The following is a 57,671-nucleotide window of genomic DNA, read 5'->3' as shown; positions in this document are numbered from 1 at the left end:
GTTACTTTATTGACCAGAGCCAGTCCTTAAACTTGTTTATGGAAAATGCGAATTACTCAAAACTAACTTCAATGCATTTCTATGCCTGGAAGAGCGGTTTAAAAACAGGAATGTATTATTTAAGAACGAAAGCTGCAGTGGATGCTATTAAGTTTACCTTGGACAATACCAAGAAGAAAGAGGTTCCAGTAAGTGTCGCTGCCGAAGCGGAAGTTACAGCAGCTGATCCAAAAGCTGCAGAGAACATAAAAGTGAACCCTACTCCTGTAGCGCAACAAGAAGTTGATATTCAGCCAATGACAGCTGCTGAAATGAAAGAGATGATTGCACGGGCAAAAGAAGGTCAAGCAGACGACGATTGCCTTATGTGCGGATCATAGTGTGATAGTGTTTATTTGATAAATGCCCTAGGTAAGCTCACCCCACAGAAGAGTTTCCTAGGGCGTTTTCGTTATAGAAGAGAAAGACTTTACTTTCTAACAAATAATCTAAAGGCCACAGCAGATATTGCTAACATGCCCAAATAGATTACCAAAAAAATTAAATACTTGTCCATTTAAATGCTTTCTTATGATAAGTACGATTCAAAATCATTTTTAGATTACGAAAACGTTGTAGAAATTGTAACTTATTATATATGAACGTACTAAAATTGAAAATCTTACACCATTAACGAAGATTTAGCATTTTAAAATAAAAAGCCCCTTTCTATCTTAGAAAGGGGCTTATATTGAATAGATTGTTCTAAGTTATAAAGACCAAGCTCTGCCTTGTGTTAGTTCATTTACGTCTCCACAGGCAATATATTCGCCAGGTAGGGGTAAATATGCAAGAACTTCCTCACCTATATACTCAGATGATTTATAAGCCCAAGTGGCTACTCCTCTAATATTGCCAGCAAATTCAAAGCAAGCAACATCTTCATCTAACGTAGCAGATTCTCCAGCTTCTATGGCTTCCATATAATCTCCAATAGCTTCCCCATGTGCTTTTTCTTCTTCTTTCGATCTTTTTGCCAAATACTTGTTTAAAGCAGGTTCAAAGTCTGCTCCTTCAAGGTCGGCCAAACTATCTTTTCCAGCGTCGGTCATTACCTTGTTCATGAATTTATCCATTACTACTTTCATGAATGCTTGTTGTTCTTCAGGAAGTACTTCTTTGGCGAATTCATCGATAAATACGTGTACATTAACTTCCGTAGCAGAAGGAGTATCTGTTTTTGGAAGAATAACATCAACCATTTGAGCTAAAGCATAACCTTTATCCTTCTCAAAATAACTAGGTACCCATTCTGCAAATGGAGCCTTGTCTTTACAACTCTGTACGAGTCCTAATAAAGTTGGTGTAGCAACGGCATAGCCGAATACCATACCCATATTTTTAAGTGCTGATCTTCTTTCCATTAGATGTTTCCTTTTTTAAGTTCTTGTGCCGCGTGATTCGCTGCTCTTGCCGTAAAGGCCATATAGGTTAATGAAGGGTTTACGCATGCCGCAGAGGTCATAAAAGCCCCATCGGTTACATATACATTCTTACAGGCATGTACTTGATTGTATTCGTTTACAACCGATGTTTTAGGATTGCTACCCATTCTAGCTGTACCCATTTCATGAATACCAAGACCAATGGCATAGGTGTCATCGTAACCTTCTATTTCGCGCGCTCCAGACTTTTCAAGCATTTGAGCCGCTTGATCGATCATATCTTTACGCATGTTCAACTCATTTTGTCTGATCTCTGCATCAAAAGTCACTGTTGGCAGACCCCATTGGTCTAATTTTTCATAGTCAAGGGTCATTTTATTCTCATGATAAGGAAGAATTTCACCAAAGCCTAACATATTCATATTCCATCCACCAGGAGTTAAAATAGCATCTTTATAGGCTTTTCCAAAATTAGCTTCAGCAACCATTTCTTCGTAATCGCCTCGACCGGCGCCACCTTGGTATCCGTAACCTCTGGTAAAGTCTTTCATGGTGTTGCTGCCAACGTTTCTAAATCTTGGCACGTAGATGCCATTAGGTTTTCTTCCTTTGTAATATTTATCATCGAAACCATCTATTTTACCTCTGGCGCCAGCTTTAAAATGATGGTCCATGATGTTGTGACCAAGTTCACCAGAATCATTTCCAAGTCCGTTTTCAAAACGGTCAGATTTAGATTGCATGAGTATAGAAGTAGATGAAACGGCAGAAGCACATAGAAAAATCACCTTCGCTTTAAACTCATAGGTTTCTTTGGTCTCTCGATCAATAACTTTTACCCCCGTAGCCTTTTTGGTGTTTGGGTCGTAAATGACTTCATGTACGATTGAATCTGGTCTAAGTGTCATGTTTCCGGTCGCTTCTGCAGCAGGTAGTGTAGAAGAAACACTACTAAAATATGCTCCGAAAGGGCAGCCTCTGATACATCTATTACGGAACTGACATTTAGAACGGCCATCGCCTTCAAACTTTTTGTCTCCTGTTATGTGAGCTACACGCCCTGCAGTTATTACTCTTCCGTCAAAGTGCTCGGCCACTTTGCTACGTACGTGGTCTTCAACACAGTTCAATGGCATCATTGGTGTAAATTGTCCGTCTGGCAGTTGGGGCAGTCCTAAAAGTTCACCGGAAATGCCAATATAAGACTCTACCTTGTCATACCAAGGTGCTATGTCTTTGTAGCGTACCGGCCAATCTATGGCAACACCTTCTTTTTTATTGGCTTCAAAATCAATATCACTAAATCTGTAGCTGTGTCTACCCCACATAATAGAACGCCCACCAACGTGGTACCCACGCATCCAATCAAAACGCTTGGTTTCATTATACGGGTGTTCAAGGTCGTTCACGAACCAGTGTTTTGAGGCCGCTTTTGTAGTATATCCTGTTCTATTCTGTTTTTCTTGTTTGGCCACATCTTCTCTCGTAGGTTCTCCATTATGCGGAAAATCCCAAGTGTCCATATTGGCGGTAGGGTAGTCTTCACGATGTTTGACCATAGGGCCACGCTCCAAGACCAATGTCTTCAATCCATTTTCACACAATTCTTTAGCGGCCCAACCTCCGCTTATGCCAGTTCCGACAACAATCGCATCATACGATTCTTGTTCATCATTGTAATAGAATTTACTCATGTATACTTCATTGTTTATCCTCTAAAAGTATTAAATATTAAATTAATTTTCTACATTTAATCCCTATGTTTATTGGGAAATTAGCACTATAACGTTGTAGTAAATCCTAATTTGATAAGCATTAGCATTTTGAATCGCCAATATGAAACGAAGAAGGTTTATTGAGAATGGGGCCAAAGCGGGTATTGCTTTTTCATTGTTAGGAATTCATGCGTGCAAACAATCTTCAAAAGAAACTAAAGATAGTGCTGCTGAAAAACCGGTAAAAGTTGCGGAAAAAAACCCCTTTTTTGAATTATCATTAGCGCAATGGTCTATTCATAGAATGATTAGAGAAGAAGGTCTGGATCCCTACCTTTTTGCTGAAAAAGCAAAATCATGGGGGTTCAAAGGTTTGGAGTATGTCAGCCAGTTATATAGAGATGAACTGGAGGCTGAAAGTTATTCGGTTGAGGCCATGCAAAATTTTGTCGACAAGAATAACCTAGAGGCAAAAAAACACGGTCTAAGAAATCTTTTGATTATGATTGACGGTGAAGGCCCACTTGCGTCACTTGATGTAGATAAACGAACACAGGCTGTGAAAAACCACCATAAATGGGTCGATGCTGCCGCTGCCATGGGCTGTCATTCAATTCGTGTGAACCTGCAAGGGACAATGGAACCAGAACCTTGGGTTAAAGCTTCGGTCGATGGGCTGACCCAACTCGCAACCTATGCCAAAGATAAAAATGTGAACATTATTGTAGAGAATCACGGTGGACCTTCTTCTAATGGTTCATGGCTGGCTGAAGTTATGCGAAAGGTAAATTTAGATAATTGTGGTACGTTACCCGACTTTGGTAATTTTTGCGTGAAACGAGAGTCCGGGGGTTATTACGACTCTGCATGTATAGAAGAATATGATATATACCAAGGCGTAAAAGAGCTTATGCCTTACGCTAAAGCGGTAAGTGCGAAAACGTATGATTTTGATAAGAATGGAAATGAAGTCAAAATCGATTATGTAAAAATGATGCAGATAGTAAAACAAGCAGGATACAACGGTTTTGTTGGGGTAGAATATGAAGGAGATGCCTTAAATGAAGAAGAAGGAATTATAGCAACTAAAGATTTATTAATAAAGGTAGCCGGACAACTTATTTAGTTTCAGTTTTCAAATATGAAATCACTATTTAACCAACTATTCGATTATAATTTTTACTGTAATAAGAATTTAATAGAGAAGTGTTCCGCACTTGATGAAGTTCCAGAACAAACGGTAACTCTTTTTAGCCATGTGCTTAACGCACATCATATTTGGAATATGCGTTTATTGGGTAAAGAGCATAAATACGATGTTTGGCAAATACATGCCTTGGAAACTTGGAGTGATATTCATTACGAAAACCAACGGACTACATTTGAGATTATCACCAATAGCGATGATTTTGAGAAACGTGTAGATTATGAAACAACCGAAGGACGTGTTTTTGCAAATGAACTAAAAGATGTTTTGTTTCATATAATTAATCATTCAACACACCATCGAGGTCAAATTTTAGCCAATTTTAGAACAAATAATATAGAGCCGGGCAATCTGGATTATATTTCATATAAACGATAACCAACCAACTTAATTTTCACATGAATTTTAAAACCAAGCTTCAACTATCTTTAATGATGTTCCTTGAATTCTTTATTTGGGGAGGGTGGTTCGTAACTATGGGAATCTATCTACCCAATACTTTAGAAGCAAGTGGAGGAGATATTGCCCAAGCTTATTCTACGCAATCATGGGGAGCAATAGTAGCACCTTTTTTTATTGGTTTAATTGCGGATAGGTTTTTTAACGCGGAACGTATTTTAGGAGTACTTCATTTAATAGGTGCTTTTTTAATGTATCGGCTCGCGCATGCGCAAGATTTCTCGGTGTTCTATCCGTATGTGCTGGGGTATATGATAGCGTACATGCCTACATTGGCTTTGGTAAACTCTGTTTCGTTCAACCAGATGAAAGACCCAGCGAAAGAGTTCTCTTTTGTAAGGGTCTTTGGAACGATAGGTTGGATTATTGCTGGTTTAACAATAAGTTATTTAGGTTGGGATAGTGAACAAGGTGTTCAAGAAGGGCTTCTTAAGAACACCTTTTTAATGGTGGCTATCGCATCGGCAATACTAGGTCTATTTAGTTTTACTTTACCTAAAACTCCACCACAAATTGCTAAAGGAGAGAAGATTTCCTTTGGGGATATAATTGGCTTGGATGCCTTAAAACTGCTTAAGGATAGAAATTTTTTAATTTTCTTCTTAGCCTCTGTTCTAATATGTATTCCCTTGGCATTTTATTACCAGCACGCAGGACAATTTTTAGGAGAAATTGGAGTATCAAACCCTGCTGCTAAAATGTCCATTGGGCAGATATCAGAGGTGTTATTTATGTTATTATTGCCCTTCTTCTTCAAGAAGTTCGGGTTTAAGAAAACAATTTTGTTTGGCATGGTCGCATGGTTGATAAGGTATTTGTTATTCGCATACGGAGATTCAGGAGAATTAGCATTCATGTTAATTCTGGGCATTGCATTACACGGTATTTGCTATGACTTTTTCTTTGTCTCGGGTCAGATCTATACGGACACTAAGGCAGGTGAAAGATATAAGAGCGCTGCTCAGGGCTTAATCACACTGGCTACTTATGGAGTTGGGATGCTAATTGGTTTTTGGGTTGCAGGTAAAATTACGGACACCTATCTAATTTCAGAAAACGTACATAACTGGAAAAATATCTGGACATTCCCTGCCCTATTTGCATTGGGAGTCCTAATATTATTTGCTTTATTTTTTAAGAATGAAAACGTAGCGTATAAAGAATGACCAACCTAATCATTAAATAAATTAAAATGGATAATATTAATAAGAATAGACTATTTATAGCCTCCTGTGTTGCCTTATTGGTAACATCTATGACTTTTGCAATTAGAGCCAGATTAGAAACTGTTTTTGGACCGGAAGGAGTGGGCCTTACTCTAGAGCAAATAGGCTGGGCATTTACACCTGCTTTTTGGGGCTTTACAATTGCAATGATTGTTGGAGGACCACTAGTTGATTCTCTTGGTATTAAGAAAATCACATGGATTGCGTTTATTACCCATGCTATTGGGATTGTATGGACAATTTTAGCCAAAGACCAGATGTCATTGTTTATAGCTACACTTTTTGTTGGTATTGGCAATGGTATGGTGGAAGCTGCGCTTAACCCGATGATAGCATCTATGTACACGGAGAATAAGACTAAGATGTTAAATCGCTTTCATGTCTGGTTTCCAGGTGGAATAGTAATTGGATCCTTAGTCGGCTGGTTAGTAATGGATGTTATGGGACTAGGGTGGCAGGTTATGGTAGGAGTATTATTTATTCCATTGGTGATTTATGGTTTTATGTTTTTAGGACAAAATTTCCCCGTTACAGAACGCGTGCAATTGGGAGTTAGTAATAATAAAATGATTGCTAGCTTAGGAAAGCCACTGTTTATTTTTATGGTGTTATGTATGTTTTTAACGGCCGCCTCCGAATTAGGAACTACGCAGCGTATAGAGTCCTTACTAAAAGAGTCGGTTGCAGTACCCTTATTGGTACTAGCTTTTATTAATGGTATTATGGCTCTGGGAAGAGCTTTTGCAGGTAAGGTCATACATAAGCTACAGCCAGCAGGTATGTTATTATTTTCAGCAATATTTACCTTTATAGGGCTATGGTTATTAACTATAACAAGTGGGGGAATGACATTTGTAGCAGCAGCCGTTTTTGCCGTTGGGGTTACCTTTTTCTGGCCAACTATGTTAGGTTTTGTAGCAGAGTATCTACCAGAAACCGGTGCTTTAGGATTATCTATAATGGGTGGAGCAGGAATGTTGTCCGTATCAGTAGTTTTACCAATAATGGGTAATCTAATGGATAATGCCAATCCTATTGAAGCTTTAAGAACAATGTCTATTTTACCAGCAATTCTAATAGTTGCCTTTATAGGATTATACGTTTATATGAAAAAAAGAAAAACCGCTTAAAACATTGAAATAAAAATGCCAAAAAAAATTAGATTAGGAATTTTAGGTGGAGGAGGAGATTCATTAATTGGAATCTTACACAGAGTAGCATCTCAAATAAATGATAATTATGAAATTGTAGGGGCCGTTTTTAACCCAGACCATGAGCAAAGCATTGCTTTTGCGAAAGAGATTGATATTCCAACAAATCGTATTTATAAAGATTTTGACACTCTTATTGAAGAAGAACTAAAACTTCCTGAAGATGAGCGAATACAAGTATGCTCGGTACAAACACCTAATTTTCTTCATTTTCCAATGGCCAAGAAGCTTTTAGATAATGGTTTTCATGTGATTTGTGAGAAACCCATGACCATGAATTATGAAGAAGCTAAAATTCTGGAAGAAGCACATCAAAAATCTGGAAAGGTTTTTGCCTTGACCCACACTTATACGGGTTACCCTATGGTAAGGCAAATGCGAGAAATGATAAAAGCAGGAGCTCTTGGTAAAATTCATAAAGTAGATGCTAGATATTATCAAGGATGGATTAATACCATTATTCACGATAAGGAAAAAAGGTCTTCGGTATGGCGTCTAGATCCCACAAAAGCGGGTATAAGCTCCTGTATGGGCGATATTGGGGTTCATGCTTTCAACCTGGTTGAATTTACTACCGGCCTAAAAATAAAGTCTCTGTTGTGTGACTTCAACTATCTATACGAGGACAATCAAATGGACGTAGATGGTACTGTATTGGTTAGAATGGATGACCATGTAAAAGGTGTAATACGCTCTAGTCAAGTAGCTACTGGTGAAGAAAATGGTTTAGCTATAGCTATTTATGGTGAAAAAGGCGCGTTTAGATGGGAACAAGAAAAACCAAATTTCTTATATAAGATGAGTGATACGGAGCCACTGCAAGTTTACAAGCCAGGTCATGCTTATAATTCTGAACTTTCGTTGTCAGGAACTAAATTACCACCAGGCCACCCTGAGGGAATCTTTGATTCTATGGCGAATATTTATTTAGGAGCTGCAAAAGCAATTCGAGGAGAAAAATATAACGATGGTGAATTCCCGACCATGAAAGATGGTGTTCGTGGCATGAACTTTATAGAAAGCACCGTTGCTTCCCATAAAAAAGGAAACGTTTGGATAGATTTGGATTAGTTTCTATTCTTACACCCTGCCTCAAATACAATAATGGTCGCCTAGTGCGGCCATTATCTTTTAAACAAAAGCTCAAAGCGTTCAAAAACAACAATCATGCTTTCTCTTGGCACTCTATTAAACGGTTCTAGCTCCCGAGTATAATAATCCCAGTGCACTTTTTTCCAGTATTCAAGACTTTTATCGCCTTCTCCTTCTAAGCGAGCATGCTCTGAATGAATTGAAAAATAAGGAAGCAGTTTGACCGAGGTAGTACGAATCAAACATTTCGCTTTTTCTTGCCAATCCGTAACAACAAAAAAATCACCTATTTTAGGCATCGGTTCCGCTCGAAGCTGAAGGCCTAAAAGGGAGTGGGAAGTTGCTCTTTTGATATCTTTGGCTACTAGTTCTGCTAAAGTATTGGCATCTTTTTCATTATCTCCAAAATAGCCTACTTGAGGTGCCTTTTCAAAAGCAAATTCAGTGTGTTTGTCTAAAAAATCTCCCCAAAGGTTCCTTGCAGAGGTGTTATCCATTTACTATAAATTAATTAAGCGAATTTACCTAATTTAAACTGTTCTGCGGCATGGTTGGCTGCCCTTGCCGTAAAAGCCATATAGGTTAAAGAAGGGTTTACGCAACTGGCAGAAGTCATAAAAGCACCGTCTGTAACGTATACGTTAGGTACTTCATGTACTTGATTATTTTTGTTTACAACAGATGTTCTGGGGTTCCAGCCCATACGAGCACCACCCATTTCATGAATTCCTAGACCCGGCCCCGTAGCATTGTCATAGGTGTTTATATCTCTAAAACCAGCTGCTTTTAGCATAGCAGCAGCTTCTTCTTTTATGGCTTCTCGCATATTAAGTTCATTTTCTTTGAACTCAACGTCAAAATCTAGTTGAGGCAGTCCCCATTTGTCTTTTTTATCCTTGCTAAGTGTAACACGGTTGTCATGATGCGGCAACATCTCGCCAAAACCGGTCATTCCAATGCGCCAACCTCCGGGCTTTAACATCGCTTCTTTATAAGCAGCGCCATGGCCTAACTCCGCCACCATATCGCTCCAATTGTCACGGTTTGCACCTCCTTGGTATCCAAAACCTCTTAAGAAGTTGCTACGTTTTGTTTTGTCGTCTAGGTTTACAAATCTGGGGATGTAAAATCCGTTAGGTCTGCGACCTTTAAAGTACTTATTAAGATGACCATCGACTTTGGCCGACGCCCCCAATTGATAATGATGGTCCATGATATTACGCCCGACTTCGTCGTAATTGTTGCCCAACCCATTTGGGAAACTTTTAGATTTAGAATTCAATAAAATTCCAACCGACGCCATGGCAGAAGCACATAAGAAAACTATTTTACTTTTAAACTCTAATGCTTCTCCAGTTTCAGCATCAACCACTTTAACACCAGTAGCTTTTTTGGTATTTTCATCATATACAACTTCATGCACAATAGCGTTTGCGCGTAGGGTCATATTTCCGGTCCGTTCTGCCGCTGGTAAAGTAGAAGAATTACTGCTAAAATAACCTCCGAACGGGCATCCTCGCCAACAGCGATTTCTATATTGACAGGGGCTTCTTCCTTCTATTTTCGTATCATTTTCGGTGATATGTGCAACACGACCTATGGTTAAAAGGCGTCCATCTTCGAAATTGGTTTTCATGGCAGTTTGAAGGTCCTTTTCGACACAATTTAATTCCATTGGTTTAAGGAACTGGCCATCAGGAAGCTGCTTTAAACCGAGTTTTTCACCGCTTACACCAATGTACGATTCAACTTTATCATACCAAGGAGAAATATCTTTATAGCGCACCGGCCAGTCTACGGCAATATCTTCTTTTAAATTGGCTTCAAAATCGATATCGCTCCAGCGGTAGCTTTGTCTGCCCCAAGTTAAAGAACGCCCGCCTACTTGGTATCCACGAATCCAGTCAAAACGTTTGGTCTCTTGATAGGGGTGCTCTAAATCATTTACAAAAAAGTGTTTTACATCATCTCTGGGGGCCCAGCCAACCCTTAGTTGTTTGGCATATTTTTTCTTATCCTCCCTTGTTAATTGACCCTTAAAAGGATAATCCCAGGGGTCATCGTTCATGGTTTTATAGTCTTCGATATGCTTTACCATCGGTCCGCGTTCTAAGACCAAGGTTTTTAAACCATTCTCACATAGTTCTTTGGCGGCCCAACCGCCGGTTATTCCGGTACCTACAACAATGGCATCGTAAACAGTTTCTTGATTCAAAATAGTGCTATTTAATTATTGGCTAATCATTATATTTATAGCTTTCATGAGAATAAGGTAAGAAAGCCATTATTTATTTCTTAAATATAGGGTATAATCGGCATTTTTTTTAGCAAAACCCAAAACTTAAAAAAGTAATATTAATGAAGACAATTAAAGGTCCCGCAGTATTTTTAGCACAGTTTGTAGACAGTAAAGCTCCTTTTAACACATTGGACGGAATGTGTAAATGGGCTTCAGATTTGGGGTATAAGGGCATACAAATACCGACATGGGAATCTTTTCTAATAGATTTGGATAAAGCGGCCGAGAGTCAAGATTATTGTGATGAGTTAAAGGGTAAAATAAACTCATATGGTCTTGAGATTACTGAACTTTCGACACATCTTCAGGGGCAGTTGGTAGCAGTGAATCCCGCATATGATCTAATGTTCGATAATTTTGCGCCGGATTATTTAAAGGGAAAACCAAAAGAGCGCACTGAGTGGGCGGTCGAAACGGTTAAAAAAGCCGCAACGGCAAGTAGAAGATTAGGCATAACCGCTCACGCTACATTTTCTGGAGCATTGTTATGGCATACCATGCATCCATGGCCTCAGCGCCCTGCTGGTCTTGTTGAAATGGGTTTTAAAGAACTGGCCAAACGTTGGATGCCCATTCTCAACCATTTTGATGAAGAAGGGGTAGATGTCTGTTATGAAATACATCCGGGTGAAGATCTGCATGATGGGGATACTTTTGAACGCTTTTTAGCGGCCACGAATAACCATAAGCGTGTAAATATACTCTATGATCCAAGTCATTTTGTATTGCAACAGCTAGACTATATTACATACATAGACCATTACCATGAATTCATTAAGTCTTTTCATGTAAAGGATTCCGAATTTAATCCAACCGGTAAAAAGGGCGCTTTTGGTGGATACAACGATTGGCAAGACCGTGCCGGGAGGTACCGTTCTTTAGGTGATGGTCAAATTGATTTCAAAACCATCTTTTCAAAACTAACACAGTATGGATGTGATGTTTGGGCCGTAATGGAATGGGAATGTGTCATTAAAAGTCCTGAACAAGGTGCGCGAGAAGGTGCGAAGTTTATTCAAGATCATATTATTGAAGCCACTCAAAAAACCTTTGATGATTTCGCCGGTGGAGATATCGATAAAGAAGTATTAAAGAAGATATTAGGTATTTAGTTCCCTAATACTCTTTAGAGATGTCGTTCGTAGAAAAAAAATAGATACTGAGGTCTTGAGTCCTAATTTTAGCGGAAAAGTAAAATACATGAAAAATTTAGCAATTTTCACTATTGTAATGTTGATGACCCTCTCTTGTAAAGAGAAACAAAAAGCAACTGATATAGAAAGAGAAGTACTTTCAGAAGAAGACCCATTCGTAGTAAGTAAGTCTGAATGGATTTCTATTTTTGACGGAACCTCATTTGACGGATGGCATTATTATAGGGCTTCAGAGGTCACTAACCCATGGAAAATCGAAGACGGGGCAATGGTTTTTTACCCACCTAAAGAAAGAGATGGAGAAAGCTATAACATTGTTACGGATAATGAGTATACGAATTTTACACTCTCTTTGGAATGGAAGATTTCTGAAGGAGGAAATAGTGGTATTTTTTGGGGAATTCTAGAAGATGAAAAATACGGGCAACCTTATGAAACAGGTCCGGAAATTCAAGTTCTCGATAATGAAAGGCATCCCGATGCTAAAAACGGTCCTACTCGTCAGGCGGGTGCCCTTTACGATATGGTTCCGCCGAGTGATTCACAAGCTGTGAAACCTGCAGGGGAATGGAATACCTGTGTATTAACCGTAAATCATAATACCAACGAAGGCAGTGTTGTTCTAAACGGCAAGGAGATAGGAAGATTCCCTGTAAACGGACCTCTTTGGGATGAAATGGTATCCGATTCTAAATTTGCCACATGGGATGGTTTTGGGAAGTATAAAACAGGTAAGATAGGCTTGCAAGATCATGGTGATATTGTAGCCTACCGAAATATAAAAATTAAAGAATTATAGCAAATGAGATACGGCATCATAGTTTTAGGAGTACTTTTTGTTCTTTCAGGTTGTCAAGAGAATACCAATAAGACAAGTGAAGAGAAAGCAAACTCCATTGAGGAAAATTCAAACGAAAAATATCAAGGTGAAGAACCTACCACCCCTGAGGCAACGGAGATTTATGAGCCAGTCCCTCCGAAAGTAACGGTTGATTCTAATGGATTGCCAAACGATGCTATTGTACTTTTTGATGGAACTAACTTGGATGAATGGATTAGTGCAGCGGATAGTACAGCAGCAAAATGGGAAATAAATAAGGATGATAGTATGACCGTAAAAGATAAATCGGGTAACATACAGACGAAAAGAAATTTTGGCAGTATTCAGCTGCATCTAGAATGGAAATCTCCCTTGCAAATCATGAATGAAGGTCAGGCCAGAGCAAACAGCGGTGTTTTTATACAGCAACGTTATGAGATCCAGATTTTAGATAATAATGACAATCCAACATATACCAATGGTCAAGTAGGTTCTGTTTACAAACAGTCAGTACCTCTGGCGATGGCATCGAAACCGACGGGAGAGTGGAATTCTTATGATATTATTTTTCATGCCCCAGAATTTAAGGAGGAAGCGCTAAGTAAGCCTGCTTATGTAACCGTACTTCACAACGGAGTACTTATACAAGACCATTTTGAAATTGAAGGTATTATTAAATATATAGGCTGGCCAAATTATGAAGCACATGGTAAGGCGCCCATAGTTCTGCAAGATCATAGAGATAACAGCCGAGTAAGTTATCGCAATATTTGGGTGCGAGAGTTATAATGGTTTAAATGTTTTCAAAGAAAGACAGGATACAATACGCCAACTTAAACGCCAAACAAAAAGAGACCTATAACTTTCAAAAGTTTTCCTCTATTTTGGCCGATTATGGTTTCGCTACCCTAAAACTTAATGATGATTGGAATGGAGCTGACTTTATAGCGCAGCATATTAATGGTGAAAATTACTTGAAAATACAACTTAAGGGAAGGCTCACCTTTGATAAGAAGTACATTGGAAAGCATATTTATGTTTGTTTTAGAGAAGATAACGATTACTATTTATATAATCACGATAGTTTATTAGACCTTTTTCTTAAGGAGTTTAATGATACTATGGCGAAGAGCGATTCATGGATGGTTTCTGGGGTTTACAGTTTTCCATATTTAAGCAAAAGGTTGAAAATACTTCTGAATGAATTTATGCTGAACTAGCACATAAACTTTAAACTTTAAACTGCAAATCTTCGATTTGCCCTACCTTTGCCAAAATTTAATCATCTTATATGATTCAATCCATGACCGGTTATGGGAAGCATGTTGTACAGCTTCCGTCAAAAAAAATCACTATTGAACTTAAGTCTCTAAACAGCAAAAACCTAGATATCAACGCTAGAATACCACAAGCGTATAGGGAAAAGGAATTGGAGCTTCGAAAATTGATTTCAGAATCCTTAATACGCGGTAAAGTTGATTTTAGCCTCTACATAGAATTAACAGGTGATGAAACCACAGCTGAAGTAAACGTAGCTATGGTCAAGAAATATATGGAGCAATTACGGGCCATTGCGAAAGGAGACGAAGTTAAATTACTGGAAATGGCGCTTAAAATGCCAGATACCCTAAAAACGGATAAAAGTGATATTGATCCAAAAGAATATAGCACTATAAAAACTGCTTTGGTCGAAGCCTTGAAGGCCATCAATATTTTTAGAACAGAAGAGGGTAACGTGCTCGAAGAAGACTTTAAAAATAGGCTAAAAACTTTATCAAGGCTATTGGGTCAAGTTAAGGAAATGGACACGGAACGTTTGGATACCATTCGCGAGCGCCTTGAAAAAGCCGTAGCCGATTTAAAGGTAGAATTAGATGCGAACCGTTTTGAGCAAGAACTTATTTACTACCTAGAAAAGTATGATATTACCGAAGAAAAAGTACGTTTGGCAAACCATTTGGAATATTTTGAAACTACAATTGATTCCGCTGACTCCAATGGAAAAAAACTAGGATTTATTTCTCAAGAAATAGGTAGGGAAATCAATACTATAGGATCAAAAGCGAACTTCGCACCTATGCAACAATTGGTAGTGCAAATGAAAGACGAATTAGAAAAGATTAAGGAACAAATGCTCAATGTTTTATGAGTAAGGGAGGCAAGCTTATTATATTTTCGGCCCCATCCGGGAGTGGTAAGACAACCATTGTTCGCCATTTGTTAAACCAGCCAGAATTAAACTTGGCGTTTTCGGTTTCTGCCACCTCACGTCCTCGTCGCGGTAAGGAAAAAGATGGTGTTAATTATTACTTTATAACCGCCAATGAGTTTAAAAAGCATATTAAAAATGATGACTTTTTAGAATGGGAAGAAGTTTATAGAGACAGTTTTTATGGTACTCTAAAGAGTGAGGTAGAACGACTTTGGGCTGAGGGTAAAAATGTGATTTTTGATATTGATGTTGTAGGCGGACTTCGTATAAAAAAGAAGTTTCCAGAACAGACTTTGGCGGTATTCGTAAAACCGCCCAGTGTAGACGAATTAAAAATTAGACTAAAAAAACGCAGTACGGAGAGTGATGATAAGATCAATATGCGAGTCGCCAAGGCTTCTGTAGAATTGGCAACTGCTCCTCAGTTTGATGAAATCATTAAGAATTATGATTTAGACATTGCCTTAGAGGAAGCCCATCAATTGGTTGCCGATTATGTGGGTGCTACCTATAAAAATTCTCAAGAAGAGGAGTGATGAAAAAGGTTGGCCTATATTTCGGAACATTTAATCCCATACATGTAGGGCATCTAATTATTGCCAACCACATGGCTGAGTTTTCAGATTTAGATGAAGTTTGGCTTATCATTACACCCCAAAGTCCATTTAAGAAAAAGAAATCCCTGTTGGACAATCACCACAGGTATCAGATGGTTTTTGAAGCTACTGCCGACTATCCTAAACTAAAGCCTAGTAAAATCGAGTTCGATTTGCCTCAACCCAATTATACAGTTAATACTTTAGTCTATTTAGAAGATGAGTATAAAACGGGCTATCAATTTTCACTAATAATGGGCGAGGACAACTTAAAAAGCTTTCACAAGTGGAAAAACTATGAGGTAATTCTAGAGAATTATCATTTATATGTTTATCCAAGAATTTCTGATAAGGAAATAGACCACCAATTTAAAGACCACCCTAAAATTCATAAAGTCGCTGCACCAATTATTGAGATCTCTTCAACATTTATAAGAAAGCAGCATGCCCTAGGAATGAATATTAAACCCATGTTGCCCGACTCGGTATGGAAATATATGGATGAGATGAATTTTTACAGGTAATTCTGTCAAAGTTTTAGTTTATTCCATATTTCTAAAAAGCTCGTTTTTTGTTTAAGCTTTTATATGTTTATCTTCATTAAAATTCGAAATTAGATGAACAAAACACTTTGCGCACTTGCTTTGCTTTCACTGGTGCTTTGCAACCCAATTCAAGCTCAGAAAACCAAAAAGAAAAAATCGAAAGAAACTACAGAGTCGGTATCAAAACCAAAATCTAATAATGGAATAAAACCTTATACCAAGGTCATTACAAAGGAGGCAGTTTCAGACGAGGGTGTATTTACTATCCATCGAATTGCAGAAGACTATTTCTATGAAATTCCTTTTGAGCAGCTTAACAAAGACATGCTTTGGGTAAGTCGTATCGCCCAGCTACAAAATGGCTTGGGGGGTGGCTATGTAAATGCCGGCTCCAAAACAAACGAACAAGTGGTGCATTGGGTACGCTTTCGAGATAAAATTCTATTAAAATCAAAGTCTTTTGTAAATGTTGCCGATAGTACCAAAGCTATCAGTAATTCGGTAAAAGTAAATAATTACGAACCTACTTTACATGCTTTTGATATCAAGGCTTTTAATGCTGATTCATCTGCGGTAGTAATTGATGTCACTAAATTTTTTACATCAGATATCGCGGCGATAAGTGGGCTCTCGGCTAGACTCAGAAAAGACTATAAAGTCAAAAAATTAGATGGTTCAAGAAGCTTTATCAATAGCATAAAAAGCTTTCCGCAGAACGTTGAAGTAAAGCAAGATTTTACGTATGACGCCTCAGAACCACCAAGTTTTAGAAGCACCCAGTCGATAAGTATTCAAATGAATCAGTCTATGATTCTACTGCCAGAAGACCCTATGCAACCAAGAATCTATGATCCAAGGGTCGGATTTTTTACTGTTTCTCAGTACGATTATGGGAGTGAAGCCCTCAAAGCAGACCGAAAAACATATATACGAAGATGGCGTTTAGAACCAAAAAATCCCGAAGCCTATGCTAGAGGAGAATTGGTGGAGCCCATTAAGCCCATAGTATATTATTTAGACCCTGGCACACCTGAAAATTTACAGTCTTATATAAAACAAGGCATAGAAGACTGGCAAAAACCTTTTGAAACAGCAGGTTTTAAAAATGCGATCATTGCCAAAGACGTGCCAACAAAAGAAGAAGATCCTGAATTTAGCCCTGAAGATATAAGGTATTCTGTTGTTCGATATGTCGCAAGTACGACGCGAAACGCAGTTGGCCCAAGTGTTTCAGACCCCAGAAGTGGAGAAATCATAGAAAGTGATATTATTTGGTATCATAACCATCTACGAAGCTATCGCAATCGGTATTTATTGGAAACTGGAGCGGCAAATCCTTCAGCTAGAACCTTAAATACCTCAGAAGAGGAAATCGGTGAAATGATGCGTATGGTGATTGCGCATGAGGTGGGTCATGCACTTGGTTTTCCGCACAATATGGCGGCCAGTTATGCCTATCCTGTAGATTCACTTAGAAATGGAGCGTTTACCCAAAAAAACGGGATAGCTGCAAGTATTATGGATTATGCGCGCTATAACTATATAGCTCAGCCAGGGGATGAAAATATAAGATTTGTGCGTCAAATGGGTCCATATGACCACTATGCGGTAAATTGGGGGTATCGGTGGCTTTCAGCGGAAAATGCAGATGCTGAAAGACCAACTCTCAATTCTTGGGTGTTAGAAAAAGCAGATGACCCTAAATATAAATTTGGTAGGCAGACCAGTCGTTTTGACCCTCAATCACAAACCGAATGCATCGGTGATGATCCTATCAAAGCGAGTACTTATGGTTTGAAAAACTTAAAATATGTTGCGGCCAATTTACCAAGTTGGACGTCAGATGTAACTAATGATTACCAAGATTTGGAAGAATTATATGGGGAGTTGTTAGGAGTTTATAGCAGATATGCGGGTCATGTAACCAATACGGTTGGTGGTGTTTTCGAGAATATTAAAACCCCTGAGCAAGAGGGGCCTGTATACTCTAATTTTAATGCTGCAGGTCAAAAACAGGCTATAAAATGGCTGCATGCTAATATTTTTGAAACGCCTGAATGGCTTTTAGATAAGGCAATTTTACAGAACATTGACCATGCCGGATATTTTGAAAAAGTTCGAAGGTTACAAGTACGGCAATTGAACTCATTACTGAGTTTTGAGCGTTTGGGAAGACTCATTGATGCTGAAAGTTTAAATGAATCGTACTATAGTGCTATGGAAATGCTCGTAGATTTAAGAAATGGACTTTGGAAAGAAACCCTTAGGGGAACCAGTGTTGATCTGTACCGAAGAAATTTACAGCGTTCCTACGTTGATAGAATGGCCTATCTAATGACCGAAGAGCAGCAACCCAATAGGTTTGGGCGACCGGGCTTCGAAGGACAAATAGCTTATAATACCAAATCTTCAGATGTGAGAGCTTTGGTAAGGGGAGAGCTAAAAGCATTAAAAACCAAATTGAAATCGGCTAAAAATGGTAGCATTAACAGAGAAACAAGGTATCACTATGAAGATGTCATAGCTAGAATTGATGCTATTTTTGAGGCTGGATAGATACCTGTAATCAGTTTTGAGACAGGGTATCAGTACCCAAATATTTGTCATCTTTGTTGTAATACCAAGCTCTTGACATGGGCATATTTATTCCATGAACATTTTCTAGACCTTTAAGTAGAATGTATTCTCCATCGTTTTTTGTTTCGTCATGGAAGAACTGGTAAACTTCCATGGCAAAAGTGCTTGGGTCAAAATAAAAATACCATGTGTCCTTACCCACACCTTCTGAATAATTTACTTTTAAGACAAGATATTCTTTTCCTTTAAAGGTTCTTTTTTCAACTTTGGGTTCTACAATTGTTCCAGGGTCTTTTAATTTCATGGGCAGACCATACAAGTAAGTATAGTAATCTTTCATCATCATACCCCGTTCGCAGCTTAATTGAAGTCTTTTAATATCCTTCTCATTAATTTTTGAGCTACCGTTTAAAGAAATGCCGCAGCTATCTTTTTCAATGAGGTAGGCATAAGAATCATTTTCTTTGACTACATCCAATACAAATTCTTGTCTAGGCAAATTTAGATGTATTTTACTAACTCTATCGCTAGAATTAGGGGTTTCCATAGTAACTTGAAATCCGCCTTTAAAGGTGGGCCAATTCCCTTTAGGGTCATGAAATTCTATAGCTTTATTCAAGAGTTCATCTCCTGAAATTTCTTGGGTATATGAAACCGTGTAAAAAGCGAAAGCGAAAAACAGTAACGAAAACCGCATAGGTCTAAAATTATTTTTCAATTCTGGCAGGCACAACAGAGCTATCATGTTCTGTGTAATATAGCTCTAAAAGCTTCATGGTAGCCTCAATCATATCCTTACTTTCGGTTAGAAGTGAGAAGTATAAAGAGGTGTTTTTCGGACTTGATTCCTCCGTACGTGTTCTAGCTACTTGTGTTTCTATTTTGTCGGATACCAAATCAAAATACTCTTGCTTTTTATTCAGAAGGGCTCCGATATTTTGAAAATTTCTACTGCTGAATATATCGGTACTATCTTTTAAAAGTCCTTCTAAATGATTATCCAAATCTTTTAGTTCTTTAATTTGATTGTATTTTAATTTACGATGATTGTTGTTGACATGGGTGTAACTGATCTTGGCGATATATTCTAGCGATTGTGCCAAATCTTGCAAATGGCCTAGCATAACAATATAAAAGTTACTTGCCCCACCGACGCTCGATTCATCTAAATTTTTAATAAAATAATAGATATTATCTTGAAGGCCGTCAACCTCTTTGGAGAGTTTGGACATTCCTTTTTTATTCTTTTTAAGATCATCAATATTGTGTTTTGCCAACCCATTGATAGAGCTTGTATAAATCTTGTTGCTTCGCTTTATAACATTACCAATGTTATCGGCACTTTCTTCAATGACCCCTTGAATAGAGCTGCTCTCAGCTCTTCTTAAGCTGTCTTCAGCTTTGGTAACCTTGGTTTTCTTGTTATGAGCGATATAATTGCGTAATAAAAGTCCGGCAGCTAAAACCAGTAGAACCAATAAGGCAACAAAACCACCAAAATGAAGGATAGTGGCAATAATAGCCGCAGCAGTAAAAGCGCTAAATGCCGTAAAAAACCATCCGCCTATTACATTAAGTACACCGGCAACGCGATATACCGCGCTTTCGGCCCCCCAAGCCCGATCTGCCAAAGAGGTTCCCATGGCGACCATAAAGGTCACATAAGTAGTAGAAAGTGGTAACTTCATTGAGGTTGCAATCGATATCAATACACTGGCGATCATTAAATTTACCGCCGCCCTTACCAAATCAAAAGCGGGCAAATCTTGTACCTTGCTTTTTGGAACATAGGTATAGGGTACTGCAAATCGTTTGTCTATCTTATTTTTTAGGCTTTCAGGTAAGATTGTGGAGAAACCTTCAAAAGCAGAAACACTAAGTTTTACGATTTGTCGTGAAATAAAATTAGGCTGAAATCTTTCATCGCCCTCATCTTGTCTGGCAAGATCAACACTGGTTTTCACCACACTTTTTGCCTTTGAAGAAAACCATAATGTTACGACCATCACCCCGCCAGATAAAAGCAATAATAAAGTTGGGGTTCTTACTGCTGCAGATAAACCTTGCATATTAAATTCAGATGCGGCGATTCCTGAACCTTGCCAATCTTGAAAAGACTGGAGCGCTGCAATGGGCACCCCAATAAAATTTACAAGATCGTTACCGGCGAAGGCCATGGCTAGGGCAAAGGTGCCCAAAATAATAACGACCGTATAGATATTCCATTTTAAAAATGTTGAAAAAACCCAAGAAAGCAATGTCCAGAAAAATAAATTGCCGACAATGAACAGTTCTGGAGATTCACTAATGAACTGGATAATCGATTCATCAAAAATAGCGGCGCTCTTAAGGCCTTTTACAATGATAAAGTAAATAATGGCAGTTATCGCCAGACCACCAAAAATAGACTCTACCCATTTTGGTTGGTTTTTATATTGAAAAGAGATGAGAACCCTTGAAATAAATTGCACTATTGCCCCTATGGTAAAGGCGATAAAGACCGAAAGCAAAATTCCGAAAATAATTTGGGTGGCTTTCTCGGTATTTATATAGTTATTGAGGTCCGAAAAGCTTCCTTCGATTCCGTAGATTTTAATAAGCGAGATCGCTACAGCGGCCCCTAATAGTTCGAATACGATGGATACCGTCGTAGAGGTTGGCATACCGAGGGTATTAAAAAAATCGAGGAGCAGAATATCGGTAATCATTACGGCCATGAAAATGAACATGATTTCTTCAAAAACAAATTCCCCCGGATTGAAAATACCTTTTCTAGCTACTTCCATCATACCACTAGAAGACATTGCCCCAAGGGCAATACCTAAACTTGCAACAATCATTACAGTTCTAAAAGTGACGGCTTTCGAACCTATGGCAGAATTCAAAAAATTAACGGCATCGTTACTAACGCCAACAACTAAGTCGGTTATTGCTAAAAGACCAAGTGCAACAACCATAAAAATGTAGATATTCTCACCCATACTAATTCTTGAAAGTAAGCAAAAATGCCATTATAATTTGGCTTATAGGTTAATAAAATGTTACCAAATACCCCGTAAAAATAGCTCTTAAAAAGACAAAGGAACTTATCTTGGCATAAAATATACCCTAGATGAATTGGGAAGACTTACTTTCATTAAAACGATTTGGAGACACCGCAAAGAGACTTAGAAAAGAACAGGACGAAACTCGTCTCGGTTTTGAGGTGGACTATGACCGCATAATTTTCTCCTCGGCTTTTAGAAGTTTGCAAGACAAAACCCAAGTGGTACCTATGCCCATTACCGTTGGCTCAAGAAAAGAGTTCGTTCACACCCGTTTAACGCATAGTCTTGAAGTATCCGTTGTAGGTAGAAGTTTGGGTCGTGTCGCTGGTAGAATGTTGTTGCACAAATACCCTGTATTAAAGGATAAACATGGATATCAGTTTAATGATTTTGGGGCTATAGTAGCGGCAGCTAGTTTGGCACATGATATTGGTAACCCGCCTTTTGGGCACAGCGGTGAGAAAGCCATAGGAACTTACTTTAAATCTGGTAAAGGGCGCAAACATAAAGTAGCCCTATCTGCAAAAGAATACCAAGACCTCGTAGATTTTGAAGGGAACGCCAATGGTTTTAAGTTGCTTAACGAATCTCGAAATGGCGTTGAGGGCGGACTGAGATTGAGTTATGCCACCCTCGGGGCTTTTATGAAATACCCCAAAGAATCATTGCCCAAGAAACCATCAAAAAATATTATCGATAAGAAATTTGGGTTTTTTCAATCTGAAAAGGAGTTTTTTTTAGATGTTGTGAATGAATTAGGCCTAAGAAAGAATACGAATAATCCTGAAATCGGGTATCACCGACATCCACTTACATTCTTGGTCGAGGCTGCTGATGATATTTGTTACACCATTATTGATTTTGAAGATGGTATTAACCTAGGTTTTATTTCTGAGGAGTTTGCGCTGGAATACCTCATAAAGCTGGTGAAAGATACAATCAACACCAAGAAATATCAAGCTATGCGCTCTATGAGCGACCGCCTGAGTTATCTTAGGGCATTGGCCATTAGTACTTTGATCAAAGACGCAACTCGTATTTTTGAAGAAAACGAAACCGAGATACTAAAGGGTAATTTTGATGCTGCCCTATTGGATAAAAGTGCCTATAAAGCGCAGATAACGGATATTATAAATCTAAGTATTCAAAAAATATATCAGTCTTCAGAGGTTTTAGAAAAAGAGCTTGCTGGGTATAAAATTATCTCTGATATATTAGAAGTTTACACCACGGCACTTATCAATAAAAAGGAGGGTCAAGAGACCAGTTATGATAAATTGTTAATCAGATCCTTGCCTGAAAAATATCAAAATACAGATACCACGGTTTATCATCTACTTTTAAATACCAGTTGTTTTGTGGCAAGTCTTTCGGATAGTGCTGCTGTTTATATACATAACAAACTTATGGGGAAGCAATTATAACTGATATTTTTAAAACGAATAATTAAAGCCTACGCCCAAGAATTGTCTGAACTGTATACGCGGTTCGCCCGGGTCTGTAACCGTTCCGTCATCGGCAACAACTTCATCAAATTTGATATCATCATCGTAGATAAGATGTGTGCCTATATTTGCCTTTACGTTCTCGTTTACGGTTAGGGTAAATGCCATTTCCCAGTCTACATCAACATTCCCGAAACTTCTGAGGTAGTCGGTGTAGAGATTAACTCTATGATTGAGTGAAACGTTTTTGAATATTTCTTTTTCCCATGTATTCGTAATCAGAAAACCAACTTCCATAAAAACCGAATCTCCCTTGTCTACGCCAAACGCGCCTTGTTGCGAAAGTCTTTCGTCTAAAACGAAGGTTGCTTTTTGCGTAAATGGAGAAATGTATAGATTAAATTTTTTTCCTTCAGGAATATAAGATGTTCCCGCACCAAGAAACAAATAGCCTGGGGCCATAAACCTTGAAATTGGCGTGGTTCGATCTGGGTACTTAAAACCATTGGAAAACTGGGTGTTGAAATTCATTTTAACGGAATAGTACCAACTGCTTAGGGTATCTCTTCTAAAACCAAAAGTCGAAGATAGTTTTACTAGATCATCGGTTTTGCGAAGTTTTCTGCCTTCTTGTGCATTTATTCCATAGCGGAGCCTAAGTTCATTATCCCAATTGATATATCTGAATTTGTAGTTTCTGACAAAGTTCAGATTTCCAAGTGCAGAAATAGAGTTGTCGCCACCGGCATTCCAGTTTACAAAAGCTACTTCGTTAAGATTGATTCCGAAATCATTTTTAATATCCCAAAAAGAGGTAGGTACAAATTTTTTAGGCTTTTTTAATAAAGGTTTTGTAGCGTTAAATGAATATTTAGGACTTCTAAGTTTAACGCCCCTTAAGATGTTTTTAATTTTTTTCTGTTCCCATCGAATCACATGGGTTTCTATCTCGGTCGTATCTGAAGGAATAGTGTCTTGAACCGTGTTTTGAGCTTCAACAGAAAAAACGCCAAGCATAAAAAGCACTTGTAGTATTAAGAGGTTTCTATTGAAACTCTTCAAGATATGTTTTAATTGCTTTAGCATTGAGGCCACAAATATCATATAATTCTTCGACTGTACCTTGTTGTACAAAGGTATCATCAATACCTAAAACTTTAATAGTGCCTTGATAATTTAAAACATTTGCTTGATCTAGAACTGCGCTACCAAATCCACCAATTTTACAACCGTCTTCTATGGTAATTACATATTCAAAATTTTCGAATATGCTTTTTAGTATATTCAAATCTAATGGTTTTGCAAATCGCATATCATAATGTGCAATAGTATCCGCCTTTGAAATATTTTCTATGGCTTTTTGAACTTCATTTCCGATATGCCCTAATGAAAGAACGGCTATTTTATTTCCCTTTTTTACCTGTTTTGCAGTGCCAATTTCAATTTCAGAAAAAGATGTTTTCCACGCTATAGTAGTGCCCCTACCTCTTGGATATCTAATCGCTATTGGGGCATCAAGTCCTTTTTGAGCAGTATACATGATATTTCTAAGTTCACCTTCGTTCATAGGGGCAAAAATGATAAGATTGGGAATGCACCTTAAATATGCCAAATCAAAAACCCCATGGTGGGTAGGGCCATCTTGGCCTACGAGTCCGGCGCGGTCTAAACAGAAGATAACGGGCAGGTTTTGCAATGCGACATCATGTATGACTTGATCATATGCACGTTGCAAAAAGGTAGAATAGATATTGCAAAAAGGAACCAAGCCCTCTGCCGCCATGCCAGCAGCCAAGGTAACCGCGTGTTGTTCTGCAATACCTACATCAAAAGCCCTTTCGGGTAGTTCTTCCATCATATATTTTAAAGAACTTCCAGTGGGCATGGCAGGGGTGATGCCTATGATATTTTTGTTCTTTTTAGCCAATTCCACCAAAGTATGCCCAAAAACATCTTGATATTTTGGCGGTTCTTGCTGAGGACTTTTCTTTTGGAGCTCCCCGGTGAGTTTGTCAAATTTTCCTGGAGCATGATAAGCTACCTGATTTTCTTCGGCTTTTTTTAGCCCTTTACCCTTAGTGGTAATGATGTGTAAAAGGCGAGGACCTTGAACTGATTTTAAACGCTCCAATTCTTTCAATAAAACTGGTAAATCGTGCCCATCAATTGGACCGGAGTAATTAAGGTTCAAGCATTCAAAGATATTCTCCTCTTTTGCAGTACCTTTTTTAACATTGGTCAGGTATTTTTTTAATGCCCCGACACTGGGGTCTATACCTATGGCATTATCGTTTAAAATAATAAGCGCATTGGCATTGGTCACCCCTAAATGGTTGAGCCCTTCAAAGGCCATTCCGCTTGCTATTGATGCATCACCGATTACCGCAATGTGTTGCTTTTGGGTGTCGCCTTTTAATTGTGAGGCCATTGCCATACCCAAAATAGCTGAAATAGAGGTTGAACTATGACCCGTACTAAAATCGTCATATGCACTTTCACTTCGTTTTGGAAAACCACTTATGCCGTTTAGTTGCCGATTGGTATCGAAAATTTGTTTACGCCCAGTAAGAATTTTGTGTCCGTAAGCTTGGTGCCCCACATCCCAAATCAGTTTGTCGTTTGGGGTTTCAAAAACATAATGCAATGCAATCGTCAATTCCACAACGCCTAGACTTGCTCCTAAGTGGCCTTCTTTTGTAGCAACTACATCAATTATAAATTCACGCAATTCTTTGGCCAGTTTGGGCAATTGTTCTTTTTTCAATTGCCGTAGGTCATTAGGTAGTTCAATATTTTTGAGAAGTTTTTTCAAAGCCTGTAAAAAGCAAAAATACCCATATTTAAGCATTTAATGTTGCATTCAGATTTGTAGTTTTGAAGTCTTATGTTCTATGGTATTGTATGGAAAATCCTTTTGACGATAATTATTTTATGAAGAAAGCCCTGCAAGAGGCAGAAATGGCTTTTGAACGTGGAGAAGTTCCTGTAGGAGCGGTAATCGTAGCTAAAAATAGAATAATCGGTAGAGCACATAATCTTACCGAACAACTACATGATGTTACAGCTCATGCAGAAATGCAGGCCATTACTTCGGCAGCTAATTTTTTAGGTGGAAAGTACCTTACGGGATGCACTTTATATGTAACCCTAGAACCTTGCCAAATGTGTGCTGGCGCCCTGTATTGGAGTCAAATCTCGAAAATTGTTTACGCAGCTTCAGATCTGGAAAGAGGATATAGCGTAATGGGAACTACGCTTCACCCCAAGACAGAAGTGGTTTCAGGTATTCTTGAAAAGGAGGCTTCTGAATTGTTAAAACGTTTTTTTATTCAAAAACGTAATTTAAACTAAATAAAAAAACCCTAGTGTTGACTAGGGTTTACCATGTAATAAAGTACAATATTGTATTAGATTACCTGCACTTGGGCAGCAACCATTCCTTTTCTTCCTTCTTCTTCTTGGTATTCTACTTTGTCGCCTTCATTTAATTGAATGCCGTTCAATGCTGTTGCATGAACAAAAATGTCTTGTCCGGTATCATCATTTGTAATGAATCCGAATCCTTTTGATTCGTTGAAAAATTTTACTGTGCCAGTCATTAAAAAAATATAATTGTTGAGACTCTAAATTAATACAATTCCATAAGAAGCGTATGAAATCGCCTGCAATTTTCGTCATAATTATTGATTTCCAGTCTTTTGGCGCTCTTTTTTCTGCATTTTTTCAATATTTTCCTTAGTTAACATATAATCTTTCATTTTTTTGCCTTTACTCTCTTTGTAAAGAAATAAAGGCATTGCAATAAGAAAGAGTCCTACAGTACCTGAGCCAATAAACTTATTGGCCAAAAGGGTGTCTTGAGATTTTATGGTAAACCCGTAAATTATTGCTGTAAAAGATGCTATTACTATTAAAACGATAAGATGTTTGAACTTCATTATTAACTGGAATAATTAATTAATTTTCTTCTGTAGGCTGTCAGCAATTTCGATTTTGAAATAAAACCGACGTATTTTCCCTCTTTGATAACGGGTAAATTCCATGCCCCGCTATCTTGAAATTTAGACATCACCTTTTTCATGGAATCTTCAGCGTAAAAAATATATTCTGGTGGGGCATGCATGACATCTTTGACAAATAGTGTCTCATACATTTCGGTATTAAACATGAACTCTCGTATATCATCTAAAAGCACAATGCCTACCATTTTCTTGTCACCGTCCAAAACGGGAAAAATATTACGGGTAGATTTTGAAACTGATTTATGCAACATTTCCCCTAAGGTCATCTCTGGATTTACGGGTTTAAAATTTGTTTCGATAACATCATCTAACTGCATTAAAGTGAGTACCGTCTGGTCTTTATTATGTGTTAATAAAGCTCCTTTTTGTACGAGTTCTTTGGTGTAAATGGTGTAATCTAAAGTATTTTTTGTGATAAGGTATGATATGGAAGCTGTAATCATCAAAGGAACAAATAGTTCATAACCTCCGGTAATTTCTGCAATAAGAAATATAGCGGTCAACGGGGCATGAATTACCCCGGCGATAAGTCCGGCCATTCCTATTAGGGTAAAATTACTTTCAGAAACATCAAACCCAAGTCCAAGATTGTTGATCACTTTGGCAACAACATTGCCTAAAGCGCTCCCCATCACCATTGTAGGAATAAAAACACCACCGGCACCACCTGCGGCAAAAGTAGTCGTCATGGCAATGGCTTTAAAAACAGTAATGCCGAACAATAATAAAATTACGACCCAAATACTGTCTAAATAGGTGTCAAAAGGAGTTTTGCCTAGCGCTTTTATGTGATTTCCTTCCAAAAGGTTATTGATAAAGCCAAAACCTTCACCATAAAGTGGCGGAATAAAGTAGAGCATGATACCAATGGCAATTCCACCAACTAATAGTTTGTATTTAGGACTTTTAAGCGGTTTAAATAGTTGAAGTATCCAAAAGTACATCTTGGTAAAATAGATAGATGCAAAGGCGGTTCCTACGCCAAGAACGACATAAAACAAGGTGTCATTCAACTCAAACCCTTCGGTTAAACTAAAATTAAAGAGCACCTCGTTGCCCAAGAAAAAATAGGATGTTAACACCCCAGAGATTGATGCCAGCAATAAGGGCAGTACGGAGAGCATTGTAAAATCCAGACTAAATACCTCAACGGCGAAAACGATAGCCGCTATCGGCGACTGAAAAATTGATGAAATTGCACCGGCAGAGGCACATGCTATTAATAATGAACGCGTTTTTGCATCAATATGAAATAAGCGGCTAATGTTGGAGCTCAATGCAGAACCAGATTCTACTGCAGGGCCTAATAAACCAACCGAACCTCCAAAACCGACCGTCAATGGTGCCGTTAGCAGTGGGGTATATATTTTTTTAATTGCCAATAAGCCCTTGTTTTTGGACAAAGAGAATAGAATAGAAGAAACCGCGTGCCCCAAAGGATGTTTGTGTACATACTTTACATAGAGATATACCAAAGTAAGGCCGATTACGGGTAATATGAAGTATAGCTGATTCTCTGAAATTGCGATACCTTTTTCTAATAATGCCTGAATAAAAAAGGTTAGGTTTTTTAGGGTAACCGCTGCCAGACCAGAAATTAAACCGACAACAAGGCTCATTAAATGCACAAAAGTTTTGTTGGAGATGTTTTTATATCGCCATTTTAGAAACTTTTTTAGTAAGCTCTTGGTGTTAGGCATTATTATGAACCTAGTTTATCTAAAATTAGCCTTTTATTTGAGATTTTAACTCTTCTAAGTCTGATAAATAGATTTGACGTAGCGTTTCTACGTAAGGCCTCTGATTATAAAAACCTTCTTTAAGATCAATAATTGCGGCTTCTATTATAGGGAGTGCTTTTTCAGATTGTTCTTGTTCTAAGAATATTTTTGCTTTGTAATATTTGGCATCTGCGGTTTGCTTAAAATAAGATATTGCTTTATCAAAATCTTTTAAAGCATTTTCATGATCTCCAGATTCATAATAGGCAATGCCACGGTACAAGAATGCTTCCAGTTCTACCCAGTCTTCACCTGTATCCTCAGTCTCTTTTGTAATGTGTTTGTTCCAGTAAGCAATTGAGTTTTCATAGTCTTTTAAACCTAAATAGGCTATTCCTCTCCAAAAGTCTACACTATGGCCTTGTGGATGGTCAATATGTGGTGTTAGCGTATCCGAAGCATTAAAATCTGCGATTGCTTTTTTGTAATCTCGGTAAAACCAGAGGTAATTATACCCTCGATATGCTTGCCAAGCTACTGAATCATATCGTACTGCTTTATCTATCCATTTTTCCCATTCGTGGGGAATCCCTCTTTTCAGATATGGAATAGATAACTCTCTTGCCGCTTCGGCATATGTTGAATCTAACTCAAAAGCATAGGCAAATGCATTCATTGAACCAGTTGTTCCTTGATGAAACACTTTTTGCCCAAAGTTAAAAGCGTCCTCATTTTTTTCTTCTTTAGACTTGCAAGAAATTAACATCATTGCAATAGTAAGACTAAGGAAGTATCTCTGTAATTTCTCCATTTTCTATACGGTATGAGATATACATGTAAGAATCCACTTTTTCATCTCTAATGATATTTGGATTCCATTCGCTTAACTGTGTGGTTAGATCAAATAATTGTTCTTTTAATTCTGTTGTAAATTTTTTAGGTTTTAGATTTAAGTCGTTCTCATGAATAACATATCTTCCAGTTTTACCTTTGCAGTTGATGACAAATCTTATGTTTAGGTATCCAGAATCAGTATAAGCCTTATTCTTATAGTTTTCTAGAACGAATTTTCGAAGCCCATTTTTCCCGGTAATATAAGTAGCCCTTTTAGGATTGTAATAGTCGTAAATATATTCGTTACATGTTTGAAAATCCTCTGAAAGTAAGGATTTTTCCCTATCTATATATGCTATTCGATGTTCATGCTCATTTTGGGAAGGCGTGTATTTTTCATTGAAAGTATAGCAAGCAAAAAGATAAAGTCCACCAAATACAAGTCCTACTATACCTAGAATAATAAATGAAATTTTTCTAATTTTTTTCCAGTTTGTAGGCATACAATAGGTTAAATACCCAACTTCAAATTTAGCTCTTTCAACTGTTCCTCATCAAGGTTTGCAGGAGCATCAATCATCACATCGCGACCACTATTGTTTTTAGGGAAAGCAATAAAATCGCGTATGGTTTCCTGTCCGCCAAGTATAGAGACTAGTCTATCCAATCCAAAAGCAATACCGCCGTGTGGTGGGGCACCGTATTGAAATGCGTCCATTAAGAATCCAAATTGTGCCTTTGCCTCTTCAGGTGTAAAACCTAGGTGTTTAAACATGGTAGCTTGGATTTCCTTATCATGAATACGGATGGAACCTCCGCCAATTTCATTACCGTTTAAGACCAAATCATAAGCATTGGCTTTTACCTCTCCAGGATTGGTATCCAATAATTCCAATTGCCCTGGTTTTGGCGAAGTAAACGGATGGTGCATGGCATGGTAGTTGCCAGTTTCTTCATCAAGTTCCAACAATGGAAAATCGATGACCCATAACGGAGCAAACTCATCAGCTTTTCGAAGGCCCAAACGTTCTGCCATTTCCATGCGTAAGGCGCTTAATTGAGCCCTTACTTTAGTTGTATCACCAGATAGCACACAAATTAAATCACCTGCATTTGCCCCGGTAACTTCTGCCCATTTACCCAAGTCTTCTTGGTCATAAAACTTATCTACTGAAGACTTATAAGTGCCATCTTCATTGCATCTGCAATACACCATACCCAAAGCGCCAACTTGGGGTCTTTTTAGCCAATCGGTAAGCTTATCGATTTCTTTTCGGGTATAAGAATTACCCCCTGGCACCGCAATACCCACAACGAGTTCGGCAGAATTAAAGACATTAAAATCTTTATGTTGGGCAACTTTATTCAGTTTGCCAAATTCCATTCCAAAGCGGATATCCGGTTTGTCGTTTCCATAACGCTTCATGGCCTCATCAAATGTCATTCTAGGGAAATTGTCAGCCTCAATGCCTTTAATTTCTTTCAAAAGATGTTTAGTCAATCCTTCAAACGTATTTAAGATATCTTCTTGTTCAACAAAAGCCATTTCACAATCAATCTGGGTGAATTCCGGTTGTCTATCGGCCCTTAAATCTTCATCCCTGAAACACTTTACAATCTGAAAATACTTATCCATTCCACCGACCATCAATAATTGCTTAAAGGTTTGTGGAGATTGGGGCAAAGCATAAAATTGACCTTCGTTCATTCTACTCGGCACTACAAAATCTCTTGCGCCTTCAGGAGTGGATTTAATTAAGTAAGGAGTTTCAACATCTATAAACCCTTGGTCAGAAAGGTATTTTCTAACTTCCATAGAGACTTTATGCCTAAAGATGAGGTTATCTTTTACTGGATTTCTACGAATATCGAGATACCGATATTTCATTCGAATATCTTCACCGCCATCGGTTTCATCTTCAATGGTGAAGGGAGGTAATAAAGATTCGTTTAGTACGGTTAACTTTGAAACCAAAACCTCTATTTCCCCGGTCGGAATATTTTTATTCTTAGAAGCACGTTCGATAACTTCACCCTTGATTTGAATTACGGTCTCCCGCCCTAAAGTTCTGGTCAACTCAAGTAGTTCTTTAGAAGTGCGATCCTCATCAAAAACAAGTTGGGTAATGCCATAACGATCTCTCAAATCTATCCATGCTACAAAACCTTTATCCCTTATTTTCTGAATCCAACCACTTAAGGTAACTTCTTGTCCTATGTGTGAAGCGTTCAATTCGCCGCAGGTATTACTTCTATACATGTGCCTATTTTATGATTGGCAAAGGTAATTAGTTCAATTCTTTTGTAACACCAATATTTAGACAGATTTTAAGGTGTAAACGGAGATATACCGACAACTTATCGATTTTTTCTTTCTATTACGGGTTCGTAAATGAGGCTATAAATTTTATACATATAATTGCAAATCAGATAGTTAAGGTTCTAATGTAAATTTAATGTAAATTATTTGTTACTTAAATATGTATTTAAGGTAAAATAATTTGTATGTTTGTATCGTTAATGTAAAGGAAGCGCAATTTAAATCCCAAAATGATGAAGCAAGCGATATTAATTTTAGCAGTAGTATTTTCAGCACAGATATATGCACAAGACATTAAGCCTACTTTTGAAAAAGAAGGTAAAATGGTAAAGGCAACTTATTTTCATGACAATGGAGAAGTAGCTCAAACAGGTTTTTTACTTGACGGTAAATTACATGGGCAATGGTCTATGTACAATGTAGAGGGTAAAAAAATTGTTTCAGGAAGGTATGAAAATGGTGTACGTTCAGGGAAATGGTTTTTTTGGAAGAACGATATTTTAAAGGAAGTGGATTTTCAGGACAATAAAATCGCTTACGTAAAAGATTGGAATAACGCTCAAGTTGTTTCTGTGGACAAATAAAATTTTTAACGAATAAAAAAAGCCCCGTGATTTTACATCACGGGGCTTTTTTTATTGAACCTTTTAAGATTAAGCCGCTACGGCTATTTTTTCTTCGTTGGACGTATTTTTCTTATAACTTCCCTTAATCCTTAATTTTATACGGTACACTATATTGAATAAAACCGGAACTATAATCAAGGTTAAAAAGGTAGCCACTATTAATCCGAAGATGACCGTCCATGCCAATGGCCCCCAGAAAATCACATTATCACCGCCCACATAGACCTGCGGGTCAAATTGTCCGAAAAGTGTAATAAAGTTGATGTTTAATCCTGTGGCTAGTGGAATTAACCCCAACACCGTTGTAATTGCAGTTAATATCACTGGTCGTAACCTAGCTTTTCCTCCTTTGATAATAATATCGGTTACCTCTTCACGAGACAACAATTCGCTATCAGATATACCTATGTTCACCTTTTTTCGATCAATCAATATTTGGGTATAATCTAGCAGTACTACACCGTTGTTGACCACAATTCCCGCTAATGAAATGATACCCATCATCGTCATCATGATTACAAAGGGCCAACCTGTAGCTACAATTCCACCAAAAACCCCGATGAAACTTAGAAATATGGCCATCATAATAATTGCAGGTTTTGAGATGCCCCCGAATTGGAAAATTAAAATAAGCATAATCAAACCTAAACCAGAGAAGAAAGCGCCCATTAAAAATGCTTGCTGTTTTGCTTGTTCTTCAAGCTCACCAGTGTAGTCTATTTTAACTCCAGAAGGCATACCCTTAAAGTTTTCCATTTCTTTTTTGATCTGGTCAACTATAATATTGGCATTACCGCCTGGCTTTAAGCCTGAATATACAGTCACTACGCGTTGCCCATCTATATGTTTGATTGCATTGAACGAAGAAGTATTTTTTCGTGAAGCAACTGCAGAAATGGGTATTTCTTTGATTTGCCCCGTAGCAGGATCCCTAAAAATCATATTCTGGTTGAACAAGGCACTGGTATTGTAGCGCAGATCTTCATTAAAACGCACATTAATGTCGTAGTCTTCACCATCTTTTTTGTAAACGCCGGCTTTGTTACCAAACAAAGATCTTCTTAGTTGTTGCCCTACTTGTCCAACAGATACACCTAGCTCTCCGGCTTTTTGACGATCAACAAGTACCTCCATGCCAGGGCTGCTTTTATTTACATCGACTTTAAGGCCTTCCATACCATCAATACTTTTTGAGTTGATGAAGATGCGCATTCGCTCAGCAACGTTTATCAAAGTATCATAATTCTGACCTATTAATTCAATGTTCACGGGATAGCCAGCTGGTGGACCCACGGCGTCTTTCTCCACAGAAATCGTAACCCCAGGATATACATCGGCCAATGCATTTTGTATGCGAAGCCTTAGTTTTTCGGTATCCAAACCTTCCCTGAATTTAAATTCTTGCATAGAAAGCGTAATCTTGCCACGGTGTGGCATCTCGGCTGCAGAACCTCCTTCTGTGAAAGGGTTTTCAGCCCCTTTTCCTACTTGTGAAACTCCAGTGTCCACCAAATAGTTTTCACCATCGGTTTTTAAATATTGTTGATCATCAATGATATCGTACACACGCTCTTCAATATCCTTGGTTAAGATATTGGTCTTATCAATATCGGTGCCTTGAGGATATTCGATATAGACGTATATTTCCTTGGGCGTATTATCAGGAAAGAACTCCACTTTGGTACGTTGGCTGCCTACCGAAGCCCCAAAGGTCATAAACGCGGCTACCAATAAAATCATGGTTACCCCAAAATACCAATACACGTTCTTACCGCGAAGCGCGTGTTTCAATCTTTTTTCATACCAGTTTTCCAGACGTACCAAACTATTTTTTTGGAAACGGTTCGACCAAGGTTTTAGAAAGTATTTATAAATCCAAAACAAGATTGCAACAACGATCATTAACGTACCCAGACCACGTACTGGACCTCCTAACAGTAGAATAAAAAGTCCAAAACCACCTAGTATAGCACTAATTTTAATCAGTTGTTTTCTAGTCAGGTTTTTTTCGCCGACCTCCATAAATTGCGATACCAACATCGAATTCATAAAAATCGCTACGAATAATGAGGAACCAAGTACAACTGAAAGTGTGATAGGGAAGTAAATCATAAACTCACCCATAATGCCAGGCCACATTCCCAACGGAACAAAGGCAGCTACGGTAGTCGCAGTCGAAATAATAATGGGGATGGCGATTTCGCCAATTCCTTTTTTGGCAGCTTCTTTTCGTGACATACCTTCTTGTTCCATCAAACGATATACGTTTTCCACAACTACGACCCCATTGTCCACAAGCATTCCCAGACCCATGATGAGTCCAAAAAGAATCATAGTGTTCAGGGTGTAGCCCAATGCCGAAAGAATCATAAAAGACATGAACATGGACATTGGAATGGCGAACCCAACAAAAAGTGCATTTCTAAACCCTAAAAAGAACATCAATACGGTGACCACCAAAATGATCCCGAAGATGATATTATTCACTAAGTCGTCAACCTGGTTTAAAGTAGTACTGCTACTATCATTGGCAAAAGTAACCTCCAAATCTCCTGGAAGCGTGTCTTTTTGTGCCTCGGCAACAATATCACGGATTTTTTCAATGGCAATCACATCATTTTTGCCCGATCGTTTTTTAATATCAAGCATCACAACACTTTCACCCATCTCACGTGCGTAAGTGTTTTTGTCCTCTTCTTCAAAAGTTACCTTGGCGATATCTTTTAAATAGACCGTTCCATTTTCTGATTTCACCACAAAATCGTTTAATTCAGATGGTTTTTCGATTTCCCCAGTGATTCTTATGGTTCGTCTTTGTCCACTGGTAATTAGGTTACCTGCGGACATGGTCATGTTTCCATTGCCTATGGCCTGTATAACATCATCAAAATTGATTTTGGCAGCCATCATTTTATTGATATCCACCGCAACTTCAACTTCTTTCTCTTGCGCACCGCGAATATCAACCTGTTTGACTTCCTCTAAATTCTCGATTTCGTCTTCAAGATATTCAGCAAATTCCTTGAGTTTTTCAACGGGGTAGTCCCCTTTTAAATTTACATTTAGAATGGGGAAAGACTCGGCAAGATTCAGGTCAAAAACGTTAGGCTCTACCTTTGCACCGTTAAAAATGGGCCAGTCTTCGCCCGCTTTCTCAGCATCTACCTCGTCTTTTACCTCTTGCTTGGCATTTTCAACGGTAATGTTTTCATCAAACTCTACCACTACCATAGAATAATCTTCTTGTGAAGTAGAGGTCATCTCTACGTAATTACTTACGTTCTTTAATCGCTCTTCAAGAGGATCGGTAATCAATCGTTCCATATCCTCGGCAGTGTTGCCGGGATAAATGGTGCTTATATAAATCTTGGTCTCCACGGCCTCCGGAAATTCCTCCCTTGGCATTGCAAAATAAGATGAGATTCCAATGAAAAGGAAAATACCTATCATCACATATATGACCGATGGATTATCTATGGCCCAAGAAGAGAGCTTAAACTCTTTGTCGGCATTTTTTTTGGCTTTGTCCATAATCTATTTCTTGGCTGTATTTTTAGAATTTAGAACTTTCACTTGTTGATTGTCCCTCACACTTCGGGCCCCTTCAACGATAATATTATCACCAGCAGAAAGACCTGATAGTACTTCTACGTAATCTCCCTGGGTTTTACCCAATTGTATGATTGTTTTTTTGGATACCAATTCAGTTTCGGAACCATTTTCTTTGGTCAAGTACACATATTGTTCACCCAATGCATTTTCAGATACGACGCTTTGCGGAATCAATATTGCCTCATCACTGGTGTAATCGTTGATTTTTGCAATTGCGGTAAGGTTCGGCTTAATCTTTCCTTCTTTATTTGGGACAGGAATTTCAACACTGAACGATCTATTTCCGGGGTTAATAAAGTTACCTGTCTGCCTAACTTTTGTAGTTACGCTATCACCCAAGACCGGGAAATATACTTGAACCATTTTGCCGGGCGTAACATTGGCCAAATGAGCCTCAGGTACTTCTACCTCAATGTACATATCGCTTAGGTTTACAATTCTGAAAACTTCAGAGCCTGGTCCAGGGCTGACCACTGTTCCTTGATCCTTGATAATATCATCTATAATTCCCGAAAAAGGAGCACGAATAGAAGATTTACCTACTTGACTTTCTAGTTGCTTAACAGCACTTTGTTGCGCTTCATATTGGGTTTTTGCCTGTAGGAACTGTATTTCTGAGCCTATGTTTTGGTCCCATAATCGTTTTTGGCGCTCAAATGTGGTTTTTGCCAATGCTTGTTGGGTCTTTAACTGTGCCAATTGACTAGAAAGTCCACCATCGTCAATAGAGGCTAAAAGCTGTCCTTTTGAAACCCGTTGTCCTTCTTTGACATAAACACGATAAAGCGTCCCAGCCATTTCTGGATACACTAGGACGTTTTGGTCTGTCATCACATCGCCTTGCAATTCTAGATAATGGTTAAATACTTGTTTTTCTACCTGCATTGTGGATACCAACGGTAATTTGGCGTTATCGTCCAGTTCACTGATAGCCGAGTCCAGTTGTTTAACCTGGTCTTCCAAAGCTTTTAGCTCTTGGTTCATAGCAGTTCTTTTGGTACGCATGGCGTTCAAGTCCTTACTTGATATGACGTCCTCAACAGAACCGCTGGCACCACCGCCACAAGAGGCGATTAAGATGCCTAAGATTGATAGTTGAATTATTTTTTTCATTGTCTTTATGTTTAGTAGTTGATGAGTTTATTGATTTGTATTCAAAATATTTTCGAGTTTGGTCTTGCGATTGATGACATCGACCATTGAACGTAAATATTCTTGTTGCGTAGTATAAAGTTGTGTCTGTGCTTGTCGCAGTTCAAAACTAGTGGCTAGGCCTTCAGCATATTTCACCTGATTTTTGTTTTCAATACGTTCCGCTAAGTTGAGATTGTCCTTTGTTGTTTGGTATTGCTCAATGGCAAATACGTAATCACTCTTTGCACTTTCGTGCTGAAGCATTAATTGCGATTGGGCCTGGGTCAACTGTGTTTTTGCTTTTTCGAAGGCAATTTTTGCTCGCTGCGTAGAGGCACTTCTTCCCAGTGAGCTGAAAATTGGGATGCGTAAATCAACGCCTAACGTAGAGAAACCGAACCAATCTTGCCCACTATCAAAAAAGGTAAAATTGTCACCAAATGAAAGACCTCCGTAATTTACAAATGCATTTAGGGTAGGCAAGGCCCTGCTCTTGGCCAATTTAAGCTCCAGTTCGCGCTGTTCGTTTAGGTTTTTAACAATTTTAAAATCGGTGTTATCCTCTAAAAGAAATTGAGTGTCCAACAAGCCGAAATCTATTTGTTGTTGGGTAAGTTCATCTAAGTCTTCAGTTAAAACGGTAGGGTTATCCAAAGGAAGCCCCATCATTAAGTTTAACATCTGCATGGTGATTTTTTCCAACCTCCTTGCATTTTTCAGTTGATTGTCGATCGATGATAAAGTTATCTGTAATTGATCAACACTTTCTTCATCACCAAGACCGTTCTCATAGATTTTTTTGGTCTCGTACAGGTTGTCTTCAAGTGTTTTTTTATTCTTTTCTAAGATAAGTGCATTTTCTTTGGTCAAAAGCACATTGCCGTATGCCTCAACCACTGCCGTTTTAACTTCTAAATCGGTCTTTTCCTTAAAGTTTCTGCTATATCGCAGAAAAGCCTGTGTGGCCTGCACACCTACAATGTAAGAACCATCAAAAATTTGTTGGCGAAGGGTGGCTGTCGCATTCATTTGTTGGGGCTGACCAAAAATTATGGGTACAAAAACATTAGGGTCTTGCTCTACACCAGGAGGTAAAAATTGTTCTGGAATTAGAATAGATGGGAACTGAGATTGTGCTTGCTTCAACTGGTTTTGATAAGAAACCGCACCTTCTATCTGAGGTAGACCGGTAGCAATGGTCTCCCATTTTTGTTTTTGGGCATCCACCAAATCACGGCCTGCATTTATCGCTTCGTAATTATGCTCTAAAGCATAGGCAACGGCCTCGTCTAAAGAGAATGAATTGTCTTTTTCTTGTGCCATTAATGGTACGGACCATACTAATTGGATGAACAGTAGTTTTGTAAGTGTTCGCATTTATTCTTGGTTTGAATTGATGATTTCATTTAGTTTTTTTCGTCCTTTGGGCGTAACGATGCCACGTAGGTGGTATTCTAGGTAATTATCCATTAAATACGTCATGGGAAACTTTTGATGGGGAAATAAAGACTCTTCCTTAATGCTGGTAACACCACTAAAATAAATACGTGCGATAAAATCGACATCTAGATTAGCCCTGTAGATACCTAAATCGACACCTCTTTTTACATTATCTACAACACACTTTTGCATTACTTCAAACTGCTTGTTCTTTAAATTGTGATGCAGTTTTGGATAATACTTTTGTAGTTGATAGCTGGGCGATGATTTTTCTTCTTTTAACTGGACCATCACAAACTTTTTTATCTCGTAAAGTTCCTCAATGGGATTTTTCTTTAGAGAGATAATGTAGTCTATACCATCTGAGATAGCACAAAAAACGCACATGGTACACTCTTCAACTAATTTGGTCTTGTTCTCAAAATGGGAATAGATAGTTTTTTTAGATATGGCCATTTCATTGGCCAAATCGTCCATAGTAACGCTTTTAAAACCTAGGTTTAAGAATAGGTCAGTTGCTCTCTGTAAGATTTTTTCTCTCATAATTGAGGTGCAAATGTAAGATGGAAACTTTAGGAACAAAAAAAGTTTCTAAGGTTTTGCATTTTTTTAACATAACCTTAATTTTTTTTCTTTTTATGATGAATTTCATCATTATGACGATTTTGAATTTCAGAATTGGACCGGAACGTTGATTTTTGGTTTAAACTCCAGAAAAAAGATTTGAAACGATATTTAGCCTGCCTTGAATTAGGGCCTTTCTTATCTTCTACCATTATGATATATTTTCGTTTCGCTTACGTTCCATATAGTCTTGATACGCTTTTTCGCCCTCTTCTTGCCAAAATGCATCATAATGTTTCCAGTCAGAAAAATCATTCCGCCAGCTGCATTTTTTTTCTTCAAATCTTTTTTTATTGATTTTCTTCTTACCGCCAGGTCCGTCGGAATCACCAAAGCCAAAGCCAAAAATTATTTTGGCCAGTACAATAAGGCCCAATGCTTTCCAGTAGTCTATGGTTGAGAGGGCAAAAAGTTCAGGCATTAGCCAGTTCCATAGCAACATAAAAACGTAATTCATGAGCAGTAAAAATGCTATGGCAAGAACGATGAAAAAGAATATTTTCACCCCTTTTGTTACGTAGTACTCCGCTCTGCTTTTCATGCGCTTTTCTAAATGATTTTTGTAATCCATAATCTTGAATTTTATTTTTTTAGTTCTAGTTCTTTATACAATATTGATAAGGCCCTATGTCTTCGAGACATTAGGGTGCCTTGCGCTATTCCGGTTTCCTCAGAAATCTCCCTATAAGTATACCCCTCAAAATCAACCGCAATGATGATATCGCGATAGGCAGGTGTTAGTTGCAGAATAGCTTTTTTAAGGTTTGCTTTTAAGTTTTCTGAATATTCTTGGTCCATACTTTCATAGAAAACTTCTGCAAAATCAGACCATAGTTGTTCCAAGGTTTTTTCATCATATATGCGCTCTTTTTTGACCCGCATTACATCAATAATCTTATTGCGTATGGCACTATAGACAAAACCCCCAATGTTAGTTATGGGCAGGGCATCTTTTGGTCTCGAAAATATTCTTAAGGCAACATCTTGTATAATATCATCGGCATCACTCTCTGAAGTGTGTTCTATTTTTGAACGCACATACCCTTTGAGTGCATTGTACTCTTCTTTAAAGAAGTTGTTTAGGTTGTTGTTTTCTTTTCGAGAAACCATTTAAGGTTTTTGCTATTGGTCTTCTTTTGTTAAGACGATGATTTTGATTTCTATTGCATTTAAAGGCAATTTTTCTACTCAAATACGACGCTTTTAAGGTCTATTTGTAACAATGCGTGTATTTTTGAGCAAAATTTGAAAGATGCAGCCCATAGAATTCTATAGAGATGAGTTCATAAATTATCTTGAGAAAAAGGTTCAAACAAAAGAACCGCACAACCTATATGAACCTATTGATTATATTTTAGGTCTTGGTGGAAAGCGATTACGACCTGTGCTTGCGCTACTGACTACAGAATTATTTGAAGGTGATTATAAAAACGCTTTGGATGCGGCTCTGGCGATTGAGGTGTTTCATAATTTTTCTTTAGTGCATGACGATATCATGGATGACGCCCCTTTACGCAGAGGAAAGGTAACGGTGCATGAAAAGTGGGATATTAACACTGGTATTCTTTCGGGCGATGCCATGCTCATTAATTCGTATCAGTATTTTGAAGGATATTCAGATGCCACTTTTAAAGAGTTGGTTCAGCTTTTTAGTAAAACCGCTATTGAGGTCTGTGAAGGCCAACAGTATGATGTAGATTTTGAAACTAGGGATGATGTAACCATACCTGAGTACCTTAAAATGATTGAGTACAAAACCGCTGTTTTGGTCGCTGCCGCTATGAAAATGGGTGCAATTATAGCAGGCGGCTCAAAAGAAAACCAGAATTTGGTTTATGAGTTTGGTAGAAACTTGGGAATTGCCTTTCAGTTGCAAGATGATTATTTGGATGCTTTCGGAGATCCAGAAACCTTCGGCAAACAAGTTGGTGGCGATATTATTGAGAATAAGAAGACATTTTTATATTTAAAAGCCTTAGAATTGTCAAGTGCTGCTGAGCGAGAGACCTTATTGCATCTTTATTCGATAGCGCCAAGTGACCCCACAGAAAAAATTGAGGCTATAAAAACTGTTTTTGAACAGAGTAGTTCGGTAAATATGACAAAGAAAGAAATTGAAGGCTATACGCAGCGTGCTTTTGAGTGTTTAAAACAGCTAAATCTGCCAGAAGAACGAAAAGAGATTTTAAAAATTTTTGGCGAGAACTTAATGCAGAGAACGGTTTAGTTATTTTCTATTGTCATCGAAAAATTGTCCACATAAATAGTTAAATCCTCAGCATTCGGATTTGCGGTTGCGCCTACTTGAATTCTTTCATAAACAACAGGTAGCTGTAACTCAAAATCGATATTGTTTTCTGCGAATACATCACGAAATACTTGAGCGTTTGGCATGTTCATTCCATCTTGCGATAAAATTTGGTCTCCATTTAAAAATACCTTGTTCGCACCATCTTCATTAGGTGAGAGAACCAATTCCCATCTAATGGTTACCCACTCTTTTCTTGGAAACTTAAAGGAGGACTGCCTTAGGGTCGTACCTGCAATTTTTCCTCGTTCAATAGCTAAATAATCATCACCGCCAGACAGCATTAGACGAATTCCGGGACACTTGTTATCACCATCTACAGATGGATCCGCATCTACTTCAGGATCCCAACAAGAACAACACTCTAAATCTAAGAGAAAAAGGTTTTCAAGGTTTGCGTCAGAATCAATATAATAATCTGCTTCAATGGTCACTTTACTATTTGTTGCTGCACTGAACGCTCCTTTTTCTATATCGGCCTTGGATAAAATCTCATCTGATTGCTTTGATTGAATAACGAGTGACTGATTTCCGTCACTTACTATATTTGAAGATAAACCTAAACTATTTGTGTCACGGTTTGGACTTATCAACTGCACCGTCGTCCATCGCGAATTATCGTTTGGAAATAGCAGTGAAAAGTCGTTAGAACTTGTCTCAAAACTATCTTCAAAAACAAAATTGGCGTTAGTTTCTAGGTTTTCCTCTTCATCGATTCTTTCTGCGTCATTTGAACATGAAAAAACAAGAAAGACTAATGGTACAAAAAATAAATTTTTCATAAGAACCAGCTTGTTAGTATAAAACGAGTATCAAGTCGCCTTAGTATCTAAGCAACCGTTTAAACAAAGCCTTTACAAAGGGTGATTTTGGGCATGCCCAAATGATTTGAAGTTCTTCCCAAAAGGTAGTTTCCTCATCCAAGAACTTTAATATAAATTGTGGTTTTCTTTTTTTGAACATGGCCTCAAAAATAGAACCTCCTAAATGGTTGTCACTTTGCAGAATATCGAGTAGCAATAGGTCGTAATACCAAAAACGTGTTTTTTTTGAGAAATCGGATAAAGATTTACCCGATTTTAAGTAAGCGACCAACTCTTTTACTTTTTTGGTAGAATTGTAGAAGGTATAGCCAGTGCTGGGCTTGGCCCAACCACCGGCAATACCGATATTTAAAATATTTTCAGAATTGCCCTTTGAAAAGTCAAAACAGGTCATCGGTATATTGCCTTGTTCGACCTCGGTAATGGTATATTCAGCTACGGCCAGTTTATCTTTTAAATACGATTTTATCGCATTTTCATATTCCTCTTTTTCTAAAGTGTTTTCTGAAAAAAGCGTGTATTCTACCAAGGCGTGAGTTTCCGAAAAAGGCAAAACATACATGAAACGGGTATTTTCTTTTTGGGGAATGGAAAAATCCATAAAGGTAGCTTGCTCAGTATTGAATACAGGCTTCTCCGTTTTTATAAACCAACCCAAAAAGTGCTGTTGCAGTACTGGATATTTGGTTTGATTTAAAAGCTTTTTGTAATCAAAAATGCTATTAAATACTTTTTTTGCGATATATGAAGAACCTTCGGTTTTCACCTGCACCTCAGCTTCTTTAACTACTATGGCACTAACGCTTTCTTGGATAAAAGTAACATTGGCATAACCCGTTACCCTTTCAAGATAGTGATCATAAAAATCAATACCTCTAAGCATTTTGTATTGATACGGATCTATTGAAGTGGCCAGTTGGAGCTCATTACCTGCAAAATAAATTTCTGGCCATGTTTTATGAAGAATAGCATCAAATTCACCCGATGCATTTTCCCAAAAGCACCAAGTGCGGTCATTACTATTTTTTATATCCTTGTCAAGAATTAAAATGCTTTTGTTAGAGAAGAAATCATCACGCCCCAGGGCATCTGCTAATAGCAATCCGGATGCGCCTGCACCGATGATGATATAATCGTAGTTGGGCATTTGCCAAAAATACACAATACTGCCCTTTGATTTAAGGCTTTCTTTGGTAGCTTTATGCAGTCTGAACTATTTGTTCCAAAGGTCATAAGTGGATTTTAGTTTTGTTTAGGTAATTGTTTATGATTTCTGCTAACTGTTTTGGTTTGCTGAGCATCAGTAAATGTCCGCTATTTAATTCGACTACTTCTTTACAGTTTAGATTTTCAATCATTTTGTTTTGCATGTTTTGCGAAACGGATTTATCATTTGAAAGTTTTATAAATAGGGTATTTTTTGGTAATGAATCGTAGTGAATCTTAGTGGTATAAAGTTTTATTGACTCTGGCGAAAACCTTTCAATAACTTCTTTTGATTGTGAAATTTCTAAACCATTACACAATTCTTCTTTAATGACTTTTTGCGGAGGTTTTGTGCCGAACAGTTTCAATATAATAGGTAAAATAAATTTTTGAGGCATTGGAAAGGAACTTGTAAATGACTTTCCATTTTTTGGCAGTATAGCGCTTATAGCAATAAAGCTAAGTACTCTTTCTTTATAGTGGTCACTTATTTTAAGACCTATGCAACCTCCTATAGAATGGGCAACAATTATAAATCGGTCTACCGCCCAATTGTCAATTTGCTCGATAGCAGCATTAAGGTAATCTACAAATAGAAGTTTGGCATTGGCTTTGTCTCCAACTTCTCGATTTGGAAAGCTTATCGGAAGAATAGGCTCTTTGAAGTGTTTCATAGTTTCGCTCCAAATAAAATTACTTAGTCCGGCTCCATGAATCAATACAATTCCAATGTTTTCTTTCATCGCATTTATTCTTTTTGTCTATGACCATTATGCTGGCAGTAAAAGCTATACAGCAAAATTCCGTTAAAATCTCAGCTTGGTTTGAAGATAAGAATTTTTGTTCAGGTAGTCTTGAGGTAAAGACTTTGAGTCAGATTTCTAGTAAGAATTATCCATTTTCGTATTCCGTTCGAGTAGGGGGAAAGACCATTTTAATTCGTCGTATAATTTCCGAGCGATTTTGAGCCCATTTAGGGTAATCAGTCCATTCACCTTCACTTTTAAAGTAAATGACATGATTTATTTTGCCAAGTAGTAATTCTCCGTCAATTTCTATGGATTTCCATTCTCCGTCAACTTTTTGCTCATAGCTAATAGCGTCCCTACCTTTTTTTGACACCTTCCAATTTTTTGGCTCTTTTTTGCCCTTAAATCGCCTTAGAATTGTTATTGCCATTATAATCATAATTATTAATTAACTGTAAAGAATTAAGCTATGGCTTTTCATAGGTATCATTGTCAAATGCTACTTTTTTTGTTTGATACTATTTTGACTTTTTCAACCGGTTTATTCAGAATGGGATGAGGGTCGTAAATTATTTTAAGTCCATCCGATACTACTTTGTGTATTCCTTCATCAAGTTTTTTCATGTCAGCCCATGCTATATCAGCAAATGATAATTCAATCTCAATTTTACTTTTTAGGAAAACATCTGTAGACCAAACTCTACCATATTACTTATCCTCAAAGAAATCTAGTCTTTCATTGATTTTATTGAAATCAAAACTGTCAATCCAGTTAGTATTTTATATCTCAACTTGTCATTAACAACGATTTATACATCTATATCAGAATCAGCCCTTGCGTTCCCTCTGGCATAAGAGCCACAAAGTCATACACCAAAAATCCTTGGGTTATTTTCAGCAAACACTTGCATTAAATCCAATATTTATCAAGCTTGTAAGGATCCATTGATACTTCGTCAATTCCGGTTCAATTTTCACCTAAGGATCCCGACTAAAATTTCCTGAGGGAATAATTCATAGGATTATTTCGCTAAACAATTTAGCCGCAAATTAATAATTTGATTTTGCCGTGTAACCGCCAAACTCTTAATATCCTAATCAGTAATGTTTTATACGTTGTTAATAATCGTTTTATTCAGATTCTTTTGCTTTTCCTTTTGTGAAGGGTATCATCATGGGTGTCTTCTTCATATATGATAAATACTTAGATTTAAAATCTTTCTTCAAATCTTTTTCTTCATAAAGAGCACCAATAAAGAAGTAAGCAGTTAAAAGAATGGCAAATACCAAATGTGTTGCAGACATCGTAGGGGTAAACCATAAGCCGATGATTCCCCCTAAATACAAAGGATGCCTTGTATATTTATACAATGAAATTACTTTAAACTCTAAATTGGTATATGGCTTATTTAATAGCTCTAAATAGGTTTGTCTTAGACCAAATAAGTCAAAATGGTTAATCAAAAATGTGCTAACAAATAAAATTATCCAGCCTAAAAAGAAAAAGGCATATAATATATAAAACAATATACTTCCTTCTTCAACTGTCCATATATTGCCCCCAATAGGCTCCCAATTCCATATTAGAACAAATAGTAAAATTCCTGCTTGCAGCACATAAGTACTTCTTTCTATGGGTCTTGGTAAAACTTTAGTTATCCAATTTTTAAATGGTTTCCTAGCCATTACACTGTGTGGTATTGCAAATAGCAATACAAGCGCAATATTTTTTAGAATAGCATAGTAAAACGGCACTTCTGGGCTTCTATCAATTGATATTTCGGGTATTAGATGACTTATAGATAAAATCCAAAATAATAGAGAAGCAAAGCCAATGAGGTAGCAAATAATTGAGTAGATGAACATTAATAGCGTTTTCATAATATTTAATTGAATTAATAATGACACAAAATTCAATCAAATATGTAAGTAGCAGTTTGCTGAGATGTTCTAAAAATGTTCTCTAAGGTCCAATTTGAATAGCTATAAACTGGCCTTTAGTTTCCTAAACTGATTTGGAGGCAAATGGTATTTTTTTTTAAAAGCTTTAATGAAATGTGATGTATTTTTAAAACCACTTTCATGACAAATTTCATTGATATTCATTTGCGTACTGGTCAGTAATAACTTACCATGATCGAGTCGTCTATTAATGAGCCATTTTGATGGCGTTGTTTCAAAACATTTGTTGAAATCTCTCTTAAAACTTGAAAGACTTCGGCCTGATAGTTTTGCAAAGGCATCAATAGGTAGGTCATATTGAAAATTATTGATCATGACTTGTTCAATATTCGCTTTTTTATGATCCGCGATATCAAGTAATACGTTAATCAATGTTCTATTATTCTTGTTTAAAGTGATAGTATATATCAATTCTTTAAATTTCAGTTCTACAAGTTCGGGAGGTATGGGCATATCCATAGTAAGATATTGTAAAATACTATTTATTAAAGTCTGGTATGAACTGTTTGAGTGAATTTTGTATACGCCATCAAATTCAGATTCAACGTTCGATACGTTAGAATTTAAATGATTTTGCAAAACAAAGTTTCTAATGAAATCATCATTCATAAAAAACAACATGACGCAATAGTCTTCATCAAGATATTGCTTAGTCGAATACACCCCTTTTTTAACAAATAGTGTATCTCCTGCAGTAAGACAATGGGTTTGTCTAGGGGTTATCCAATCCTTTCGTCCACTAATAACATAGGTGATTAGATGAGATTTTGTCCATAATTGAAATTCTTCAACGTTGAGCGGGCATTTATATTCAACCAAAAGGAAGTCATTTCCGATGTGCTTATTGAATTTAGGATGCTTTTTAAAAAATTCGTAAACATCTACGGTCATAAACCTTTAAAATATTTTAACGCCGCGCTATGTGCAGTCCGGCTAATTTTAAGGAAATATAGCAAAATCAAACCAACTATGTATCGGATATTTATCATCCTTATAAATTCGCTATATGGTTCGTCAAGGAGTTTGCTTTAGCGGAGGTATTCTTGTTGATTTGGTGCCTGCCCATCTTTGAAGAGGTATTGGGCTTAAAATTAGACCTACCACCGAGCGCAGCGACCGATGAACACCCTTAAAATAAAAGTAACAGTGAATGAATTGCGGTTTAGCGTACTGATATGTTTTGTTGATAGGCTAGCGGCGATTTTGGCAATCGGTCTCTTATTACAATATACTTGTTTAAATGAAAACGGTTCGAGTTTGCACCCGAACCGCTATTGCTTTTATATCTTGTTAGAGACAGTTTTATTTCTTACTTCTTTGATAATAAGTAACAATACTCGCCTTAGCCAATGTATTGTTCCATAAGTAATAGCCAACTACTGCAGGGTTTGTACTTTCATTAAGACCAAGTTTATCTGTTTTAAGAGCGTAAACTGTGATTATATATTGGTGTAAACCGTGTCCTTCAGGAGGGCAAGGACCTCCATAACCAGTTGCTCCATAATCTGTAATACTCTGAATAACACCTTCAGGTGTTAAGTTTAGTTTTGTATTTCCAGCTCCAGCTACTAAATCGTTAGTGCTTACTGGAATATCAAATACTACCCAATGCCACCATCCGCTGCCAGTTGGTGCATCTGGGTCGTACATAGTTACTGCAAAACTTTTAGTTCCTGCAGGTGCATTTTTCCAAGATAACTGAGGGGACTGATTTTCGCCAGTACAGCCAAAGCCATTGAATTCTTGGTTAATTGTTGCTTGTCCACCTAAATCTTTACTTGATAAAGTAAATGTGTTTTGTCCGTAAACGGAGGTTGATAAAGCAATTAATACTGTTAAGATTTGAAATGATTTTATCATAATATTTGTTTTTGATTATTAATTTATGATGCAAATCTAGGGAGCAATTCAGGCTGTTTGTTAATCAGAAAAGTTCAAAAAGTATTGATAAAAGTTCAATTTGATTGATACTGTTTTGGAGTGACTCCGAATTTTGTTTTAAAAGCTTGAATAAAATTAGATAAGTTTTCATATCCAATTTCTTCAAAAATATCTGAAGGTCTTTTTGATTCGTTTTTTAGAAGAAAAGCTGAGTGTTCTAGCCTTTTATCTTGAAACCACTTGCTAGGTGACCTCTTGAAGTTTTTCTCAAACTCTCTCTTGAAAGTTGATACACTCATATTTGATAAAAATGAAAGCTCTTTTATTGTGAGTTTATTGAGTCTGTTGCTTTCAATTGTTTGAATGAACTTTTGATTTTGATTATCACTATTATTAACCAAAGAATAAAGAAAATCTAAACCTTTCAAGTCTACAAGGTAAAGCATTATTTCCTCGAGTTTTGTTTTCAACATATTTTCTTGAATTGACTTAGAAAGTTTCGATATATCTAAAAGGCTTTCAACAAATCTCTTTATAAATGAATCATACTTGAACGAATAGGTTGAGTACAGTTTTTTGGAATTAGAAGTCTCTAATTTAAATTTTCGCAAAAATTTAAAAACTTCTTCGTCCGAAAAGAAAAATAGAACACTGCGATAATGTTCTGAATCATTAGAGAGCTTCTCTGTCATTAAACAGTGCCCAGATTTCATTAATAGAAATTGAGAATTATCTATTGCATAGGCCGAATTATCAAAAAACACTTCTTTCGTTCCTTCTTGGAGAAAGCTAAAGGTATTTTTATTTAATAAGATTTGTTGTTTCGATATTTCAGTGATGCTTTCATAATCATAAACCTCAACAGATTTAGAAGAACTCAAATTTAATTCGTCTGGTAATGTAATCGTTTTCATTGGGTACTCTAATTGTCTCTAACGCCGCGCTTTGTACGACAGCTGCGTAAGCAGTGCGCGGGTTGCAGCGTTGGGAGCTAATTTTAAAGAAATATAGCAAAATACATTCAACAATGTTATGTGAGTTGGTCTTTCTTATGTTCAACTAACAGTTTTGGCCAATTAGTTGGCACTAGCCGAAGTAGGCCTATATTCTTTTGCGTCTACTTATGTTTGTTGGGACATTGGGTATGAAATTTATTAGACTTCCGAGCGAAGACAAGACTATTTAATAATAGAAATAATTAAAATGTGAATAATTCGATAGCATAGGTCTCGGTAGTAAGCAATGTTGGTATACATTTTACTTTTTGTATATGAACCTCAATCCGTTTGTAAACCCAACCCCAAAAATGGTTCTATGAGTTTCATTTTCTACAACTTCTGATTCAATACTTAGTTTCGGTATATGTTTTTCTTTTAGTAACTGAACAAATTCTTCTTGATAATCCTTTATTCTTAAATCTAATTCACCAGAAGCCATGTAGAGCTTTGTTTTTCTACCAAAAGTTAAATTCTTTTGTGAGACTTGATTCACCAATAGTTTATCCTTAAACCATAAAGATGGCCCCAGCAGTAGATATCTATTGAAAAGTTGCGACTTTTCTAATAGCGCATAAGAGCCATAAAGTCCTCCGTAGGAGTGCCCATAGATTGCTCTGTCCTCTTTTTTTATTCTATAGTTTTTTTCGATGAACGGAAAAAGTTCAAATTCTAAAAAATCACTAAATTTTGGGGCACCTCCGGTTGGGTCAACAGATTTGTTTCCCATTCTCAAACCGGAATCTTCAACTGGTGTCAAATCTCTACTTCTAAGTTTATAGAAGTTTTTATAGTCGGTACTATAAGCTATGCCCACTACTAAAATTTCAGGAATTAGTTTGTCTTTAATAAGTCTTTGAACAATATAGCTAACACCTCCAAAATTGGTTTCGGCATCAAGCACATATAAAACAGGATACTTTTTTTCTTTGTTTAGAAAATAATTTTTCGGGTACGAAATTTTGATTTGATATTGCTGACCGTTGAATTTTGAAGTTATTTGTTGAACATCAGTATTAGCTAAGGTAACAAGTGTATTCTCGTCAATTTTGTTAAGAACAATGCTTTGGTTTTTAAGCTGAGCTATCTTGTCTTTAAGTATTTGGTTTTCTGATTTCAGTTTATCTATTTGTAAATTCTGACCTTGACAAGCGGTTAGTAGTACTAATACTAATATGTAGTGAATTTTCATTTTCAAAAATATGTTAACGGGCCAGGCGGGTATTGCGAGTAGCGTCTCAAAGTATTTGAGATAGCTACGAGAGCAATTAGGCGTTATTTGGCCATACCCGCGTGATATGTCCAGTTCCTGCAGTGTGTTGTTTCGTCTGAGTTTTATTTGGTGGTGGATTTTAAAGTTAGCCAAATTTTGGCAATGTGACACATAAATTAGTTAGGTGCTGTGTTTTCAGTTACAGTTTTTCTTTAATCGCTTTTCTCCAGAAGTAAATTCCAAAAAAACAAGTCATGATTGCAAACATAATTCCGTTTTCGCCTAGCCAATGTTCCGTTCCTTCATTTTTAATTGTTAATTCAGGTAGTATTTTTTGAATGTATACATTGCTTACTGCGTGAAAAATCACTGCAGGCCATAGACTTTTAGATTTGAATGTGTAGTAAGTCATAATAAATGACATTGAGACAATGACAACATAAAATGTTGTTAATTCCAAGATTACATTTTCGCCATAATAAACAATTAATGGCCAATGCCATGTTGCCCAAATAATTCCACTAAAAATTGAAACACCCGTAAAAGAAAGAACTTTTCTTAATTCATAAATGAAAAAACCTCGCCATCCAATTTCTTCCCCTAAAGTTGTTGCTGCTGCTCTTATTACTTCAATTGTTCCTAATAAAATAATAGCTATGATTGCAATTGATGTTGGATTTAAAGTACTTATTCCAATCAAACCAAGTTCTTTTCCCCAATCTGTAATAACTTCCTGACTAGCTAAACCTCCAAATCCGAAAATCCAAATTAATACATACGTTAGTATACCATATACAGCTGGAATTAAATATGATAATCGAATATATCTCCAATTTCCCCAATTCCAATTAAGAGAAGCGATAGAGCGTCCTTTTATTTTTAATGTAATTATTGTTGCTATTGCGGGACACCACATTAAACCTCCAATATATATTCGTGATGGGTATAAATTAACTATTGCATAATGGAAAAGTGAACTTATAATGATAACAATAGCTAGAAAAATATAAATTGTATTCCATGTTTCTTTTCGTTCCTTTAAATTTTCATGCATTAGATCTTTCTGATTGGTTGGTTAATGCAAGACGAAGAGTTAGCGAATTTGTTACATTGTGCCTAACAATCATGTATCTATGATGTTGAATATGTATTTTACTATTGATGCTACATAAAAAATCAATTAAGAGGCAATAAAGTTAAGGACAAGAATAAAGAGTTTGTTATCATATGCAGTAGCACAGGGTATTTAAACCCAAAGGCAACTCTTGTGTATCCAGCAATGGTTGCGCTAAATAATTGAGGAAGTGTCAATATTGGTAGCAATAAAAGATTGATGAGATTTAATTCAAAATTAAAAATGTGTAACCAAGCAAAACTGATACATGAGAGATAATAAATCAACTTAAAGTGCTTTTTCCAAAACTGTTGTAAATCCTGTCTTATAAACCTTCTACTAGATATCACGTACACTATTAACAAAATCATAAATCCTGTTATGATTCTGTACCAAAACGTCTCATCCACCATAGACAATCGGCTTTTAAAAATAGCCTTAGTAATGACATAATAGGTGAGTGTTCCAGACGTTAAGGCCAAATAAATTGGTCTAAATTTTAGTGATAGTCTAAAAGTTATTTCTTCAAATATCGGTAAAATCATTCCACCGATTAAAAGCAATGGGAATGATCCAAATCTTTCTGACATACTTACTGATGTTTGGTTTTCGGGCTCATATACCAACTGTAATAATGAGGCAACCATAATGCTGAAAACAACCTTTATAAAAAAGAGACCTATGGTATCATAAATTTTATGTTTGGTACTTTTCTTTATGGATAGTTCATTTATGGGATGCCTAATAAAGTTCCCTAGGTCTAGTATTAGTGACTTGTAGTATTTTGGTTTTATTAACGGATAGGAAACTTTCATCATGTTCTTATTTAAATCATTGAGGCTCTAATTCACTTAAAGTGCTATGTAGAGCCTCAGTTAAAGATTTAGTAAGATTCCACTATTTCTGAATTCCAAATTCCAGTTTTTGCGGTTTCTTCGGTATAGGCTGAAAATGATTTTGCTTTTCTTCCCAAAACACGTTCTACATCATTAACCACCAACTGATTGTTAGGGTTGGTTAACACATGACTAAACAAATACTCTATTAACCACACCACATCGCCAGGTATTTGTTGTTGTTTCATACCTTCAACATACTGCTGCAGTGTGATATCATGAAAGTTTAGACTTCTGTTACTGGCTTTCGAAATCATAGTAACAACATCTTTAAAGTTGATTAATTCTGGACCTGTCACTTCAACGATATCTCCGTTATAAGTGTTATCAAGCAAGACTGTTGCAGCGACTTCTGCAATGTCATTAGCATCAACAAATGGAATTAGAACGTCCGATAATGGTAATGCTACTTCTCCGGACAATATTGGGTCTAACAAGAAGCTTTCACTCCAATTTTGGTTAAACCAAGAGGCTCTTACAATAGTATAATCTATACCAGAATCCATGACTATTTTTTCGCAGGCCTCAGCTTCGGTTTCCCCTTTTCCAGAAAGCAAAACGATTTTTTTAACTCCTGAAAATTTAGCCTGTTGGGTTAATTCTTGTATCGCTTCTTTGGCTCCTGGAACGGCCAAATCTGGATAATAGGTGACATACATGCGTTTTATCCCATTTAAGGCATTTACCCAAGTGCTTTTGTCATCCCAATCGAAGCTAGGCGATGCACTTCTTGAACCAATTCGAGGTTCTATACCTTTATTTTGTAATTGTTTTACTACTCGGCGACCTGTTTTTCCTGTTCCACCGATAACTAAAATGTTACTGTTCATAATTTTATTTTTTTATTTGATTTATACTTCACTTCAGAAATCTGAAGCCTTTTTTGTTCGTTTTTTGATTACTATTTATAATGTTCTATTTGGAATATATAAGTCCAACTAGCAAGAGGGCAAATGCTGTAAACGATGTTATGGTACGCTGAATATGCCAACGGTTCCATGGTTGTTCAAAGTTTGCTCTCAACTCATTAAGCTCTAATGCTGATAAGTTTTCCAATACCGTCTTGTCCAACATCTCATTGAGCGGAACATTTTTAAAAACCGTAATAAGACCTATACCAACGACGTATAAAATGGCTGCTATTAAAAAAGACTTAAACGTGACTGGATTTGCATTACGATGTAAAATGGCATTTGCAAAAAGCAGCGGCACAGGCCCTAAAAAGACAAAGAGAAAACTAGCATTAAGAATCGAACGATTCATGGCTTGAAAAGCTTGTAAAAAACCTAAATCGTCTAATCTCCCTATGCCAGGTGTAATGGCATTGGACCAAGTAAAACATAAACCTGCTGAAAGTCCTGTAAATAGTATACTTAGCATTAATACGATGAGTCTAATTTTAATTTCCATTTTTAATTGTTTTTAAATGTTGGTATAAAGCTAAAGTGGTTATGAACCAATCATTTATTCCAAAGGACTTATGATTTGTTCGAAAAGTTGAACCTTTTGAATTAGCGATTTCTTTAGGTCTAAATTTGAAATACCATTCTCTGAGAAATTGTCAAAAAAACTAGGTAAGGAAAAGTCTGATACGACATTAGCTCCTAAAAAAGGAAAATAGTTTACTGTAGCCTCTAAAACAGTGGCTCCACCGCGACTTCCAGGTGAGGTTGCCATTAAGAGTGTAGGTTTATCTCGCCATACTTTCATATTTGCGCGAGACAACCAGTCTAATGTATTTTTAAATACTGCTGTATAAGTTCCGTTGTGTTCTGCCAATGCAATTATAAATCCATCAGCGGTGTCAAATACTTCATTGAGTCTTTTAACGGCAGTTGGAATTCCATTTTCATCTTCAAAATCAACCCCGTAAATCGGCAGAACATAATCATTTAAGTCGATAGAAATTAGTTCTATATTTTCCAATAAACTAGAAGTATAGGATAACAACCTTTTGTTAATAGATTTCTGACTGTTAGTTCCTGCAATTGTGATTACTTTTTTCATTTTATTTGTTTTTTGATATTAAACCATCTATAGACCATTTTCCGCTGCCGTTAACCGTAACACTTAAGGCAAGTCCTATAACTAAAAGTGAATATTCATAGCCTTCTCCTTCTTGATTACCAAACCAGTTCATAAAAAAGCCATGCTCAAGTTGTGTAGTGATAATGATTCCTGTGAACATACCTACTAGTGCAATTGCCCAAAACCTAGAGAAGAATCCTAGTATTAATGAAATAGAGCCGAAAAACTCAATCATAATTACTGAGAAGGCCACAATACTTGGTAAACCCATTTGAGTGGTCAGAAAATCCATCGTTCCAGAATACCCATAGCCACCAAAGAGTCCTAATAGTTTTTGTGCGCCATGTGGAAATATGACGAGGCCAAGCGTTAAGCGTGCAATACTCAATCCAATATTTGGATTCGTTTTTAAAAGCTGTTTTACTAAATTTTTCATGATGTTTAAGATTTAAAATTGTTTATATAGTTAATCGATAATACAATCCGAAAGAAGTCTTGTTTATAGGCTTTAACCCATATTGGTCCATATCTAAACCAATGCCAACCTGAACATCATTAAAAGATACTCCTACGCGCCATTGCTGATAGCTTCTTGAGTGTGTTTTAAACTCGTCCCAAATGGTTAAGAGCTGACCGTTTAAACACAATGATAGATGGTCATTTAGAGGTTCGTTATATTGAATTTGAAGAAATACTTCTGCATAACTAGCATCAGTTTGTTCAGAGTGCGCAACTGTTGGGATTAATACAAATACTAGATGTGAACTTTTGAATGCGTATTTTGCGGATAGTCGTTTAGAAAAGCCAGCAAAGCTGTTATCGTATATGGAAGGACCAATGGCAATATTTTTGGTAATATTCCAGAATAAAGTTGGTTGTACACCAACCTCATCAAATGCTTCGTTTTCTTGCCTAAACTTTTGAAAGAAAGCCAGTGTATTTAGACTCAGCGTCTGACTTTTAGTAAAAGAGTAATTGGAGAATACTGTGAAGTTTGTTTTATCAAACCCTGAGAACAATTCTATCTGAGTAAATTGTGCCTGTAAAGGATTTAAAAAATCGATAATTAAAAGTAAACTGATAAGTGTTATTCTTTTCATGTTTCAAAATTCCGATAGGAACACATGAAAAAAAATGAACTAGTTTAAGACTTTTACCTTTTGTTGACTTTTGTGATAATCTTACTCATAAATTCGGGCGTGATACCAATATAACCTGCTAGGTCTTTCTGAGTAATTCGATTAACAATGTTTGGATATTTCGTTTTAAACTCAATATAGCGTTCCTCTGCAGTCAGTGAAATGCCATGATTTGAGCGTCTTATATAACTAATTAAAGATTTTTGATATAACATACGATAGAAGCGTTCAAACTTCGGTATCTCTTGAAATAACAATTCATAATTAGCCCTAGAAACCCCTAACAATTCAGAATCTTCGGTAGCCTTAATGAAGTAGCGCGTTGGCTGCTTAGTCAGAAAGCTCGCCATATCACCTGTCCAATAATCTTCTACAGCAAACATAGAAATGTGTGGTGCACCGTCATCATCTAAAGTATACACCTTTAAACAGCCTTTAGTAATAAAATACTCATATGATGTTATATCTCCAGCTTGCATTAAAAATTCCTTTCGCTTTAGACTGATTTCCGTAAGCAAAGAGAGATATTTCTGCTTTTCTAATTCAGTTAAATCAATGAATCTTGAAACATTATTTAGAATTAAGATATGTGATTCTTTGTAGTACAAGTTTCGTTCTAAATGTTTGCCAACGCCGCGCTATGTACGACAGCTGCGTAAGCAGTGTGCGGGTTACAGCGTTGGAAGCTAATTTTAAGGAAATATAGCAAAATACTTTTAAGGATGTCAAGTGAATTGGACTTCCGTATTCTCACATGACATCGTTCGTCAAGGAGTCCGCGCAAGCGGATGTATCCTTGTTGTATTTTGCGTTATTGGGATTAAAATTAGACGTACCACCGAGCGTAGCGACCGATGAACCCCCGTAAAATAAAAAGCAACAGTGAATAAATTGCGTTATAGCTTCCTGATATGTTGCGTTGATAGGCTAGCGGCTATTTTGTTAAATAGTCCCTTTAATCTATGTATTGAGCAATCTGACAGAGCGCGGCGATGATGTAGCATTTCTAAAATTATGGGAATTGAACGTAGTGCGATGTAGTGATTTTAGTCGCCGCAGGCGAATGCTACATCATCGGTTGGGCTATGAACAGTACGGGAGCAAACTGGCGTTTGCTTTCTACCACGCACACAGCGAAATCTTTTGGTTTTCTTTTTTTCTTTGTCCCGTTAAAAGCAAAATCCCAAAGATTTTGCGGACTTCATAAAAATACACAAACCCTGCGATTAAGCCCGAAGTCTGTATTGTTTATAGGTTTTGTTGGCAACAGTATTTTTGCGTGCAGTTTAGAGTATGTTTTTCAAATCCTGTTTTCCAACAATCGCCATGATGTCCACCGTATCATTATTGATTTTGAAGTAAATACTATCCGAACCGCAAACACATCTCCGATACCCTTTTTTTATGTATTCCACAGATTCAAATGAATAAGGACTTTTAGCTATAATGTCAAAATATTCGAAAAACGTTTCGAAATATATGTCCGCTTGTTGCACTCCAAATTTTTTAATTCCGTAACGATGAATTCGTATCAGGTCATCTTTTGCGTCATTACTTAATCTATACTTAGTCATTAGGTTTAGACTTGGATTGTGCTAAGATTTGTTCCTTGCTATCATTGGTAAATCCGCTATTTTCTGATTTTTCCAATTTAGCCCTAATCCAGTCAATTTCGATTTGTTGATTTCTAGCTTGACGAATTAAGTCATTAACAAGTTCGCTTTTACTTGAGTACTCTTGATTATCAACTTGCGTCTTTAACCATTCATCATTTGGTCGAGTGAAAGAAATGCTCTGTCTAGCCATGAGAAATATATTTTGATGCTAATTTACACCAATAACGAACCAATTCCAAATTTTTGTAATATTGTTGCCAACGCCGCGCTATGTTCAGTCCGGCTAATTTTAAGGAAATATAGCAAAATACTTTTAAGGATGTCATGTGAATTGGACTTCCTTATTCTCACATGACATCTTTCGCCAAGTAGTCCGCG

General features: G+C 37.0%; 57 protein-coding genes and 1 pseudogene (1 of these 58 running past the window's edge). 18 read left to right on the top strand and 40 right to left on the bottom strand.

The features are described 5' to 3' along the window. Window positions 1-380: the 3' end of a ribonucleoside-diphosphate reductase subunit alpha gene (locus ACFSQJ_RS10100; RefSeq protein WP_377766840.1), read on the top strand. The gene continues 2,098 nt to the left of window position 1, outside the view; only the last 380 of its 2,478 coding nucleotides appear in the window; the start codon falls outside the window, past its left edge; it ends in the stop codon at window positions 378-380. Window positions 381-749: 369 nt separating this feature from the next. Here the strand turns inward: ACFSQJ_RS10100 and ACFSQJ_RS10095 are convergent, their stop codons facing one another. After that, complete coding sequence (locus tag ACFSQJ_RS10095) at window positions 750-1,403, bottom strand: gluconate 2-dehydrogenase subunit 3 family protein (RefSeq protein ID WP_377766839.1); 654 nt, start codon at window positions 1,401-1,403, stop codon at window positions 750-752. Then, window positions 1,403-3,118 (bottom strand): GMC oxidoreductase, encoded by a 1,716-nt coding sequence (locus ACFSQJ_RS10090; protein WP_377766838.1) that lies wholly within the window; start codon window positions 3,116-3,118, stop codon window positions 1,403-1,405. The genes ACFSQJ_RS10095 and ACFSQJ_RS10090 overlap by 1 nt, the downstream gene beginning before the upstream one ends. A 142-nt stretch (window positions 3,119-3,260) precedes the next feature. On the opposite strand from ACFSQJ_RS10090, the gene ACFSQJ_RS10085 reads away from it, so the two are divergent. The 5 genes from ACFSQJ_RS10085 to ACFSQJ_RS10065 are packed head-to-tail and all read left to right on the top strand — an operon-like array spanning window position 3,261 to window position 8,313. Further along, window positions 3,261-4,265, top strand: coding sequence for a sugar phosphate isomerase/epimerase family protein (locus tag ACFSQJ_RS10085; RefSeq protein ID WP_377766837.1), 1,005 nt, complete (start codon window positions 3,261-3,263; stop codon window positions 4,263-4,265). A 15-nt stretch (window positions 4,266-4,280) separates the two neighbouring features. Continuing rightward, complete coding sequence (locus ACFSQJ_RS10080; protein WP_377766836.1) at window positions 4,281-4,724, top strand: DinB family protein; 444 nt, start codon at window positions 4,281-4,283, stop codon at window positions 4,722-4,724. A gap of 20 nt (window positions 4,725-4,744) precedes the next feature. Continuing rightward, complete coding sequence (locus ACFSQJ_RS10075; protein ID WP_377766835.1) at window positions 4,745-5,971, top strand: nucleoside permease; 1,227 nt, start codon at window positions 4,745-4,747, stop codon at window positions 5,969-5,971. A 26-nt stretch (window positions 5,972-5,997) separates the two neighbouring features. Continuing rightward, a complete protein-coding gene (locus ACFSQJ_RS10070) occupies window positions 5,998-7,161 on the top strand; it encodes an MFS transporter (protein WP_377766834.1) in 1,164 nt (387 codons plus the stop codon). A 15-nt stretch (window positions 7,162-7,176) separates the two neighbouring features. Further along, entirely contained in the window at window positions 7,177-8,313 is a 1,137-nt protein-coding gene (locus tag ACFSQJ_RS10065) for a Gfo/Idh/MocA family protein (protein ID WP_377766833.1), read from the top strand. Between the two features lie 53 nt (window positions 8,314-8,366). Here the strand turns inward: ACFSQJ_RS10065 and ACFSQJ_RS10060 are convergent, their stop codons facing one another. Both ACFSQJ_RS10060 and ACFSQJ_RS10055 read right to left on the bottom strand, forming a co-directional pair. Further along, window positions 8,367-8,831: an ASCH domain-containing protein gene (locus ACFSQJ_RS10060; RefSeq protein WP_377766832.1), complete on the bottom strand. Its 465-nt coding sequence runs from the start codon at window positions 8,829-8,831 to the stop codon at window positions 8,367-8,369. 14 nt (window positions 8,832-8,845) lie between these two features. Continuing rightward, window positions 8,846-10,549, bottom strand: coding sequence for a GMC oxidoreductase (locus ACFSQJ_RS10055; protein WP_377766831.1), 1,704 nt, complete (start codon window positions 10,547-10,549; stop codon window positions 8,846-8,848). Window positions 10,550-10,692: 143 nt separating this feature from the next. Between ACFSQJ_RS10055 and ACFSQJ_RS10050 the strand changes: the two genes are divergently transcribed. The 8 genes from ACFSQJ_RS10050 to ACFSQJ_RS10015 all read left to right on the top strand — a co-directional run bounded on the left by ACFSQJ_RS10050 (window position 10,693) and on the right by ACFSQJ_RS10015 (window position 18,516). Further along, window positions 10,693-11,745 carry a sugar phosphate isomerase/epimerase family protein gene (locus tag ACFSQJ_RS10050; protein ID WP_377766830.1) on the top strand — a complete coding sequence of 351 codons (1,053 nt, stop codon included), beginning with the start codon at window positions 10,693-10,695 and terminating at the stop codon, window positions 11,743-11,745. A gap of 88 nt (window positions 11,746-11,833) precedes the next feature. Continuing rightward, window positions 11,834-12,586 carry a 3-keto-disaccharide hydrolase gene (locus ACFSQJ_RS10045; protein ID WP_377766829.1) on the top strand — a complete coding sequence of 251 codons (753 nt, stop codon included), beginning with the start codon at window positions 11,834-11,836 and terminating at the stop codon, window positions 12,584-12,586. 3 nt (window positions 12,587-12,589) lie between these two features. Further along, window positions 12,590-13,396 carry a 3-keto-disaccharide hydrolase gene (locus ACFSQJ_RS10040; RefSeq protein ID WP_377766828.1) on the top strand — a complete coding sequence of 269 codons (807 nt, stop codon included), beginning with the start codon at window positions 12,590-12,592 and terminating at the stop codon, window positions 13,394-13,396. An 8-nt stretch (window positions 13,397-13,404) separates the two neighbouring features. Beyond that, window positions 13,405-13,827, top strand: coding sequence for a hypothetical protein (locus ACFSQJ_RS10035; RefSeq protein WP_377766827.1), 423 nt, complete (start codon window positions 13,405-13,407; stop codon window positions 13,825-13,827). A gap of 71 nt (window positions 13,828-13,898) precedes the next feature. Next, a complete protein-coding gene (locus ACFSQJ_RS10030) occupies window positions 13,899-14,756 on the top strand; it encodes a YicC/YloC family endoribonuclease (protein ID WP_377766826.1) in 858 nt (285 codons plus the stop codon). Next, window positions 14,753-15,355 (top strand): guanylate kinase, encoded by a 603-nt coding sequence (gene gmk / locus ACFSQJ_RS10025; protein WP_377766825.1) that lies wholly within the window; start codon window positions 14,753-14,755, stop codon window positions 15,353-15,355. Before ACFSQJ_RS10030 ends, gmk begins: the two co-directional genes overlap by 4 nt. Then, window positions 15,355-15,939, top strand: a complete 585-nt coding sequence (gene nadD / locus ACFSQJ_RS10020; protein WP_377766824.1) for a nicotinate (nicotinamide) nucleotide adenylyltransferase — start codon at window positions 15,355-15,357, stop codon at window positions 15,937-15,939. Before gmk ends, nadD begins: the two co-directional genes overlap by 1 nt. 93 nt (window positions 15,940-16,032) lie before the next feature. Beyond that, window positions 16,033-18,516, top strand: a complete 2,484-nt coding sequence (locus tag ACFSQJ_RS10015) for a zinc-dependent metalloprotease (RefSeq protein WP_377766823.1) — start codon at window positions 16,033-16,035, stop codon at window positions 18,514-18,516. Window positions 18,517-18,526: 10 nt separating this feature from the next. Here ACFSQJ_RS10015 and ACFSQJ_RS10010 read toward each other — a convergent pair whose 3' ends face one another. After that, on the bottom strand, window positions 18,527-19,234 hold the full coding sequence (locus ACFSQJ_RS10010; RefSeq protein WP_377766822.1) for a DUF6503 family protein: 708 nt from the start codon (window positions 19,232-19,234) through the stop codon (window positions 18,527-18,529). A gap of 10 nt (window positions 19,235-19,244) precedes the next feature. After that, window positions 19,245-21,518: an inorganic phosphate transporter gene (locus ACFSQJ_RS10005; protein WP_377766821.1), complete on the bottom strand. Its 2,274-nt coding sequence runs from the start codon at window positions 21,516-21,518 to the stop codon at window positions 19,245-19,247. 131 nt (window positions 21,519-21,649) lie between these two features. Here ACFSQJ_RS10005 and dgt point away from each other — a divergent pair, with 131 nt between their 5' ends. After that, window positions 21,650-23,008 carry a dGTP triphosphohydrolase gene (gene dgt / locus ACFSQJ_RS10000; protein ID WP_377766820.1) on the top strand — a complete coding sequence of 453 codons (1,359 nt, stop codon included), beginning with the start codon at window positions 21,650-21,652 and terminating at the stop codon, window positions 23,006-23,008. Window positions 23,009-23,017: 9 nt separating this feature from the next. Here dgt and ACFSQJ_RS09995 read toward each other — a convergent pair whose 3' ends face one another. Then, a complete protein-coding gene (locus ACFSQJ_RS09995) occupies window positions 23,018-24,091 on the bottom strand; it encodes a DUF3078 domain-containing protein (RefSeq protein WP_377766819.1) in 1,074 nt (357 codons plus the stop codon). Continuing rightward, a complete protein-coding gene (locus tag ACFSQJ_RS09990; RefSeq protein ID WP_377766818.1) occupies window positions 24,075-25,877 on the bottom strand; it encodes a 1-deoxy-D-xylulose-5-phosphate synthase in 1,803 nt (600 codons plus the stop codon). Before ACFSQJ_RS09990 ends, ACFSQJ_RS09995 begins: the two co-directional genes overlap by 17 nt. 53 nt (window positions 25,878-25,930) lie before the next feature. Here ACFSQJ_RS09990 and ACFSQJ_RS09985 point away from each other — a divergent pair, with 53 nt between their 5' ends. Beyond that, window positions 25,931-26,380 carry a nucleoside deaminase gene (locus ACFSQJ_RS09985; RefSeq protein WP_377766817.1) on the top strand — a complete coding sequence of 150 codons (450 nt, stop codon included), beginning with the start codon at window positions 25,931-25,933 and terminating at the stop codon, window positions 26,378-26,380. Between the two features lie 56 nt (window positions 26,381-26,436). On the opposite strand, the gene ACFSQJ_RS09980 is transcribed toward ACFSQJ_RS09985, so the two are convergent. From ACFSQJ_RS09980 to aspS, 6 genes are all read right to left on the bottom strand, one after another. Next, the gene (locus tag ACFSQJ_RS09980; RefSeq protein ID WP_339335688.1) at window positions 26,437-26,628 is read right to left on the bottom strand and encodes a cold-shock protein; all 192 of its coding nucleotides are present in this window, start codon (window positions 26,626-26,628) and stop codon (window positions 26,437-26,439) included. A gap of 81 nt (window positions 26,629-26,709) precedes the next feature. Next, window positions 26,710-26,967, bottom strand: a complete 258-nt coding sequence (locus ACFSQJ_RS09975; protein ID WP_377766816.1) for a hypothetical protein — start codon at window positions 26,965-26,967, stop codon at window positions 26,710-26,712. A 2-nt stretch (window positions 26,968-26,969) separates the two neighbouring features. Then, a complete protein-coding gene (locus tag ACFSQJ_RS09970; protein WP_377766815.1) occupies window positions 26,970-28,751 on the bottom strand; it encodes a chloride channel protein in 1,782 nt (593 codons plus the stop codon). Window positions 28,752-28,776: 25 nt separating this feature from the next. Further along, window positions 28,777-29,583: a tetratricopeptide repeat protein gene (locus ACFSQJ_RS09965; RefSeq protein WP_377766814.1), complete on the bottom strand. Its 807-nt coding sequence runs from the start codon at window positions 29,581-29,583 to the stop codon at window positions 28,777-28,779. Beyond that, entirely contained in the window at window positions 29,555-30,109 is a 555-nt protein-coding gene (locus ACFSQJ_RS09960) for a hypothetical protein (protein ID WP_377766813.1), read from the bottom strand. Before ACFSQJ_RS09960 ends, ACFSQJ_RS09965 begins: the two co-directional genes overlap by 29 nt. An 8-nt stretch (window positions 30,110-30,117) precedes the next feature. Further along, a complete protein-coding gene (aspS, locus tag ACFSQJ_RS09955) occupies window positions 30,118-31,866 on the bottom strand; it encodes an aspartate--tRNA ligase (protein ID WP_377766812.1) in 1,749 nt (582 codons plus the stop codon). A 290-nt stretch (window positions 31,867-32,156) separates the two neighbouring features. Here aspS and ACFSQJ_RS09950 point away from each other — a divergent pair, with 290 nt between their 5' ends. After that, window positions 32,157-32,510 carry a toxin-antitoxin system YwqK family antitoxin gene (locus ACFSQJ_RS09950; RefSeq protein ID WP_377766811.1) on the top strand — a complete coding sequence of 118 codons (354 nt, stop codon included), beginning with the start codon at window positions 32,157-32,159 and terminating at the stop codon, window positions 32,508-32,510. Window positions 32,511-32,579: 69 nt separating this feature from the next. Here ACFSQJ_RS09950 and ACFSQJ_RS09945 read toward each other — a convergent pair whose 3' ends face one another. The 6 genes from ACFSQJ_RS09945 to ACFSQJ_RS09920 all read right to left on the bottom strand — a co-directional run bounded on the left by ACFSQJ_RS09945 (window position 32,580) and on the right by ACFSQJ_RS09920 (window position 40,472). Beyond that, window positions 32,580-36,083, bottom strand: a complete 3,504-nt coding sequence (locus tag ACFSQJ_RS09945; RefSeq protein WP_377766810.1) for an efflux RND transporter permease subunit — start codon at window positions 36,081-36,083, stop codon at window positions 32,580-32,582. 3 nt (window positions 36,084-36,086) lie between these two features. Next, window positions 36,087-37,277, bottom strand: coding sequence for an efflux RND transporter periplasmic adaptor subunit (locus tag ACFSQJ_RS09940; RefSeq protein WP_377766809.1), 1,191 nt, complete (start codon window positions 37,275-37,277; stop codon window positions 36,087-36,089). Between the two features lie 27 nt (window positions 37,278-37,304). Further along, window positions 37,305-38,675 (bottom strand): TolC family protein, encoded by a 1,371-nt coding sequence (locus tag ACFSQJ_RS09935; protein ID WP_377766808.1) that lies wholly within the window; start codon window positions 38,673-38,675, stop codon window positions 37,305-37,307. After that, complete coding sequence (locus tag ACFSQJ_RS09930; protein WP_377766807.1) at window positions 38,676-39,281, bottom strand: TetR/AcrR family transcriptional regulator; 606 nt, start codon at window positions 39,279-39,281, stop codon at window positions 38,676-38,678. 232 nt (window positions 39,282-39,513) lie between these two features. Continuing rightward, a complete protein-coding gene (locus ACFSQJ_RS09925) occupies window positions 39,514-39,933 on the bottom strand; it encodes a hypothetical protein (RefSeq protein ID WP_377766806.1) in 420 nt (139 codons plus the stop codon). Between the two features lie 11 nt (window positions 39,934-39,944). Then, on the bottom strand, window positions 39,945-40,472 hold the full coding sequence (locus ACFSQJ_RS09920) for an RNA polymerase sigma factor (RefSeq protein WP_377766805.1): 528 nt from the start codon (window positions 40,470-40,472) through the stop codon (window positions 39,945-39,947). A gap of 142 nt (window positions 40,473-40,614) precedes the next feature. Between ACFSQJ_RS09920 and ACFSQJ_RS09915 the strand changes: the two genes are divergently transcribed. Then, window positions 40,615-41,589 carry a polyprenyl synthetase family protein gene (locus ACFSQJ_RS09915; RefSeq protein ID WP_377766804.1) on the top strand — a complete coding sequence of 325 codons (975 nt, stop codon included), beginning with the start codon at window positions 40,615-40,617 and terminating at the stop codon, window positions 41,587-41,589. Here ACFSQJ_RS09915 and ACFSQJ_RS09910 read toward each other — a convergent pair. The 20 genes and pseudogenes from ACFSQJ_RS09910 to ACFSQJ_RS09815 form a co-directional block, all read right to left on the bottom strand. Then, window positions 41,586-42,452 carry a hypothetical protein gene (locus tag ACFSQJ_RS09910; protein WP_377766803.1) on the bottom strand — a complete coding sequence of 289 codons (867 nt, stop codon included), beginning with the start codon at window positions 42,450-42,452 and terminating at the stop codon, window positions 41,586-41,588. The two genes, ACFSQJ_RS09915 and ACFSQJ_RS09910, sit on opposite strands and share 4 nt — an antisense overlap. A 40-nt stretch (window positions 42,453-42,492) precedes the next feature. Continuing rightward, the gene (locus ACFSQJ_RS09905) at window positions 42,493-43,641 is read right to left on the bottom strand and encodes a lycopene cyclase family protein (RefSeq protein ID WP_377766802.1); all 1,149 of its coding nucleotides are present in this window, start codon (window positions 43,639-43,641) and stop codon (window positions 42,493-42,495) included. Window positions 43,642-43,723: 82 nt separating this feature from the next. After that, window positions 43,724-44,443 (bottom strand): alpha/beta fold hydrolase, encoded by a 720-nt coding sequence (locus tag ACFSQJ_RS09900; protein WP_377766801.1) that lies wholly within the window; start codon window positions 44,441-44,443, stop codon window positions 43,724-43,726. Window positions 44,444-44,591: 148 nt separating this feature from the next. Beyond that, window positions 44,592-44,879 (bottom strand): hypothetical protein, encoded by a 288-nt coding sequence (locus ACFSQJ_RS09895; protein WP_377766800.1) that lies wholly within the window; start codon window positions 44,877-44,879, stop codon window positions 44,592-44,594. Window positions 44,880-45,258: 379 nt separating this feature from the next. Beyond that, window positions 45,259-45,315 (bottom strand): annotated as a pseudogene (locus tag ACFSQJ_RS09890) (nucleotidyltransferase domain-containing protein); the annotation flags it as partial. Window positions 45,316-45,580: 265 nt separating this feature from the next. Further along, window positions 45,581-46,330 carry a methyltransferase family protein gene (locus ACFSQJ_RS09885; protein WP_377766799.1) on the bottom strand — a complete coding sequence of 250 codons (750 nt, stop codon included), beginning with the start codon at window positions 46,328-46,330 and terminating at the stop codon, window positions 45,581-45,583. Window positions 46,331-46,432: 102 nt separating this feature from the next. After that, entirely contained in the window at window positions 46,433-47,302 is an 870-nt protein-coding gene (locus tag ACFSQJ_RS09880; protein WP_377766798.1) for a helix-turn-helix domain-containing protein, read from the bottom strand. Between the two features lie 411 nt (window positions 47,303-47,713). Beyond that, a complete protein-coding gene (locus ACFSQJ_RS09875) occupies window positions 47,714-48,271 on the bottom strand; it encodes a YbhB/YbcL family Raf kinase inhibitor-like protein (RefSeq protein ID WP_377766797.1) in 558 nt (185 codons plus the stop codon). A 95-nt stretch (window positions 48,272-48,366) separates the two neighbouring features. Continuing rightward, window positions 48,367-49,206 carry a helix-turn-helix domain-containing protein gene (locus ACFSQJ_RS09870; protein WP_377766796.1) on the bottom strand — a complete coding sequence of 280 codons (840 nt, stop codon included), beginning with the start codon at window positions 49,204-49,206 and terminating at the stop codon, window positions 48,367-48,369. Between the two features lie 343 nt (window positions 49,207-49,549). Further along, on the bottom strand, window positions 49,550-50,479 hold the full coding sequence (locus ACFSQJ_RS09865; protein WP_377766795.1) for an alpha/beta hydrolase: 930 nt from the start codon (window positions 50,477-50,479) through the stop codon (window positions 49,550-49,552). Window positions 50,480-50,699: 220 nt separating this feature from the next. Further along, on the bottom strand, window positions 50,700-51,554 hold the full coding sequence (locus ACFSQJ_RS09860; protein ID WP_377766794.1) for a CPBP family intramembrane glutamic endopeptidase: 855 nt from the start codon (window positions 51,552-51,554) through the stop codon (window positions 50,700-50,702). Window positions 51,555-51,676: 122 nt separating this feature from the next. Beyond that, on the bottom strand, window positions 51,677-52,432 hold the full coding sequence (locus tag ACFSQJ_RS09855) for a hypothetical protein (protein WP_377766793.1): 756 nt from the start codon (window positions 52,430-52,432) through the stop codon (window positions 51,677-51,679). Between the two features lie 65 nt (window positions 52,433-52,497). After that, on the bottom strand, window positions 52,498-53,340 hold the full coding sequence (locus ACFSQJ_RS09850; RefSeq protein WP_377766792.1) for an NmrA family NAD(P)-binding protein: 843 nt from the start codon (window positions 53,338-53,340) through the stop codon (window positions 52,498-52,500). Window positions 53,341-53,425: 85 nt separating this feature from the next. Then, entirely contained in the window at window positions 53,426-53,920 is a 495-nt protein-coding gene (locus ACFSQJ_RS09845) for an anthrone oxygenase family protein (protein WP_377766791.1), read from the bottom strand. A 54-nt stretch (window positions 53,921-53,974) separates the two neighbouring features. Next, window positions 53,975-54,517, bottom strand: coding sequence for an NADPH-dependent FMN reductase (locus ACFSQJ_RS09840; protein WP_377766790.1), 543 nt, complete (start codon window positions 54,515-54,517; stop codon window positions 53,975-53,977). 1 nt (window position 54,518) lies between these two features. Further along, window positions 54,519-54,974 carry a DoxX family protein gene (locus ACFSQJ_RS09835; RefSeq protein ID WP_377766789.1) on the bottom strand — a complete coding sequence of 152 codons (456 nt, stop codon included), beginning with the start codon at window positions 54,972-54,974 and terminating at the stop codon, window positions 54,519-54,521. A gap of 22 nt (window positions 54,975-54,996) precedes the next feature. Next, window positions 54,997-55,638, bottom strand: coding sequence for a hypothetical protein (locus ACFSQJ_RS09830; protein ID WP_377766788.1), 642 nt, complete (start codon window positions 55,636-55,638; stop codon window positions 54,997-54,999). Window positions 55,639-55,691: 53 nt separating this feature from the next. Further along, the gene (locus tag ACFSQJ_RS09825; protein WP_377766787.1) at window positions 55,692-56,285 is read right to left on the bottom strand and encodes a Crp/Fnr family transcriptional regulator; all 594 of its coding nucleotides are present in this window, start codon (window positions 56,283-56,285) and stop codon (window positions 55,692-55,694) included. A gap of 678 nt (window positions 56,286-56,963) precedes the next feature. Further along, complete coding sequence (locus ACFSQJ_RS09820) at window positions 56,964-57,251, bottom strand: type II toxin-antitoxin system RelE/ParE family toxin (RefSeq protein ID WP_377766786.1); 288 nt, start codon at window positions 57,249-57,251, stop codon at window positions 56,964-56,966. Then, window positions 57,244-57,483 carry a ribbon-helix-helix domain-containing protein gene (locus tag ACFSQJ_RS09815; RefSeq protein ID WP_377766785.1) on the bottom strand — a complete coding sequence of 80 codons (240 nt, stop codon included), beginning with the start codon at window positions 57,481-57,483 and terminating at the stop codon, window positions 57,244-57,246. The genes ACFSQJ_RS09820 and ACFSQJ_RS09815 overlap by 8 nt, the downstream gene beginning before the upstream one ends. Window positions 57,484-57,671 lie beyond the last annotated feature (188 nt).

The sequence above is a fragment of the Croceitalea marina genome, from assembly GCF_042684265.1.
GTDB lineage: Bacteria > Bacteroidota > Bacteroidia > Flavobacteriales > Flavobacteriaceae > Croceitalea > Croceitalea marina.
The sequence above is the reverse complement of the archived record's forward strand: the minus strand, read 5'-3'. Positions and strand labels throughout refer to the sequence as shown.

What these genes read in the sequence shown, in the direction of transcription:
- ACFSQJ_RS10095 (WP_377766839.1), bottom strand. Translation starts at nt 1,403, where the DNA reads ATGGAAAGAAGATCAGCACTTAAAAATATGGGTATGGTATTCGGCTAT.
- ACFSQJ_RS10090 (WP_377766838.1), bottom strand. Translation starts at nt 3,118, where the DNA reads ATGAGTAAATTCTATTACAATGATGAACAAGAATCGTATGATGCGATT.
- ACFSQJ_RS10085 (WP_377766837.1), top strand. Translation starts at nt 3,261, where the DNA reads ATGAAACGAAGAAGGTTTATTGAGAATGGGGCCAAAGCGGGTATTGCT.
- ACFSQJ_RS10080 (WP_377766836.1), top strand. Translation starts at nt 4,281, where the DNA reads ATGAAATCACTATTTAACCAACTATTCGATTATAATTTTTACTGTAAT.
- ACFSQJ_RS10075 (WP_377766835.1), top strand. Translation starts at nt 4,745, where the DNA reads ATGAATTTTAAAACCAAGCTTCAACTATCTTTAATGATGTTCCTTGAA.
- ACFSQJ_RS10070 (WP_377766834.1), top strand. Translation starts at nt 5,998, where the DNA reads ATGGATAATATTAATAAGAATAGACTATTTATAGCCTCCTGTGTTGCC.
- ACFSQJ_RS10065 (WP_377766833.1), top strand. Translation starts at nt 7,177, where the DNA reads ATGCCAAAAAAAATTAGATTAGGAATTTTAGGTGGAGGAGGAGATTCA.
- ACFSQJ_RS10060 (WP_377766832.1), bottom strand. Translation starts at nt 8,831, where the DNA reads ATGGATAACACCTCTGCAAGGAACCTTTGGGGAGATTTTTTAGACAAA.
- ACFSQJ_RS10050 (WP_377766830.1), top strand. Translation starts at nt 10,693, where the DNA reads ATGAAGACAATTAAAGGTCCCGCAGTATTTTTAGCACAGTTTGTAGAC.
- ACFSQJ_RS10045 (WP_377766829.1), top strand. Translation starts at nt 11,834, where the DNA reads ATGAAAAATTTAGCAATTTTCACTATTGTAATGTTGATGACCCTCTCT.
- ACFSQJ_RS10040 (WP_377766828.1), top strand. Translation starts at nt 12,590, where the DNA reads ATGAGATACGGCATCATAGTTTTAGGAGTACTTTTTGTTCTTTCAGGT.
- ACFSQJ_RS10035 (WP_377766827.1), top strand. Translation starts at nt 13,405, where the DNA reads ATGTTTTCAAAGAAAGACAGGATACAATACGCCAACTTAAACGCCAAA.
- ACFSQJ_RS10030 (WP_377766826.1), top strand. Translation starts at nt 13,899, where the DNA reads ATGATTCAATCCATGACCGGTTATGGGAAGCATGTTGTACAGCTTCCG.
- gmk (WP_377766825.1), top strand. Translation starts at nt 14,753, where the DNA reads ATGAGTAAGGGAGGCAAGCTTATTATATTTTCGGCCCCATCCGGGAGT.
- nadD (WP_377766824.1), top strand. Translation starts at nt 15,355, where the DNA reads ATGAAAAAGGTTGGCCTATATTTCGGAACATTTAATCCCATACATGTA.
- ACFSQJ_RS10015 (WP_377766823.1), top strand. Translation starts at nt 16,033, where the DNA reads ATGAACAAAACACTTTGCGCACTTGCTTTGCTTTCACTGGTGCTTTGC.
- ACFSQJ_RS10010 (WP_377766822.1), bottom strand. Translation starts at nt 19,234, where the DNA reads ATGCGGTTTTCGTTACTGTTTTTCGCTTTCGCTTTTTACACGGTTTCA.
- ACFSQJ_RS10005 (WP_377766821.1), bottom strand. Translation starts at nt 21,518, where the DNA reads ATGGGTGAGAATATCTACATTTTTATGGTTGTTGCACTTGGTCTTTTA.
- dgt (WP_377766820.1), top strand. Translation starts at nt 21,650, where the DNA reads ATGAATTGGGAAGACTTACTTTCATTAAAACGATTTGGAGACACCGCA.
- ACFSQJ_RS09990 (WP_377766818.1), bottom strand. Translation starts at nt 25,877, where the DNA reads ATGCTTAAATATGGGTATTTTTGCTTTTTACAGGCTTTGAAAAAACTT.
- ACFSQJ_RS09985 (WP_377766817.1), top strand. Translation starts at nt 25,931, where the DNA reads ATGGAAAATCCTTTTGACGATAATTATTTTATGAAGAAAGCCCTGCAA.
- ACFSQJ_RS09980 (WP_339335688.1), bottom strand. Translation starts at nt 26,628, where the DNA reads ATGACTGGCACAGTAAAATTTTTCAACGAATCAAAAGGATTCGGATTC.
- ACFSQJ_RS09975 (WP_377766816.1), bottom strand. Translation starts at nt 26,967, where the DNA reads ATGAAGTTCAAACATCTTATCGTTTTAATAGTAATAGCATCTTTTACA.
- ACFSQJ_RS09970 (WP_377766815.1), bottom strand. Translation starts at nt 28,751, where the DNA reads ATGCCTAACACCAAGAGCTTACTAAAAAAGTTTCTAAAATGGCGATAT.
- ACFSQJ_RS09965 (WP_377766814.1), bottom strand. Translation starts at nt 29,583, where the DNA reads ATGGAGAAATTACAGAGATACTTCCTTAGTCTTACTATTGCAATGATG.
- ACFSQJ_RS09960 (WP_377766813.1), bottom strand. Translation starts at nt 30,109, where the DNA reads ATGCCTACAAACTGGAAAAAAATTAGAAAAATTTCATTTATTATTCTA.
- aspS (WP_377766812.1), bottom strand. Translation starts at nt 31,866, where the DNA reads ATGTATAGAAGTAATACCTGCGGCGAATTGAACGCTTCACACATAGGA.
- ACFSQJ_RS09950 (WP_377766811.1), top strand. Translation starts at nt 32,157, where the DNA reads ATGATGAAGCAAGCGATATTAATTTTAGCAGTAGTATTTTCAGCACAG.
- ACFSQJ_RS09945 (WP_377766810.1), bottom strand. Translation starts at nt 36,083, where the DNA reads ATGGACAAAGCCAAAAAAAATGCCGACAAAGAGTTTAAGCTCTCTTCT.
- ACFSQJ_RS09940 (WP_377766809.1), bottom strand. Translation starts at nt 37,277, where the DNA reads ATGAAAAAAATAATTCAACTATCAATCTTAGGCATCTTAATCGCCTCT.
- ACFSQJ_RS09935 (WP_377766808.1), bottom strand. Translation starts at nt 38,675, where the DNA reads ATGCGAACACTTACAAAACTACTGTTCATCCAATTAGTATGGTCCGTA.
- ACFSQJ_RS09930 (WP_377766807.1), bottom strand. Translation starts at nt 39,281, where the DNA reads ATGAGAGAAAAAATCTTACAGAGAGCAACTGACCTATTCTTAAACCTA.
- ACFSQJ_RS09925 (WP_377766806.1), bottom strand. Translation starts at nt 39,933, where the DNA reads ATGGATTACAAAAATCATTTAGAAAAGCGCATGAAAAGCAGAGCGGAG.
- ACFSQJ_RS09920 (WP_377766805.1), bottom strand. Translation starts at nt 40,472, where the DNA reads ATGGTTTCTCGAAAAGAAAACAACAACCTAAACAACTTCTTTAAAGAA.
- ACFSQJ_RS09915 (WP_377766804.1), top strand. Translation starts at nt 40,615, where the DNA reads ATGCAGCCCATAGAATTCTATAGAGATGAGTTCATAAATTATCTTGAG.
- ACFSQJ_RS09910 (WP_377766803.1), bottom strand. Translation starts at nt 42,452, where the DNA reads ATGAAAAATTTATTTTTTGTACCATTAGTCTTTCTTGTTTTTTCATGT.
- ACFSQJ_RS09905 (WP_377766802.1), bottom strand. Translation starts at nt 43,641, where the DNA reads ATGCCCAACTACGATTATATCATCATCGGTGCAGGCGCATCCGGATTG.
- ACFSQJ_RS09900 (WP_377766801.1), bottom strand. Translation starts at nt 44,443, where the DNA reads ATGAAAGAAAACATTGGAATTGTATTGATTCATGGAGCCGGACTAAGT.
- ACFSQJ_RS09895 (WP_377766800.1), bottom strand. Translation starts at nt 44,879, where the DNA reads ATGGCAATAACAATTCTAAGGCGATTTAAGGGCAAAAAAGAGCCAAAA.
- ACFSQJ_RS09885 (WP_377766799.1), bottom strand. Translation starts at nt 46,330, where the DNA reads ATGAAAACGCTATTAATGTTCATCTACTCAATTATTTGCTACCTCATT.
- ACFSQJ_RS09880 (WP_377766798.1), bottom strand. Translation starts at nt 47,302, where the DNA reads ATGACCGTAGATGTTTACGAATTTTTTAAAAAGCATCCTAAATTCAAT.
- ACFSQJ_RS09875 (WP_377766797.1), bottom strand. Translation starts at nt 48,271, where the DNA reads ATGATAAAATCATTTCAAATCTTAACAGTATTAATTGCTTTATCAACC.
- ACFSQJ_RS09870 (WP_377766796.1), bottom strand. Translation starts at nt 49,206, where the DNA reads ATGAAAACGATTACATTACCAGACGAATTAAATTTGAGTTCTTCTAAA.
- ACFSQJ_RS09865 (WP_377766795.1), bottom strand. Translation starts at nt 50,479, where the DNA reads ATGAAAATTCACTACATATTAGTATTAGTACTACTAACCGCTTGTCAA.
- ACFSQJ_RS09860 (WP_377766794.1), bottom strand. Translation starts at nt 51,554, where the DNA reads ATGCATGAAAATTTAAAGGAACGAAAAGAAACATGGAATACAATTTAT.
- ACFSQJ_RS09855 (WP_377766793.1), bottom strand. Translation starts at nt 52,432, where the DNA reads ATGATGAAAGTTTCCTATCCGTTAATAAAACCAAAATACTACAAGTCA.
- ACFSQJ_RS09850 (WP_377766792.1), bottom strand. Translation starts at nt 53,340, where the DNA reads ATGAACAGTAACATTTTAGTTATCGGTGGAACAGGAAAAACAGGTCGC.
- ACFSQJ_RS09845 (WP_377766791.1), bottom strand. Translation starts at nt 53,920, where the DNA reads ATGGAAATTAAAATTAGACTCATCGTATTAATGCTAAGTATACTATTT.
- ACFSQJ_RS09840 (WP_377766790.1), bottom strand. Translation starts at nt 54,517, where the DNA reads ATGAAAAAAGTAATCACAATTGCAGGAACTAACAGTCAGAAATCTATT.
- ACFSQJ_RS09835 (WP_377766789.1), bottom strand. Translation starts at nt 54,974, where the DNA reads ATGAAAAATTTAGTAAAACAGCTTTTAAAAACGAATCCAAATATTGGA.
- ACFSQJ_RS09830 (WP_377766788.1), bottom strand. Translation starts at nt 55,638, where the DNA reads ATGAAAAGAATAACACTTATCAGTTTACTTTTAATTATCGATTTTTTA.
- ACFSQJ_RS09820 (WP_377766786.1), bottom strand. Translation starts at nt 57,251, where the DNA reads ATGACTAAGTATAGATTAAGTAATGACGCAAAAGATGACCTGATACGA.
- ACFSQJ_RS09815 (WP_377766785.1), bottom strand. Translation starts at nt 57,483, where the DNA reads ATGGCTAGACAGAGCATTTCTTTCACTCGACCAAATGATGAATGGTTA.